Below are 56,829 nucleotides of genomic sequence, written 5' to 3'. Positions count from 1 at the left end.
ATGCGCGCCGCCCGGGAGTTTTTCCACGGCCTGCCGCTGAGCGAGCACGAGCGCGCGCTGATCGGCCACCGCAACGCCGAACGGCTGCTGGGCCTCTGACCCCGGTTTGCTGTTAGCGCGCAGGCGCCGCGGCCATGGATTAGCCTGAGCTTTCCCGAAGTCACCACGGCAGGAGCTCGATGCCATCGCCAGACAGCGCCGCCGCGCGGCTCGCACGCGAAGACACGGGCTATCACAAGGGCCTGAAGAACCGGCAGATCCAGATGATCGCCCTTGGCGGCGCCATCGGGACCGGGCTGTTTCTGGGTTCCGGCGGGCGGCTGGCCTCGGCGGGGCCCGGCCTGTTCCTGGTCTACGGGGTTTGCGGTGTCTTCGTGTTTCTGATCCTGCGCGCGCTCGGCGAGCTGGTGCTGCACCGCCCGTCGTCGGGGTCGTTCGTGTCCTACTCCCGCGAATTCTTCGGGGAGAAGCTGGCGTTCGTCGCCGGCTGGATGTACATCCTCAACTGGTCGATGACCGGGATCGTGGACACGACGGCGATCGCGCACTACTGCCACTACTGGAAGGCGTTTCAGGCCATCCCGCAGTGGACGCTGGCGCTGATCGCCCTGGTTCTGGTGTTGTCGATGAACCTGATCTCGGTCAAGGCCTTCGGTGAGCTGGAGTTCTGGGCCTCGTTGATCAAGGTGCTGGCGCTGGTGACGTTCCTCGTCGTCGGCGCGGTCTTTTTGATCGGGCGCTTCAAGGTCGACGGTCAAGACACCGGGACCGGGTTGTGGGACAGCCATTCCGGGCTGCTGCCCGCCGGGCTGCTGCCGTTGGTGCTCGTCACCTCGGGGGTGGTGTTCGCTTACGCCGCAATCGAATTGGTCGGCATCGCGGCCGGGGAAACGGAGAACCCGGAGAAGATCATGCCGCGCGCGATCAACTCGGTGGTGTTCCGCATCGCCGTGTTCTACATCGGCTCGACCGTGCTGCTGGCCCTGCTGCTGCCCTACACCGCCTACCGCGACCACGTCAGCCCGTTCGTGACGTTCTTCTCCAAGGTCGGTTTCTCCGGCGCGGGCAGCGTGATGAACCTGGTGGTCCTCACCGCCGCGCTGTCCAGCCTGAACGCGGGCCTGTATTCCACGGGCCGCATCCTGCGGTCGATGGCGATCAACGGCAGCGGCCCGAAATTCACCGCGCCGATGTCGAAAAACGGTGTGCCGTACGGCGGGATCCTGCTGACCAGCGCGGTGGGTTTGTTGGGCATCGTGCTCAACGCGGTCAAGCCGAGCCAGGCCTTCGAGATCGTGCTGCACATCGCCGCGGTGGGCATCGTGTTCGCCTGGGGCACGATCGTGGCGAGCCAGCTGCAGCTGTACCGATGGGCCAAGGCCGGCAGGTTGGAGCGGCCGAGCTTCCGGATGCCGCTGTCCCCGTACAGCGGCTATCTCACGCTGGCCTTCCTGCTGGGCGTGGTGATCCTGATGTTGTTCGACCGGGTGCAGGGCCCATGGCTGCTCGGCGCGATGGTCGTCGGCGTGCCCGCCCTCGTCGGGGGTTGGTTCCTGGTCCGCCACCGGGTGAGCGCGGCCGCCCAGGACACCGCCGTGCCGGCCTAAGGCTCATCGATGTCTTCGCCGCCGGCGAGGTCGCCGCACTCGACGGCCTCGACGTCCCCGCGGTCGCGCAGGTAGGCCCCCGCGCCGCGGTCCCCCGAGATCCGGGCCAGCACCTCGGGCCAGTGCCGGCGCGCCAGCACCACCGGGTGGCCGGGCCGGTCGGCGAAGCACGCGCGCGCCAGGCCGCCGGGCGAATCCGCCGCGCGGGCCAGGACCCGCGCCACCACCGCAGGGCCGACGTCGGGGGTGTCGACGACGTGCAGCACCGCGAAGTCGGCGTCCCTGCGGCCGGCCTCGGCCAGCCCGGCGCGCACCGAGGCGCTCAGCCCGTCGCGCCAGTCCGGTGCCACGACCGCGGTGGCCCCGGGCGGGACGGTGACCTCCGCGGCCCCCAAAACGACGACGACAGCGGCGCAGCCGCCGTCGCGCAGTGCCCCGACCGCGGTCTCCAACCAGCCGTCTACCAGCACTTTCGGCTTGCCGTAGCGCCGCCCCGCGCCCGCGGCGAGCAGCACCCCGACATGGCGTGGCTCGCGCGGCGCCGAACCCATCGACTGCGATAACGGCACTCTCCTATGATGACATTCAGCTTCTCATCGAGCGACAACGAGATGGAGTGCCAATGTCGGACACGATCGCGCCCCGGTACGCCGGCACCCGCGTCCAGCGGGTGGAGGACCTCCGGTTGCTGACGGGCCGCGGCGGCTTCGTCGACGACATCTCGCGGCCCGGCATGCTGCACGCCTGCTTCGTGCGCAGCCCGTTCGCGCGCGCGAAGATCAACGGCATCGACGCCTCGGCGGCGCTGGCGCTGCCCGGGGTGCGCGCGGTGTTCACCGCCGCCGACCTCAACCCCGACGTCAAGGAGGCGTGGCACGCGGTCGCGGGCAAGGACGTCCCCGACACCCCGCGCCCGCCGCTGGCCGAGGGCGAGGCGAAGTTCGTCGGCGACCCGGTCGCGCTGATCGTCGCCGAGAGCCGCTACATCGCCGAGGACGCGCTGGAACTGGTCGACGTCGACTACGAGCCGCTGCCGGCCATCGTCGACTTCACCCAGGCGCAGTCCTCGGAGGTGTTGGTGCACGACACCTACGCGGACAACGTGGCGGGCGGCATGGGCGGCGCGCCGCCGGACGAAGAGGTCTTCGCCTCCGCGGCGTGCGTGGTGAAAGAGAACATCTACCAACAGATCTACGCGCCGGTGCCGATCGAGACCCGCGGGCTGGTCGTGGAGTGGGAGGCGGCCTCCGGGGAGCTCACCCTGTGGGCGTCCACGCAGACGCCGCACGAGCTGCGGGCGTTCTGCGCGCGGCTGTTGGGCATTGCGGCGCAACGGGTTCGGGTGATCATGCGCGACACGGGCGGGGCCTTCGGGCAGAAGGTGGTCCCGATGCGCGAGGACATGTGCATCATGCTGGCCGCCCGCAAGGTGCCGGCGGCGCTGAAGTGGATCGAGGACCGGCGCGAGAACCTGATGTCGGCGGGCCAGGCCCGCCACGTCGACGGCACCGGCCGGCTGGCGTTCGACGCGGAGGGCAACATCGCGGCCGTCGACATCGACTTCGTCCAGGACATCGGCGCCTACCCGACGCCGTACCCGGTGCTGACCACCGCGGCGATCGGCATGTTCTTCCCCGGTCCCTACCGCGTGCCCAAGGCCAGCTTCAACTACAAGACCGTCTTCACCAACACCAGCGGCCTGGCCGCCTACCGCGGCCCCTGGCAGTACGAGACGCTGGCGCGCGAGATCCTGCTCGACGTCGCCGCGCGCAAGATGAACATGGACCCCGTCGAGCTGCGCCGGCGCAACCTGCTGCGCCGCGACGAGATGCCCTACTTCAACCCCAACGGCATGCCGTACGACCACGTCGCCCCCAGCGAGACGTTCGAGCAGGCCGTGAAAATCCTTGACCACGAAGGGTTTCGCAAGGAACAGCGCGAGGCGCTGGCCCAGGGCCGCTACCTGGGCCTGGGTTTCTCGGCCTACATCGAGCCGACCGGCGCGGCGACGGGCCACCTGGCCACCGAGGGCTGCACGGTGCGGATGGAGCCGACGGGCAAGATCAACGTCTACGTCAACGGCGGCTCGAGCGGTAACAGCCTGGAAACCACCGTGATTCAGCTGACCGCCGACGCGCTGGGCGCCGACATCGACGACGTCTCCACCATCCAGGGCGACACCGCGATCACGCCGTACGGCGCCGGGACCCAGGGCAGCCGCAGCGGGCCGATGACCGCCGGCGCGGTCGAGGAGGCCGGCGGGATCCTGCGCGAGAAGATCGTGGCGCTGGCCGCCCAGCATTTGAAGGTGGCGGAATCCGAAGTGGTGCTGGCGCATTCGACCGCCGCGGTGCGCGGCGACCCGTCGCGGCAGGTGACCTTCGGGGAGCTGGCCTACGTCGCGTACTACTCGCCGCAGGCGCTGCCGCCGGGCATGTCGCCCGAGCTGGAGGCCAGCGCCCGCTACGTCGCCAAGGCGCCCATCCTGTGGTCCAACGCGACGCACGCCTGCACCTGCGAGGTGGACGTGGCCACGGGCAAGGTCACGCTGCTGCGCTACATCGTCAGCGAGGACGTGGGCCCCATGATCAACCCGGCCATCGTCGAGGGCCAGATCGCCGGCGGCACCGTGCAGGGCATCGGCGGCGCGCTGATGGAGGACATGGCCTACGACGACGACGGCAACCCGCTGGCCACCACGTTCGTCGACTACCTGCTGCCGACGGCCACCGAGGTGCCGCCCATCGAATTCGGGCACGTCGAGATCCCCGGCCCCGGGCCCGGCGGGTACAAGGGCGCCGGCGAGGGCGGGGCCATCGGCTCGGTGCCCGCGGTGATCAACGCCATCAACGACGCGCTCGCGCCGCTGGGGGTCACGATCACCCGGCTGCCGGCCAGCCCCGCGTCCATCGCGGCGCTGCTGAACGAGGCGGCCCAGTGAAGCCCGCCGCGTTCGACTACCACCGCCCCGACACCATCGAGGACGCGGTGCGCCTGCTGGCCGAGCTGGGCGACGACGCGAAAATCATTGCGGGCGGGCAAAGTCTGGTCCCGATGCTGTCGATGCGCCTGGCGTACTTCGACCACCTCATCGACATCTCGAGGCTGAGCGAGCTGCGCGGCATCGAGGCGCGGGGCTCGGAGCTGTGGATCGGCGCGGGCACCACCGAGGCCGTCGTGGGCGCCGACGCCCAAGTGCGCCAAGCGGTTCCGTTGCTGAGCCGCGCGACGCCGTACGTCGGGCACTTCCAGATCCGCAACCGCGGCACGCTGGGCGGCTCGGTCGCCCACGCCGACGCCGCCGGCGAATACCCGGCGGCCGCTCTGGCGCTGGACGCGGTGATCGAGGTGCGCTCCCCGCGCGGGCGGCGCGAGATCGCCGCCGCGGACTTCTTCGTCGGGCTGTGGGAGACCACGATGGAACCCGACGAGGTGCTGACCGGGGTGCGGTTCCCGGTGCGGAACGGCCGGTCGGGGTTCGCGATCCACGAATTCTCGCGCCGCCACGGCGATTTCGCGATCGCGGGCGCGCTGGTCGCCGTCTCGCTCGACGACGACAACCGGGTGTCGCGCTGCGGGATCGGGCTGCTGGGCCTCGGTGCGACCCCCCGGCGCGCGGCGGCGGCCGAGGCCGCGGTGATCGGCAAGCCGATCGGCGAGCTGGTGCCCGAGGAGATCGGCCGGGCCGCGATGACCGGGCTCGACGACATCCCGAGCGACCTGCAGGGCTCGGCCGACTACCGCACCCAGGTGGGCGCCGCCATGGCCGCGCGCGCCTGGACCGAAGCCATCGAGGAAGCGAGGGCGGGCAATGCCTGAACAACCGGTCCAGCTGTCGGTGAACGACACCCCGATCACCGCCACCGTCGAACCGCGCATGACGCTGGCGGACTTTTTGCGCGACAAGTGCGGTCTGACCGGCACCCACCTCGGTTGCGAGCACGGGTCGTGCGGCGCATGCACGGTGCTGGTGGACGGCGCGGCCGTGCGGTCGTGCCTGATGTTCGCCGTCCAGGCCGACGGCCTGGAGGTGACGACGGTCGAGGGCGTCGCGGCGCCGGACGGCACCCTCTCGCCGGTGCAGTCGGCGCTGCGGGAGTGCCACGGGCTGCAATGCGGTTTCTGCACACCGGGTTTTGTGATGTCGCTGACCGCGCTGCTGCGCGACAACCCCGACCCCACCGACGACGAGATCCGCGAGGGGATCTCCGGGAACTTCTGCCGCTGCACCGGTTATCAGGGCATCGTCGCCGCCGCGCATCGCGCGGCCGAGCTGCAATCGGTCACGCAGCGGTAAACCTGCGCCATCGACTCGGCATCGATAAGCCCGCGGTTACAGTAACTTTCGCGGTGCCATGCGTACTCTATGCGCTGAGATCGGGGATTTTCTCAGGAGCGGCGGGTGCAGGTATCGCAACAGGCACGGCGAAGTCTGGCCGGGTGCTCGGTGCTGCTGGCCGGACTCGCGATGGTGTCGGGCTGCAGCTCCGTGATCGATGGCAAGCCGGTCGCAACGCCCGGCACGGGGCCGACCGAGCCCACCTTTCCCACGCCGCGGCCCACCACGGCGACGCCGGCGCCCGGCAGCCCCTCCCCCGCCCCGCCGCCGGGCCCGGGCGGCCCGACCACGCCGCCGGCGGGGTCGATCCCGCTGCCGCCCGACCACAACGGCTACGTCTTCATCGAGACCAAGTCCGGCATCACGCGCTGCCAGATCAACAAGGACGCCGTCGGCTGCGAGGCGCCGTTCACCAACTCCCCGCTGCAGGACGGTGAGCACGCCAACGGCGTCAGCATCAGCGCCGGCGGCAACGTGCAGTGGGTGCTGGGCAACCTGGGCGCCATCCCGACCGTCACCATCGACTACAAGACCTACGCCGCGCAGGGCTGGACCATCAACGCCTCCGCCGACGGCACCCGCTTCACCAACGACCACACCGGCCACGGCATGTTCGTCAGCGTGGAGAAGGTCAACACCTATTAGCCGCAATTAAGACAATTTGCGGTTGTGAATTCCTGCGCAATTTGGACGGTGTGGCGTTTAGCGGGTTCGCGCGATACTCTTTGCCGGCTTGAATGCGATCGGCGATGCGGCGGGAGACGGCAATGTCGGGTGTGTTCGCGGCGCCGGAACTGATCGCGACGGCGGCGACGGATTTGACGAATATCGGTTCGACGCTGAGTGCCGCGCACACCGCGGCCGCGGCCGCGACCGTCACGGTGCCGGCCCCGGCCGCCGACGCCGTGTCGGCCGGGGTGGCGCAGGTGCTGTCCGCGCACGGGCTCGACTACCAGGCCGTGGCCGGGCAGGCGGCGGCGTTTCATCAGCAGTTCGCGCAGAACATCTCCGCCGGAGCGGCGGCGTATGCCGGCGCCGAGGTCGCCAACGCCGCGGCGCTGCAACCGTTGAGCGCGATCGCCGGATCCGCCGTCGCCGCTGCGCCCCTCGATCCGCTGACCGCGTGGTTCGGCGCGGTCTTGAACCAGTTGCAAAATGCGGTTGGCGCCCTGATTGGTTCGCGTTGTCACCAATTCTGGGGCCGATTATCAACGCGGTGGCGGACGCGCTCGTGGGGGCGATTGTCAAAGCGATCTTCGGCTCGATCTGATCCGTTTCGGGCGCCGGCAATCCGGCGTTTGCTCGCCCCGGCCCGCCACAACCGGACCGCCGCGGCGGATTCGTCGCCGCCCGACGTACTGAGCGGGCCGGACGGCGGTGTCAGTACCATCGGTGCCGTGGCACGCAACGGCCCACCGGAGGACTTCCACAACCAGCAGACGCAGTACGCGAACTACGGCGCCCCGGGCGGGCCCCCGCAACCGGGGGGTGATCCGCCGCCGACGGCTGCGCCGCCGGAGGGGACGCCCGACCAGCCGCCCGCCGAGGCGCTGGACACCTTCGGCCAGGAACCCGAGCCCACCCCGTGGTACCGCAGGCCCGCGGGGATCGTCGGGTGGGTTCTGGCCGTCCTGGTCCTGATCGCGCTGATCGTCTACGGCCTCATGCAGCTGACCCAGGGCGGGCACGGCACCAGCCCGAGCACGAGCAGCACCACCCCGACCACCACCACGACGACGGCCACCACGACGCCTACTGCCACCACTTCAGAGCAGGCGCCCACCAGCAGCGCCGTCGAGCCCCCGGCGCAGCAGCCGACCCAGGAGCCCACGCACGCGCCCACCCAGCAGCAGCCGACGCACCGGCACCACCTGCCGCCGCTGCCGCCGGTGATCACCATTCCCGGGGTGCCGAACCCGGTCACGCTGCCGCCCGGGCTCTCGTAACCGGCCGGTGACCGGGTCGCGCCCATAGACTCGCTGGAGTGGGGTGTGGATTATGAGCCAGTCGCTGGGCTTGTCGATCGGTGCGGCCAACCTGGTTGCGGCGCGCGGGGGCGGTGCCCCGGTGGCCCGCAGTTCCGTGTTGACGCTGTTCGAGAACCGGCCGACCGAAATCGGCCTGCCGGAAGAAAACCCGGGCCTGACCGAACCGGGCCTGGTGATGCGGGGATTCGTCGAGCGGGTAGGCGACCCGGCCCCGCTGGTGGCCGCCGACGGCACGAAGTACCTCGGCGAGGTGCTCACGGTCGAGGCGATCGAAGCCATGGCGCGCGCGGTCGGCTACGGCACACCGGTCACCGTCGCGGTCCCCGCGTACTGGTCGCAGGCCCAAAGCACCGCGCTGCGTGAGGAATTCTTCGCCCAGCCGGATCTCACCCGCGGCGGGGTCGCACCGGCCCTGGTCTCCGACGCCGTGGCCGCGCTGGCCGCCCTGCGCGCCACCCCGGGATTCCCGGGCGGCGGCGTCGTCGCGGTGTGCGACTTCGGCGCGAGCGGCACCAGCCTGACCCTGATCGACGCCGGGAGCGCCCGCCAGATCGGTCCGTCCGCGCGCGACACCGAGCTGTCCGGCGACGCGATCGACCAGCTCGTCCTCGATCACGTGCGCGCCGCCTCGGACGCCGAGACCCGCGACGTCGCCGCCACCGCGCGGATCGGGGCGGGCAACCGCCTGCTCGGCGAGTGCCGCCGCGCCAAGGAGCGGCTGTCGACGGCAACGGCCGCCACCATCGCGGCGGACTCGGGGGATCAGGTCCGCCTCGCCCGCCTGGAACTCGAGCAGCTGATCACCCCGTCGCTGGAGCGCTTCGTCGATACCGTGGAAGACGCCTTGCGGCGCAACGGGATTCAGCCGCCCGGCCTGGCCGCCGTGGCGACCGTCGGCGGGGGCGCCGCCATCCCGCTGGTCAACGCGCGGCTGTCCGAGCGGCTGCGGGTGCCCGTTCACGCCGCGCCCCAGCCCGCGTTCGCCGCCGCGATCGGCGCGGCCGCGCTGGGTGCGCAGCAGGCCGCGGCGGGCGTCGCGACCGCCGCGAGCCCCATCCTGGAGAACCCGACCGAAGCGGTCCAGACGTCCCGGGTCTCCGGGGGCGAGCCGGCCCTGGCGTGGTCGCAGGACGCCGACGACGGTGCCGAGCCGGTGCCCTACACCGGACCCGACATGACCGGCGAATACAGCCGGGAGCCAACGGGATTGGCGCCCGCGGGCCGGGACCGCGCCGCCGCCGCGCCGCTGCCGTGGTACAAGCGCACGGCGCTGGTGTTGAGCGTCGTCGGCGCGGCCGCGGCGGTGCTGGTCGCGGTGGTGCTGGCGCTCACCCTGGGCCACACCAAGACCAGTCCGGCCAACACCACGCCGAGCCAGACGGGACCGCCACCGACGTCGCAGACGGTGACCATCACCGGTCCCGACGACAGCGCCACCGTCACCGTGCTCCCGCCCCCGCCGCCGGCGTCGTCGTCGTCGCAGCCGCCCACGTCGAGCACCACCACCAGCGCGCCGCCCACGACGAGCACGACCACCAGCCAGCCGCCCACCACGACGGCGACCACCACGAGCGCCGCGCCGACCACCACGTCGCAGGCGACCACCAGCGCCCCGGCGACGACGTCGCGGCCACGACCGGGGCTCCCGTTCCTGCCCCAGCCCTGAGGTCCGGTTTCATCAGCGCGGCATGGGTATTCCGGGCGGGTGGACGTTGTGGAGGCGGCGGGGTGACCGACTCGCTCGGGTTGTCGATCGGGGTTGCCAACCTGGTCGCGGCCCGCGCGGGTGGCGCGCCGCTGGCCCGCAGGTCGGTGCTCACCCTGTTCCCCGACCGCCCCAGCGACGTCGGTGAGCCGGATCCGCGCGCGAGCGAGTACGGCTCGGTGCTGCGGGGATTCGTCGAACGGGTGGGAGACCCCACGCCGCTGGTGGCCGCCGACGGGACGACGCATCGCGCCGAGGCGCTGACGGCCGAAGCTCTCGACGCGATGGCACGCGGGGCGGGCTACGGCGCGCCGGTCTGCGTCGCGGTACCCGCGTACTGGTCCGCCAACCAGATCGCCTCGCTGCGCGCGGCGCTGTGCACGCGGCCGGCCCTGACGCCGGCGGGCGGCCTGCCGCCGGTGACGATCCCGGACGCGACCGCCGCACTCGCGGCGCTGTATTCCGAACCGGGATTCCCGGCCGACGGCGTGGTGGCGCTGTGCGACTTCGGCGCCGGCGGCACCAGCGTGACCCTGACCGACGCGGCGTCGAACCTCAAGCAGATCGGCCCGACCGTGCGCTACGCGCAGTTCTCCGGCGACGGGATCGACGAGTTGATCCTGCGCAACCTGCTCACCGACGACGGCGACGACTACGACGACGAGCGGGCGGGCACCGACCCGATGGGGTCGCTGGCCCATCGGCTCGGGGAATGCCAGCGCGCCAAGGAACGGCTGTCGGCGGCCACGGTCACCGTCGTCCCGGCCGAGCTGCCCGGGTTCGGCCAGGACGTCCGGCTGTCCCGCGCCGAGTTCGAGCGCATGATCTCCGAACCGCTGGACCGATTCGTCTCGGCCGTCGAAGAAATCTTGCGCCGCAACGACATTGCGCGGTCGAACCTGTCCGCCGCCGCGACCGTGGGCGGCGGGGCGTGCATCCCGCTCATCACCGCGCGACTCGCGGAGCGGCTGGACGTGCCGGTGTTCACCACGCCCCAACCCGCGTTCAGCACCGCGACCGGCGCCGCGGAGCTGGGCCGCCACCGGCCCTCGCCCCCCGCCCCGACGGCCGCGGGCGCGCCGGCCGGCGGCCAGGAGACCGACGCCTCCCCGGCCGGGTGGGCGCTGCTGGCCGCCGGCGAGGCCGCCGCGGAATCGGCCGCCGATGGCGACCCGTCGGCGACCTACCGCGCCCTGGCGTGGTCGCAGGCCGGCGACTCGGGCGTCGAACCGATCCCCTACCTGGGCGACGACGAGCCCCCGCGGGCCCGCGCCGCCGCCGCACTCCGGGAGGGGCACTGCTACACCCGATCCACGCCGCTGCTGGTCCTGACCGGCGTCGCCGCCGTGGTCCTGCTGGGGATCGTCGTGGGGACGGTGTTCAAGGTGAGCACCACGAAGGTCCCGAAGCCGGCGCCGTCGATCGTCACCTCCTCGGTCAGGTCGTCGGCGATCGAGCAGACCTCCGAGCCGCCGCCACCGCCGCCCGTGCCGTCGACCACCGTGATCACCGTGACCACCGCGCCGCCCAGGACCCGGGCGACCACCCGCGCGACGCCGACGACCACGACGCCGTCGACCACCTCGGGGTCGGTGACCGCGCCGTGGCCGCTGACAACGCCGCCGACGACGACGCCGGTCACGCCCCCGGGGAGCTACTGAGGCGAGTTAGGGCAGCCTTTCTCGCGTCCGAAGCCGGGGAGATGTCACTATGAGCAGGGCCTAAGCAGGCAAAAGAAGGGGGTTGAGTACCCCCGTTGACTAGGCATTGGAGAGGTCTTCTGTGGACACACAGATGCTCATCAGACTGGTAGTGGGCTTGGGCATGACCGCGGTCGTGCTCCTGTTCGCCGCGCGGCGGGTCCTGTGGCTGTTCAAGCTGGTCACCTCCGGCAAACCGGCCCCGGGGCACACCGACAACGTCGGCGAGCGGATCTGGACGGAAATCGCCGAGGTCTTCGGGCAGCGCCGGCTGCTGAAGTGGTCGATCCCCGGCCTGGCGCACTTCTTCACCATGTGGGGATTTTTCATCCTGCTCACGGTCTACATCGAGGCCTACGGGCTGCTCTTCCAGGACAACTTCCACATCCCGATCATCGGGCGCTGGGACGCGCTGGGCTTCCTGCAGGACTTCTTCGCCACCGCCGTGTTCCTGGGCATCGCCACCTTCGCCATCATCCGGTTGCGCACCGAGCCCAAGGAGTACGGCCGCGGGTCACGGTTCTACGGCTCGCACACCGGCGGCGCGTGGCTGATCCTGTTCATGATCTTCAACGTCATCTGGACCTACGTGCTGGTCCGCGGGTCGGCCGTCAACAACGGCACCCTGCCCTACGGCAAGGGCGCCTTCCTGTCACAGCTGTTCGGCGTGATCCTGCGCCCGCTGGGCCACACCGGCAACGAGGTCTTGGAGACGGCGGCCCTGCTGCTGCACATCGGGGTCATGCTGGCGTTCCTGATCATCGTGCTGCACTCCAAGCACCTGCACATCTTCCTGGCGCCCATCAACGTCATCTTCAAGCGGCTGCCCGACGGGCTGGGCCCGCTGCTGCCGATCGAGGCCGATGGCAAGCCGATCGACTTCGAAAACCCGCCGGACGACGCCGAATTCGGCCGCGGCAAGATCGAGGACTTCAGCTGGAAGGCGATGCTGGACTTCGCCACCTGTACCGAGTGTGGGCGCTGCCAGTCGCAGTGCCCGGCCTGGAACACCGGAAAGCCGCTGTCGCCCAAGCTCGTCATCATGGACCTGCGCGACCACTGGATGGCCAAGGCGCCATACCTGTTGGGCGACAAGCAGACTCCGGCCGACAGCACCCCGGAGGGCGGGGTCGGCGAGAAACTGTCCGGCGAGAAGCACGCGCAGGAGCACCACGTCCCCGAGTCGGGCTTCGGCCGCGTCATGGGCTCGGGGCCCGAGCAGGCGACCCGGCCGCTGGTCGGCACCGAGGAGCAGGGCGGCGTCATCGACCCCGACGTGCTGTGGTCCTGCGTGACGTGCGGCGCCTGCGTCGAGCAGTGCCCGGTGGACATCGAGCACATCGATCACATCGTCGATATGCGCCGCTACCAGGTGATGATGGAGTCGGAGTTCCCCTCCGAGCTGTCGGTGCTGTTCAAAAACCTTGAGACCAAAGGCAATCCGTGGGGGCAGAACGCCGCCGACCGGACCAACTGGATCGACGAGGTCGACTTCGACGTCCCGGTCTACGGCCAGGACGTGGAGAGCTTCGACGGCTACGAGTACCTGTTCTGGGTGGGCTGCGCGGGCGCCTACGACGACAAGGCCAAGAAGACCACCAAGGCCGTCGCCGAGCTGCTCGCCATCGCCGGCGTGAAGTTCATGGTGCTGGGCACGGGCGAGACCTGCAACGGCGACTCGGCGCGCCGCTCGGGCAACGAGTTCTTGTTCCAGCAGCTGGCCGCACAGGCCGTCGAGACCCTGGACGGGGTCTTCGAGGGCGTGGAGACCGTCGACCGCAAGGTCGTGGTGACGTGCCCGCACTGCTTCAACACCCTGGGCAAGGAATACCGGCAGCTGGGCTCCAACTACACCGTGTTGCACCACACCCAGCTGCTCAACCGGCTGGTGCGCGACAAGCAGCTGGTCCCGGTCACGCCCGTTTCCCAGGACATCACCTACCACGACCCGTGCTACCTGGGCCGGCACAACAAGGTGTACGAGGCGCCGCGCGAGCTGATCGGCGCCGCCGGTGCGACGTTGACCGAGATGCCGCGGCACGCCGAGCGCAGCTTCTGCTGCGGCGCCGGCGGCGCGCGCATGTGGATGGAAGAGCACATCGGCAAGCGCATCAACCACGAGCGCGTCGACGAGGCGCTGGCCACCGGCGCGGCCACGGTCGCCACCGCGTGTCCGTTCTGCCGGGTGATGGTCACCGACGGGGTCAACGACCGTCAGGAGGAGGCCGGCCGCAGTGGCGTCGAGGTGCTCGACGTGGCCCAGATCCTGCTCGGGTCCCTTGAGTACGACAAGGCGACGCTGCCCGAAAAGGGCACGGCCGCAAAGGAAGCCGAGAAGCGCGCTGCCGAGGCCCCGAAGGCGGCCGCTCCCGTCGAGGCGCCGCCCCGCACCGAGGAGCCCGCGGAAGCACCGGCCGCCGAGCCGGAGAAGGCCGCCAAGGCCGCTCCCGCGCCCGCCAAGGGGCTGGGGATCGCCGGTGGCGCCAAGCGGCCCGGCGCCAAGAAGGCCGCCGCCCCGGCTGCCGAGGCGGCGGCTCCGGCGGCGCCCGCTGAGCCGGCTGCGCCCGCGGCGCCCGTCAAGGGGCTGGGCATCGCCGGCGGGGCCAAGCGGCCCGGGGCCAAGAAGGCCGCGGCGCCGGCCGAGGCAAAGGCGGAGGCACCGGCCGAGGCGAAGACCGAAGCCCCGGCCGAGGAACCCAAGGCTCCGGCCGCGCCAGTCAAGGGGCTGGGCATCGCCGCCGGCGCCAAGCGGCCGGGGGCCAAGAAGGCGGCCCCGGCGGTCGAGGCCAAGGCGGAGTCCGAGGCCAAGGCGGAGCCCGAGGCCCCGGCAGAACCCGAGGCCAAGGCAGAACCCGAGGCCAAGCCGGAGCCCGAGCCCGCCGAGGAACCCAAGGCCCCGGCCGCGCCGGTCAAGGGGCTGGGCATCGCGCGCGGCGCCCGCCCTCCCGGCAAGCGCTGACCGACCGCTTCGCCGAGCGTGCAGCTGTGGCGAATTTTTCGCGATTTTCCCGCGATTTTCCGCCACAGCTTCACGCTCGGCGAAAGGTCGGCCTCAGGAAGCCAGGCCGAGGAACACCATGAGCGACCGTTCGATGTCCGCCATGAGTGAGGCGGACACACGACCGATCCGCGCACCGAGGTTTGACCGACGCACAGTGGTGATCTTGTCGACCATGGCGAAGCTGGGTTGGGCAACGCCGGCTGTGGTCGGGACCTCGATGCGGGTGAGCACGACGCCGGGCACCGCCGTGGCGGTCAGCGGGATGACGACCACCGAATCCGTCGCGGCGAACAGGTCATCCTGCACAATGATCGCCGGACGCGGCTTGGCCGCATAGACGCCGCCCGACACCGTCCATAGCTCGCCGCGGTTCACTCGTCGTCCAAGCCAGCCAGGTCGTCCGAGATCGCCTCGACAAAATCCATGTCATCGCCGTGCCGGTCGGCCTCGGCGAGGGCCAACGCTTCCCGGTGCGCCTCGGCGGCAAACTGCGCCGACCGAACATCCGGCACCCACATTTGCACCGGCCGGTACCCGCGTTCGCGCATGCGCCGGCGGTATTCGGCGGCTCGGCCGGTCGACGTTTCGCCCATGCCGCCATGTTGCATGAAACGCATGTTGCATGCAACATGGCAAATTTGATTGGACAGCGATGGCACCATAGTTAGGTGACCACGCACCCGCTGCCCGCGCATACCGTCGGCCATCACCGGCAGCGGGCCTTCGCGCAGTCGTCCAAATTGCAGGACGTGCTGTACGAGATCCGCGGCCCGGTGCACCAGCACGCGGCGCGGCTGGAGGCCGAGGGGCACCGCATCCTCAAGCTCAACATCGGCAACCCGGCGCCGTTCGGCTTCGAGGCGCCCGACGTGATCATGCGCGACATGATCCAAGCCCTGCCGTACGCCCAGGGCTACTCCGACTCGCAGGGCATCCTGCCGGCCCGCCGCGCGGTGGTGACCCGCTACGAACTCGTCGACGGCTTCCCCCGCTTCGACGTCGACGACGTCTACCTGGGCAACGGCGTCTCCGAGCTGATCACGATGACGCTGCAGGCCCTGCTGGACAACGGCGACCAGGTGCTGATCCCGTCGCCGGACTACCCGCTGTGGACGGCGTCGACGTCGCTGGCCGGGGGCACGCCCGTGCACTACCTGTGCGACGAGACCCAGAACTGGCAGCCCGACATCGCCGACCTGGAGTCCAAGATCACCGAGCGCACCAAGGCGCTGGTCGTGATCAACCCGAACAACCCCACCGGCGCCGTCTACAGTCGCGAAATCCTCACCCAGATGGTCGATCTGGCCCGCAGGCACCAGCTGCTGCTGCTCGCCGACGAGATCTACGACAAGATCCTCTACGACGACGCCAAGCACATCAGCGTGGCCTCACTCGCGCCGGACGTGCTGTGCCTGACCTTCAACGGCCTGTCGAAGGCCTACCGGGTGGCCGGATACCGGGCCGGCTGGCTGGCCATCACCGGGCCCAAGGAACACGCCGGCAGCTTCATCGAGGGGATCAGCCTGCTGGCCAACATGCGGCTGTGCCCCAACGTGCCCGCGCAGCACGCCATCCAGGTCGCCCTCGGCGGCCACCAGAGCATCGAAGACCTGGTCCTTCCCGGCGGCCGCCTGCTCGAGCAGCGCGACACCGCCTGGACCAAGCTCAACGAGATCCCCGGGGTGTCCTGCGTCAAGCCCGAGGGCGCGCTGTACGCGTTTCCGCGCCTGGACCCCGAGGTGTACGAGATCGCCGACGACGAGCAGCTCGTGCTCGACCTGCTGCTGCAGGAGAAGATCCTGGTCACCCAGGGCACCGGGTTCAACTGGCCGCAGCCCGATCACCTGCGCATCGTGACCCTGCCGTGGTCGCGCGACCTCGCCGCCGCGATCGAGCGGCTCGGCAACTTCCTGAGCAGCTACCGGCCGTAACCTCGACCGGGTGACCCACGCGCACTCCCACACCTTCTCGTCGGGACCGGCCCCGGTGGGTCGGCTGCCCGCCAGGATCGTCGTCGGGCTGCTGGTCGCCATCGGGGTGGCCGTGCTCACCGGGGCGGCGCTGCTGTGGCCGAGCCGCCAGCACGTCGACATCCCGCTGCCGTTCCAGAACGCGGCCGGTGGCCCGGTGACCACGGTGACCGGCCACGTGCTGTCCAGCGGCCTGAGCGACTGCGGCAGCCCGTCGGCCAGCGAGGTGCTCACCAGCACGCCCGAGCCGGCGCAGCCCGGCGCCGGGCGGTGCGTCCAAACGCTCGTCGCGATCGATTCCGGGCCCAACGCCGGGGCCAAGACGCTGCTGGAGTCCTCCCCCGGACCCGGCCAGCCGCACTTCGCGCCCGGCGACCGCGTCCGGCTCGTCCGGCAGGTCGACGACCAGGGCGCGACCAGCTACGCCTTCTACGACTTCGAACGCGGCTGGCCGCTCGTCGGCCTCGCGGTCGCGTTCGCGGTGGTGGTCGTCGCCGTGGCGCGCTGGCGCGGGCTGCTGGCGCTGGTCGGCATCGTGGTGGCCTTCGTGGTGCTCGTCGTGTTCCTGCTGCCGGCGCTGCGGGACGGGGCGCCCGCGGTCCCGGTGGCGCTGGTGGCGTCGGCGGCCATCCTCTACGCGGTGATCTACCTCGCCCACGGGGTCAGCCTGCGCACCAGCGCCGCCCTGCTGGGCACCTTGTCGGCGTTACTGCTGGCCGCCGGATTGTCTTGGGCCGCAGTGGGTCTGGCCCATCTCACCGGCCTGTCCGACGACCAGAACTCCCAGGTATCGGCGTACCTGGGCAACGTGTCGATCAGCGGGCTGCTACTCGCCGGGTTCATCATCGGGTCGCTGGGTGTGCTCAACGACGTGACCGTGACCCAGGCGTCGACGGTGTTCGAGCTGGCACACCTCGGCGGGGACACCTCGCGGCGGGCCATCTTCTCAGGCGCGCTCCGGGTGGGCCGCGACCACATCGCCAGCACGGTGTACACGCTGGTGCTGGCCTACGCCGGGACCTCGCTGCCGTTGCTGCTGCTGTTCAGCGTCGCCAACCGCTCGCTGGGTGACGTGCTGGTCAGCGAGAGCGTGGCCATCGAAGTCGCCCGGTCGGCGGTCGGCGGCATCGCGCTGGCGCTGTCGGTGCCGTTGACGACGGGGATCGCCGCGGTGCTGGCCAAACCGGCCGTCAGCGCGGGTGTTCCAGCATCTGCAGCAGGTAGTCCCCGTAACCGGACTTGACCAGGCTGCGCGCCCGCCCGGCCAGCTGATCGTCGTCGATCCAGCCCTGCCGCCACGCCACCTCCTCGGGGACGCTGACCTTCAGGCCCTGCCGCCGCTCCAGCGTGCGGACGTAGTCGCTGGCGTCCAGCAGCGAGTCGAAGGTTCCCGTGTCCAGCCACGCCGTCCCGCGGGCGAGCACCTCGACGGCCAGCCGGCCCCGGTTCAGGTAGATCTGGTTGACCGCGGTGATCTCGTACTCGCCGCGCGCCGACTTCTTCAGGCCCTTAGCGATCTCGATGACGTCGTTGTCGTAGAAGTACAGGCCCGGCACCGCGTAGTGGGACTTCGGCGTCTCGGGCTTTTCCTCCAGCGACAGCGCCATGCCGTCGGCCCCGAATTCGACGACGCCGTAGGCCGACGGGTTGGCCACCCAGTAGGCGAAAATGGCTCCGCCGCTGATGGATTGGAAGCGGTTCAGGTTGGTGCCCAGGCCCGGACCGTAGAAGATGTTGTCCCCCAACACCAACGCCACCGAGTCGTTGCCGATGTGGTCGGCGCCCAGCACGAAAGCCTGTGCCAGTCCGTCGGGTTGGTTCTGTGTGACGTAGGTCAGGTTGATGCCGAACTGCGAGCCGTCGCCCAGCAGCCGCCGGAATCCGGCCGAGTCGTGCGGTGTCGTGATCACCAGGATGTCGCGGATGCCGGCCATCATCAGCGTGGTCAGCGGGTAGTAGATCATCGGTTTGTCGTAGACGGGCAGCAGCTGCTTGCTGATGCCGATGGTGATCGGATGAAGACGGGTGCCCGACCCGCCAGCCAGAATGATCCCGCGCATGAATGTCTCTCCTATTCGGGTCCTACCCCGGGCCCTAATTTACGAGGTCGGCCTCGGTGAGTTCGGTGGCCGCCAGCGCCGAGGCCAGGTCGTCGTGGCGAAACACCGCGGTGACGTGATCGCGGACCACCCGGAACGCCGACGCCGCGTTGTGCACCGGCCCGTCCGGGCTGCCGACCTTCTGTTCGACGACGACGACGCCGTCGTGCACGTACATCCGGCCCGGCTCGGCCGTGCCCTCTTGCGAGGCGGCCCACCTGCGCAGCGCCTCGTGGCCCTGCGCGGCGCCGTGCGCCTCGCCGATTTCGATGTCGTCGCTGGACAATGCCACCAACGTCTCCAGGTCGGAGGCGTTGAGGGCGTCATGCCACGCCAGAACGGTGGCGATCTCCGATGTGGTCATGGTCAGCAAGGTACCGCGTTCGGCCGAATTAGAAAGGCGTACGGTCCAGCCACTTTTGCCACACCCCGTCGTCGCCGAACAGCTCGATGCCGGTGTCGGCCAGCGGGACGCGGCGCACCACGGCCAGCAGCAACTCGGTGGCGCCGCCGCGCAGCGCGGCGCTGCCCTTGCCGTGCGCGTGCGACCAGGTGACCGCGCCGCCGTCGACACCGATCGTCCATTCGCCCGCGTCGCCCAGCCCCGGGTCGTTGGCGTGCAGATGCAGCGTGTCGCCGTCGGCGAGCGGCAGGGGCTCCCCGTCGCCGCCGGCCCGAATCGCCACTCGCTCAAGCCATTCCGTGATCGCATCGGCGGCGATGTGCGCGTCGAGCGGGAACTCGGCGCCGGTGGCGAGGGCGGCATCGGCGCGGTGCACCACCGTTTCGTGCAGCCGCCGCCGGATCCACCAGTTCGCGGGGCGGGTGCCGAGGAAGGTCCACACCGGGGTTTCCGGGCCCGCCAACTCGACGGCGTCGACGAGCCGCTGCGCGCCGCCGTGCAGCCAGGAGACCGCGTCGGCGGGATCCGGCGGCGGTTTGCCGCCCTCCACGGCGCGGAAGTCGAGGGCGTGGTCGAGGCGGTCGCGCACGATCTGCGCCGCCCAGCGGTCGCCGCGCCCGACGTGACGCAACAGCTGGGTGAGTGTCCAGCCCGGGCAGGTCGGCACCGGCGTGGACTCGTCGGCGTCGCGGAAAAGCTCCGCAAACGCCCGGTTCTCGTCGAGGAACGCGGCCGCATAGTCCACGCGGTCAGGCTACTCGCGATAACGTCCTGTCACCGACTGAGGGAAGGGGCGGGGGTATGTCGTTTGTGACCGCTGCGCCGCAGGCGCTGGGGGCCGCGGCCTCGGATTTGGCCGGAATCGGTGCGACGCTCGGTGCGGCCCGCGCGACCGCGGCGGCCTCGACGACGCGCGTGCTGGCCGCCGGCGGCGACGAGGTGTCGGCCGCGATCGCGGCGCTGTTCTCCAGCCAGGCGCAGGACTTTCAGGCGCTCGGCGCCCAAGCCGCGGCGTTCCACGACCGGTTCGTGCAGGCCGTCAACGGGAATGCGGCCGCGTACGCCTCCGCCGAGGCCGCCAACGTCCAGCAGAGTCTGCTGGACGCGGTGAACGCGCCCACCGAGGCGCTGTTCGGGCGGCCGCTGATCGGCAACGGCGCCAACGGCGCGCCGGGGACCGGCGCGAACGGCGGGGACGCCGGAATCTTGATCGGCAACGGCGGGGCCGGCGGTTCCGGCGGGCCCGGCCACCCCGACGGCGGCAACGGCGGGGCCGCCGGGTTGCTCGGCGCCGCCGGCGCGGGCGGCGCCGGCTGGTCGGGTGCCACCGGCGGCAACGGCGGCAACGGCGGGGCGGGCGCGCTGTTCGGCGCCGGCGGCGCCGGCGGCGCGGGCGGGCTGTCGACGAACGGCCCCGGCGGCCACGGCGGGGCCGGCGGGCCCGGCGGGATCTTTGGCGCCGGCGGCGCGGGCGGCGCCGGCGGGCAATCGACGGGCGGCGCCGGCGGCAGCGGCGGCGCGGGCGGCAACGGCGGGGTGTTCAGCGTCGCGAGCAACGGGGGGATCGGCGGGCCCACCCAGCCCACCGGCGGCGCCGGGGGCGCCGGCGGCGCCGGTACGACCGACGGGGGCAACGGCGGTGCCGGCGGCAACGGCGGGCTGCTCGGCGCCGGCGGGGCCGGCGGCGCGGGCGGGCCCGGCTTCGGCGGCAATGGCGGCAACGGCGGCGGCGGCGGGGCGGGCCAGGTGTGGGGCAACGGCGGCGCCGGCGGAGCCGGCGGCACGGGATCCGCGGGCGCCGGCGGGGCCGGCGGGCACGGCGGCGCCGGCGGCATGTTCGAGGGCTCGGCCGGCGCCGGCGGCAACGGCGGTGACGGCCACACCACCGGCGGCGCCGGCGGGGCCGGCGGCAACACGCGGGGGATCTCCGGCAACGGCGGCGCCGGGGGCGCCGGCGGGGCCGGCCTCACCGGCGCCGGAGGGGCCGGCGGCAACGGCGGCAACTCCGGGCCGGTCCAGGGCACCGCCGGGCGCGGCGGCGACGGCGGCGTCGGCGGCGGCGGGGCCGGCGGGAACGGCGGCAACGGCGGCAGCGCGGGCGGGCTGTCCGGCAGCGGCGGCGCCGGCGGGGCCGGCGCGGCGGGCGCCACCACCGGCGGGGCCGGCGGCAACGGCGGCGGCGCCGCGCTGGTCGGCTACGGCGGCGACGGCGGCCCCGGCGGCCAGGGCATCACCGGCCGCGGCGGTAACGGCGGCAACGGCGGCGCCGCCGTGCTGGTCGGCAACGGCGGCACCGGCGGAAACGCCGGGATCGGCGCGCCGCCAGGCGATTTCGGCGCCGGCGGCACGGGCGGGCTGCTCGGCCAGCGCGGCAACGACGGGCTGGCCTAGGGCCGCGGCGCCCCGAGCCGAAACACCCGCCACCCCGCGTCCGTCCAGCGAGCGACGTCCAGGCAGTTGCGGCCGTCGACGATGACCCGGGCTCGTACCCGGTCGGCCAGGTCGTCGGGATCCAGGTCGACGAATTGGCGCCACTCGGTGAGCACCAGCACCGCGTCCGCGCGCTCGCAGGCCTCTTCGACCGAGACCGCGTAGTTCAGCGTCGGGAACAGCCGCTGCGCGTTGTCCAGCGCCTTGGGGTCGTACACGTTGACCGCGGCGCCGTTGAGCTGCAACTGGCCCGCGACGTTGAGCGCGGGCGAGTCGCGCACGTCGTCGGACTCGGGCTTGAACGCCGCGCCCAGCACGGCGATGTTGGCGCCCAGCAGCGAGCCGCCGCACGCGCTGGTGGCCAGCTCGACCATCCGGGTGCGGCGGCGCATGTTGATGCTGTCCACCTCCCGCAGGAAGGTCAGCGCCTGGTCGGCGCCCAGCTCGCCGGCGCGGGCCATGAACGCGCGGATGTCCTTGGGCAGGCAGCCGCCGCCGAAACCCAAACCGGCGTTGAGGCATTGGCGCCCGATGCGCGGGTCGTGGCCGAGCGCGTCGGCCAGCACGCTGACGTCGGCGCCCGCGGCCTCGCACACCTCGGAGATCGCGTTGATGAACGAGATCTTGGTCGCCAGAAAGGCATTGGCGGACACCTTGACCAGCTCCGCGGTCTGCAGATCGGTCACCAAGAACGGGACGCCGGCGTCCAGCAGCGGGCCGTACAGCTCGCGCACGGCCGCCTCGGCGCGCGTCGAATCCCGTTGCACCCCAAGGACAATGCGGTCGGGATGCAGGGTGTCGTGCACGGCCAGACCCTCACGCAGGAACTCCGGGTTCCACGCGATTTCGACGTCCACGCCGTGCGGGGCCAGCGCGGCGGCGCGGCGGCCCAGCTCGGCGGCGGTGCCCACCGGGACCGTCGACTTGCCGACCAGCACCGAGGGCCGGGTCAGGCGCGGCACCAACATGTCGATGACGGCGTGGACGTGGCGCAGGTCGGCGCCGTACTCGCCCTTCTTCTGCGGCGTGCCGACCCCGAGGAAATGCACGTCGGCGAACTCGGCCGCCATGTCGTAGTCGGTGGAAAACCGCAGCCGCCCGGCGGCCAGGTTCTCGGTCAGCAGTTTGCGCAGGCCCGGCTCGTAGAACGGGATGTCGCCCCCGGCGAGTTTGGCGACCTTGCCGGGATCGATGTCGATCCCGACGACGTCGTGCCCGAGTTCCGCCATCCCGACCGCGTGGGTGGCACCCAGATAACCCGTTCCGAAGACGGTGCATCGCATACCACCGGTGTAGGGGGCCGCGATGAGCTGACTGCATCGCCACGCTGAGCGGCAGGCAAACGGCAGATGACAGATGTCTAGAGGCCGGGGATGCCCGGGATGCCGAACCCGCCGCGACCGTGGCCGCCACCGCCGCCGAACGGGCCGTGCCCGCCGCCGGGGAAGCCGCCGCCGCCGTGGCCGCCGCCGTCGCCGTGACCGCCGCCGGGGCCCCACCCGCCACCGGGCGGGCCGCCGAGGCCCGGGATCGGCAGCGGGATGGGCACGGGAACCGGCGCCACCGGCGGCGGCGCCGGAGCGGGCGCGGGGGCGGCCGGCACCGGGACCGGCGCCGGCGCGGGGGCCTCGGGGGCGGGAGCCGGCGCCGGGGCCGGAACCGCGGCAGGCGGCGGCGCGGGGGCCGGAGCCTCGGGAGCCGGCGCCGGGGCGGGCGCCGCGGGAGCCGGGGCGGGCGCCGGAGCCGGCGCCGCGGGCGGCGGCGCCGCCTGGGTGGGGGCGACGGCGTGCTGCCCGGGGTCGGGGCGCACCCCGGCGGTCGGCCGGATGGCGATCGCCAGCGACACGACCAGCGCCGTCACGCCGACGACGAAGACCGCCGCCAGCGCGCTGCCGATCAGCCGGAAGGACCTGCGCTCGCGATAGCCGCCGACGAGTTGGGTCGGCTGCGCGCCGGTGTAGGCCTCGTCGAACTCGTCGGGCACCGCGCTGTAGGCCAGCGCGTTCGCGCCGGCCTCCGGGGTTTCGAAGTAGCCGGGGGCCACCGCGAACGGGTTGATGGCGCCGGTGCCCGGGTCCTGCGCGTAGGCCAGCGCTGCGGTGGACGACGCGAACAGCGGGGCGTGCGCCGACGCCAGCGCCGCACCGCGGGCCAGCGCCGTGTCCGGCTCCTCGGGGGCCGTCAGCGGCAGCGTGGTCGCGGCCTCGAGGGCCGGCTTGATCATCGGGATGTCGATGCCCGAACCGACGACGAACACGGCGTCGGGCCGGCTCTCCAGCGCCTCGGCGCCCGAGACCATCGAGGCCAGCTGGGTCACCGCCGCGTCGTCGTCGTTGGGCAGGGCCTGGCGGTAGACGTCGGTGACCGAACCGTCGGCGCTGTCGACGACCGCCAGCGTGGCGGTGTCGGGCTCGATGTACAGCAGGGCCGTGCGCCCGTAGTTGGTCTGGTGGCCGACGGCCTGGGCCAGCGCGGCCGCGGCCAGGAACGCCGAGACCAACATCACGTTCTCGACCTTGTGGGCGGCCAGCGCGTCGCGCAGCGCGGCGGCCTCGATGGGGTCGGTGAACGTGACGCCGGTCGACGCCAGCTGATAGCCGCCCTCGGCCGCGCCCTCGCGGGTGCCGAGGATCGCCGACACTACCTGGTCGGCCGCGGTGACCGTTGCCGCGTCGTCCTCGGAGGCCACATCGAAATTGTCCTCGTCGACAGTGGCACCGTCGCCATTTTCGCCTTCGACCAGCACCATACGGACTGCCGTCGGCGCCATCGACACGCCAAGTACGGTGTCCAAAGCTCCTCCATCGGTCGTTTGCTAGCCAGTGAGGACGGAAACGTCGTCGTCGCAAGCCTGAGTCGGCTGCCGCGCGTTGACAGTCCCCGCTCGTATTCCCCTAATTCTTCAATTTTACGCGTCCGCCCGGGCGGCTAGCGGCGCCCGAAGCCGCCGTGGCCGTGGCCGCCGAACCCGCCGTGGCCGTGCCCGCCCCCGAAGGGACCGTGGCCGAAGGGCCCGCGTCCGAACGGCCCGCGCCCAAATGGCCCCCGGCCGCCGAACGGTCCGTGGCCGCCCCCCGCGGGCGGCCCGATCACCGGCACGCGAGGCACCGGCACGAACACGGGCGGCGGCAGCGCCGGCACCGGGACGGCCGGGGCCGCTGCCGGCGCCGGCGGGGCGACGGGGTGCGGCGCCGCGACCGGTGCGGGCGGCTGGATCTTCGGCTGCGCCTGCGGCACCGGCGCGGGAGCGGGCGTCGGCGCCGGGGCGACGACGTTCTGGTTGGGGCTGGGCCGCAGCGCCACAGTCGGACGGATGCTGATCGCCAGCGCGATCTCGAGCGCCACCACGGCGCTGATGAAGATCACCGCGAGCGTACTGCCAACCAGCAGAAGGGATTTGCGCCGCTGCGCGCTCTCACCTAGAGCGGCGTCGTCGTCCGGCACGGCGCTGTAGGCGACGTTGGGCTTGCCCTGCCCGGCGCCGGCGGGCGGCTCGGAGACCCGGTGATGTTCGGGCCGGTATGCGTGAAGCAGCCCGGGAACCTGGCCGGTCAGCGCCAGCGGGTCGACCTCGCCGGTGCCGGGGTCGAGCGCGTAGGCCAGCGCCGCCGTCGAGGACGCGAACAGCGGCGCATTCGCCGAGGCCAGCGCCGCCCCGCGGGCCAGGGCCAGCTCGGGCTCGTCGGGCACCGACAGCGGAAGGGGTGTCGCGGCCTCCAGGGCCGGTTTGATCAGCGGGATGTCGACGCCCGAGCCGACGACGACCACACCCTCCGGCCGCGTTTCCAGCGCGTCGGCCCCCGACACCAGTTCGGCGAGCTCGGCGACCGCCTGGTCGTCGTCGTCGGCGAGGACCCGCCGGTGCACCCCGGAGATCGACCCGTCGGCGGTGTCGACCGAAGCCAACGTCGCGGTGTACGGCTCGACGAACAACAGCGCGGTGTGCGCGTAGTTGGTGGCGTCGCCCACCGCCTGCGTCAGCGCCGCGGCGGCCATGAACGCCGACACCAGCATGACGTTTTCGATCTTGTGGGCGATCAGCGCGTCGCGCAGCAGCGCGGCCTGGACGTGGTCGGTCCAGGTCACGCCTGTCGACAACAACCGGAAGCCGCCCTCGTCGGCGCTCTCGCGGGTGCCGAGGATGGCGGAGACCACCTGGTTGGGTGCCGTGGCGGGCCCGCCGGCGGTGGTGTCGTCGACGTCGAAGTTGTCCTGGTCGACGGTGACCCCGTCGGCGCTTTCGCCTTCCACCAGCACCATGCGGACTTTCGTCGGCGCCATGGAGACGCCGAGCACGATGCCCACCACCGCTGAAAACTCCCTCTCGATGGTTTGCTGCGTCGCTGGGCGGGGTGGCGCGGCTTTTCGGCCTGCCCCAGTATTTCGACCCTACCCGCGCCGCGACGGAGTTGAGTCTGCGTGTATGGCGTCAAAGTGCGAGTAGGCCGCGCCGTGGACGCAGAGTCAACGAGGCGGGGCGCCGCTAGTGGTGTCCGCCTCCGCCGGCGTGACCGCCACCGCCGCCGAAGCCGCCCAGGCCGCCACCGCCACCGAACGGTCCGCCGCCGCCACCGATCGGTCCGCCGCCGCCGGCGTGGCCGCCGCCGAACGGCCCACCTCCGCCACCGAACGGCCCGCCGCCACCGAAGGGTCCGCCCCCGCCGATCGGCCCGCCACCAACGGGCCCACCGCCAATGGGCCCACCGCCGCCGTGACCGCCGCCGAACGGCCCGCCGCCGCCGAATGGCCCACCGCCGCCGAAGGGTCCGCCGCCGCCGATCGGCCCGCCGGGACCGCCGGGACCGTTGCCCGGCGTCGGAATGTGGATCGGCCCACCGGGACCGCCGGGTCCGCCCGGACCGTTGCCCGGCGTCGGGATATGGATCGGCCCACCGGGACCGCCGGGTCCGCCCGGACCATTACCCGGAGTCGGGATATGGATCGGCCCGCCGGGACCGCCGGGTCCGCCCGGACCGTTGCCCGGCGTCGGAATGTGGATGGGCCCACCGGGGCCGCCGGGGCTGCTCGGGTTGGGCAGCGAGCCCTGCCCGGGCGGAGTTTGGTGCGGCGGCGAATGCGGGAGCGTGCCGACGCCCTGCGGCGGTGATGGCGGCTGCGGAATATGCACCGGCGCCGGGGGTGTCACGGGTTTCGGCGGCGACAGCAGCGGCGGGATCTGGAGCACCGGCGGGCTCGCAACGGGGTTGGGGACGGGCAGGCGAAGCGGCGGCGCGGGGACCGGCGCCAGCGGGGGCAGCACCACCGGCACGGGCACCGGAACCGGAACGGGAGCCGCGGGGATCGGCGGAGCGACCGGAACCGGGGCCGCGGCCGCGGGTGGCGGCGCGGCCGGCGGCGGGTTCACCGGCCGGGGCGCCATCATCGGCGCCGGGACGGTGAAGTTCGGCTTCGGCGCGGCCGCCTGAACCGGTGCGGGCGGCGGGGCCTGTTGCGTTGGGACGATAAGGCTTTGGCCCGGGGTGGGCCGCAAGCCGACGGCACCCGTCGTGCGGATGCCGACCGCCAGTGCGATCTCCAGCGCCAGCACCGCGCTGATGCCGACGACCGCCAGCCCACTGCCGATCAACAGGGCCGGACGGCGCCGCGGCTGCTCCGGCTCCTGGGCGAAGAGCTTTTCGATCACGACGGTCTGGGCGTCGGCGTCGTCGTCCCCCACCGCGCTGTAGGCGACGTCGTCGTCGCCGAATTCGGTTCCGACCCTGAGGTAGTCGGGCAGGGCGGCGTGGTCGACCGCGCCGGTGCCCGGGTCTTGGGCGTAGGCCAGGGCCGCCGTCGACGACGCGAACAGCGGCGCGTTCGCCGACGCCAACGCCGCGCCGCGGGCCAGGGCGGTGTCGGGCTCCTCGGGCGCGCTGACGTCCAGCGAGGTCACGGCCTCGAGTGCCGGCTTGATCGGGGCGAGGTCGACGCCCGAGCCGACCAGGAACAGCCCGCCGGGGGCCAGGCCGCTGTGTTCCAGCCCGACGACCATGCCACTGAGTTGGGTGATGGCGTCGTCGTAGGACTCGGCGTAGATCGCCTGCTTGCAGACGTCAACGATGGAACCGTCGGAGGTCTCGACGACGGCCAGCGTCGCGGTGTCGGGCTCGATGTACAGGACCGCGGTGCGCTCGTAACCCACTGCGCCGCCGACACTTTGGGCCAGCGCCGCCGCCGCCAGAAACGCCGACACCAGCATGACGTTCTCGATCTTGTGGGCGGCCAGCGCGTCGCGCAGGGCGGCCGCCTCGAATTGATCGGTCCACGTCACGCCGATGGCCGACAGCTCCAGCCCGGCGTCGGCCGCGCCTTCACGGGTGCCGAGGATGGCGGCGACCACTTGGTCGGGCGCGGTCGCGGTGGCCGCGCCGCCGGTGGCGGTGACGTCGAACTCGTCCTCGTCCACCGTGGCGCCGTCGGCGTTTTCGCCTTCGAGCACCACCATCTGGATCGACGCCGGTGCCATCGACACCCCGAGCACGATGTCCAAAACAAACCCCTCCAAAGGTATTTGCAGCGAAGCCACGGTCGCGCGGAGGAGGAAACCACCGACCATTCCATCTTGGCGCAAAAGCGCTGTGCGGACGCCTTGTCGAACCTAGGTACTTCGTATGAAGTTCTGGTAGGAGCGTGACGGCGTCGGCCCCCTCTGGCCCTGATACTTCGACCCCACGTGGGAGCTGCCATAGGGGTGCTCCGCCGGACTGGTCAGCCGAAGGATGCACAGCTGGCCGATCTTCATGCCCGGCCACAGGGTGATCGGCAGGTTGGCGACATTGGACAGTTCCAGCGTGATGTGGCCGCTGAAGCCGGGGTCGATGAAGCCGGCGGTGGAATGGGTCAGCAGACCCAGGCGGCCCAGCGACGATTTGCCCTCCAGGCGCCCGGCGAGGTTGTCGGGCAGGGTGAACAGCTCCAGCGTCGAGCCGAGCACGAACTCGCCGGGGTGCAGCACGAACGGCTCGCCGTCGACGGGTTGCACCAGGCTGGTCAACTCGTCCTGTTGCCGCGCGGGATCGATATGGGTGTAGCGGGTGTTGTTGAACACCCGGAACATGCAGTCGAGCCGGACGTCGATGCTGGAGGGCTGCACCAGGGTGTCGTCGTACGGGTCGATGCCCAACCGGCCGGCGGAGATTTCGGACCTCAGGTCACGATCGGAGAGCAGCACCCGACGAGCGTATCCGCTGGGCCGCTCCGGTCGTCCTCAGTCGGCCAGGTACATTTCGGCGCCGGTGGGATACCCGCCGCCGGTCGTCGTCACGTGGACGTGGTCGAAGTGGCCGAGCCGGCTGGGCTGCGCGCCGCCGGGCGTGTAGTAGACGCCGCGCCAGATCGCGTCCTGGATCGCGAACCGCTTCGCGTTCTGCATCACGTACGCGACGATCGCGTTGCCCAGCGCGATGCCGTCGGCGCTGCCGGGGTTGGGGATCATGACGTCGAGCGCCAGGCCGCGGGGGTGCCACGGCAGCGCATCCGGTCGGCAACCGCCGATCTCGTGGATCTGGGGGAACGCCGCGCTGATCGCGCGGGCGGCCAGGATCGTCCTGACCTGAAGACCCTGCTCCGACGCGACGCCGACGGGCAGGAACCGGGACCGCGTGTGATACCTCGACGCCACGGGCGGGGCGTCGACGAACCCGGCTTTATTGGGCGCGGCGTGTGCCGCGGTGACGATTTCCAAACAGCACGGCGGGCCGTCCTCGATAACGGGTTTGGCGTCCTCGTGGGTGGGCATTGGGCGGACGTCCCCGGCGGCCGCGAAGAAGACGGCGGCGGGAGCGAGCAGTGCAGCCAGCACACCTGGCGACTTTCGGCGCTTCCTGGCTAATTCGTGCCGACCCACGGCAAGCACATTACGACCAGATCACGGAATAATAAAATAGGCATTGTCTAAAAATGCTGGACAACATTTAATCGCGTTGCTTACGTCACAGTCCTCGGGTGTGAAGCCACGGCGTCGAGAGTGAACCCAGGGCGCGATCCGGGCCGCAATCCCGCCACAGGCTCACAGCCAAAGCCGTGGGCTCACACTCGACAGCTGCGGCCGCCGCACGCCTGCCGCTGGTGCCGAATGCTAGCCTTTCGGAGCAACCGCGCCGATGTAGTTCAATGGCAGAACATCAGCTTCCCAAGCTGAATACGCGGGTTCGATTCCCGTCATCGGCTCCACATTCACCAGCGGAACTGACCTGCGCAGCCAGCCTGTACAGCCGGTCGCTCACCAGCCGAAAAAATCGGCAAAACCACTCCACGCCTCAGCCGGAGCGCGATGATGTATTCATCCCGCTTGGATGTGATGGCCAGCGGTTTCCGGGGGGGCATGGCGTGGTCGCCATGACTCACCGGGAGGTGTCCGATGTCATTTGTAAACGCGGTGCCGGAGGCGCTGGCAACTGCAGCAACGGATTTAAGCCAGATCGAATCGGCGCTCAGCGCGGCCAACGTGGCGGCAAGTGCTCCGACGACGGCGGTGGCGGCGGCGGGGGCCGACGAGGTGTCGGCGGCCATCGCGGCGTTATTTTCCGGACACGCCCAGGCGTATCAGGCGCTCAGCGCGCGGGCGGTGACGTTTCAGGCCGAATTTGCCCAGAATTTGACCGGCGGTGCGGCGTCGTATGCCAGTGCTGAGACCACCGCTGCCACGGTGCTACAGCCCGTTCTCACCGCAATCAACGCGCCCTTCCTGACACTGACTGGGCGACCGCTAATCGGCAACGGCGCCAACGGTGCTACGGGCAGCGGGGCCAATGGCGGGGCCGGTGGAATCTTGTTCGGAAGCGGCGGCAATGGCGGGTCTGGCGGGGCCGGCCAGAACGGCGGCGCCGGCGGGGCCGCGGGGTTGTTCGGTATGGGCGGCGCCGGTGGGGCCGGCGGGCCCGGCACCACCACCGGCGGGGCCGGCGGGGCCGGCGGGTTGCTATTCGGGGCCGGCGGCAGTGGCGGTGCCGGTGGATTCAACGCCGCCGGCACCGGGGGGAACGGCGGGCCCGGCGGGGCCGGCGGACTATTCAGCTCGGGCGGCACCGGCGGCCCCGGCGGCAGCGGCAACGGCGCCGCGGGTAATGGCGGTGCCGGCGGCCCAGGTGGCACTGCGGGGCTGTTCGGGGTCGGCGGTGCTGGCGGCATCGGCGGATTCTCCGGTACCGCCGTCGCGGGTCCCGGCGGGGCCGGCGGGGCCGGTGGGCTGATCGGCACCGGCGGCCCCGGCGGCTTAGGCGGCGCCGGCGGTAGTGCCGGCGCGATCAGCGGGAATGGCGGCGCCGGTGGCCTAGGTGGCGTCCTCGGCGGCGATGGCGGGGCTGGCGGCGCCGGCGGCGGCGGCGGCGCAATCAACGGCAAGGGCGGGGCCGGCGGCGCGGCGGGCATGTTCTTCGGCGATGGCGGGGGCGGGGGCGCCGGCGGCGGTGGAGGCTCGATTGCCGGGGACGGGGGAATCGGCGGCGCGGCAGGCTTATTCGCCGGCGCCGGCGGCGCTGGCGGGGCCGGCGGCACCGCCAGCGCCATTGGCGGGAAGGGGGGCGCGGGCGGCCGGGCAGCAATGCTCTTCGGCACCGGCGGCAGCGGCGGCGGCGGTGGTGCCGCCTCGGGCGCCGCGATAGGCGGGGACGGCGGAGCCGGCGGCAATGCGGGCATGCTCTTCGGCGACGGTGGTTCCGGTGGCGCCGGCGGTATCAGCGCCATCATCGGCGGGAATGGCGGGGCCGGAGGCATGGCCGGGTTAGTCGGCAACGGCGGGCACGGTGGTGACGGCGGGATCGACGCCACGAACAACCCCAGCGGCGCGGGCGGCATCGGTGGTCGAGGTGGCAACGCCGTGCTCCTCGGCAACGGTGGCAACGGCGGCAACGGCGGGTTCGCCGTGACCCCGGGCAAAGACGGAGCAGCCGGAGCTGGCGGCACCGGCGGGCAGCTGCTAGGCCTGGACGGGTCACCCGGGCTCCCGTAGCCGCGTTCCGTAGACCGACGCTGGTGGCGTTTGCGCTGTCAGAGGGGTAGTCCGGGTCGCCAAGGCCATCCGCATTCTCGACCGCTGAGCATCACAGGTGTGCCTTCAAGGTCGTCGGCTAGCGGCGTACCGGAGTGGCAGTTGACCAGTGCCAACGTCTGGGCGTAGAAAGATACCTCCCAAGCTGAACACGCGGGTTCGATTCCCGTCATCGGCTCCACACTGAGCAGCTCGCCCGGCGCCGAAGCGCCGAAATTTATTCCGCAACAATTGATTTCGCCGACCTGAACATCGGACGACTGCAAGCATCCGGTCCATCGACCGGCTGGTAGCTTAGCCCCCATGGGTGCCTTGGATGGACGCGTGGCCTTGATCACCGGCGGGGCTCGAGGGCAGGGCCGCGCGCATGCGTTGGCATTGGCTGCCGAGGGAGCCGACATCGTGGCCGCCGATGCCCCGGCTGCGATGACGGAACTGACCTACCCCCTGGGCACCGAGGATGACTTACGGGAGACGGCGAAGCTGGTGGAAGCGCTGGGCGGGCGTTGCGTGCCGCTGACCCTGGACGTGCGCGATTCCGCCGCGGTCGGCGCCGCGATGAAGCAGACGGTCGCGGACATGGGCAGCCTCGACATCGTGGTGGCCAACGCCGGAATCGTCAGCACCGGGCCGCTGGAAGATGTCAGCGACGTGGTGTGGCAACAACTCGTCGACACGAACCTGACCGGCGCGTTCCACACCCTGCGGGCGGCCATCCCGGTGATGCGGCAGCAGCGGTTCGGACGGATCGTCGTGACCTCGTCGATGGGCGGCCGGATGGGCATCCCCGAGCTGGCCGCCTACAACGCCACCAAGTGGGGCGTCATCGGCCTCGCGAAATCCGCCGCGCTGGAGGTCGCCAAGGAGGGCATCACGATCAACGTCGTCTGCCCGACCACGACCCAGACGCCGATGGTGCAACCCACCGGCACTGACGACGTCCCCGACGACCTGGTGCGCCGGATGACGAAAGCCAACCCGATACCTCAACCCTGGCTGCAGCCCGAGGACGTCAGCCGCGGGGTGCTGTATCTGGTCACCGACCCCGGCGTCATCACCGGAAGCGTGCTCGAGATCGGCCTCGGCGGCAGCGCCCGCATCCACTGATCCGGGGACCTGGTGGCATCGGTGATGCCAAGATGTGGGCATGAGCGACCGACGGGTTCGCTATGCGCGCAACGGCTCCGTCCGGCTCGCCTACCGCGAGTTCGGCGAGGGTGACACCACCCTCGTCTGGAACCCGGGCTGGTTCAGCAACGTCGACCTCGTCGACGAACCCGCGAGTCCGGTCGCGGCCGTCGTCGAACGACTGGCCGAGGTCACCCGGACCATAGTGTGGGACAAACGCGGCACCGGCCTCTCGGATCCGGCCACCCACGTCCCGCCGCTCGACGAGCGAATGGATGATCTTCATGCCATTCTCGACGCCGCCCAGGTCGATCGTCCCGCCTTGTTCGGCATGTCCGAGGGTGGCCCGATGAGCCTGTTGTTCGCGGCGACGTATCCAGAACGCGTTCACTCGCTGGTGATGTACGGCGTGGTCGCACGGTTTTCGCAGGAGCTTCCGGATTGCCCCTGGGGATTCACCGCGAAAGAGAAGGCCGACCATCTGGAAGTCATCGAAAGCCATTGGGGTGAAGGCGCGCTCGCTGAGCTGTTCTTCGGGGAGTTCGCCGAGGTACCGGGATTTCGCGACCTCTACGGCCGGTACCAACGGGCGAGCGCGAGCCCGACGATGGCCGCGTGGCTGTGGCAGGCGCTGCTGGAGATCGACGTTCGCGGCATCCTCGGTTCGGTCCGCGCACCGAGCCTGGTGCTGGCGAGGCCGGGTGACCTGATGGCTCCGTTGGAGGGCGCGACGGCATTGGCGGCCGCAATCCCCGGCGCCCGGTTCAAGGAGCTCCCCGAGGGACCGCACGCGCTCGTCGACGATGCGGTGGGTTCGGCGATCCTCGACTTCGTCTGCGGCACATCGGGTACCGCGGTCGACGAGCGAGTGGTCAAGACGGTGCTGTTCACCGACATCGTCAGTTCCACCGAACTGCTCAGCGCACGCGGCGACGCCCACTGGCGACGCCAGCTCGATGCCCACGACAAAGTCATCGACGGGCTGTTGGAGAAGTTCGGCGGCCAGCGTGCGAAGCACACGGGAGACGGCGTCTTCGCGCTCTTCGACGGGCCGACCAAGGCGGCTCGCTGCGCGTTGGAAATGGTCCCGGCCCTCGCCGCGCGCGGCATCCGAATCCGGGCGGGCGTCCACACCGGCGAGTGCGAGCGACGCGGTGAGGAGTGGAGCGGGTTGGCCGTTCACACGGGAGCCCGCATCGGGGCGCTGGCGGGGGCGGGCGAGGTGCTGGCCAGCCGCACCGTCCGCGATCTTTCCGCGGGATCGGGCCTGACATTCGAAAGCCTTGGCCCACAACGCCTCAAGGGGCTCGCCGAGGAGACCGAGGTTTTCCGGGTCGCCACTCCGCCGGGCGGCCTGGCCCCTTAGTTCACGCCGGCGTCAACCCATTCGGGCCGTTGATGCCGCCGATGTAGTACCCGCCGAAGCCACCGGGGCCGCCAACGCCCGGGGTGACCCCGATGCCGCCATTGCCGCCGGCCCCGCCGATGCCGAACAGCAGGCCCCCGTAGCCGCCCTGGCTGCCGTTGCCGCCGAACGCCAAGCCGGCCGCGCCGTAGCCGTTGCCGCCGTGGCCGCCGAGCCCGAAGAGGAGACCGCCGAGCCCGCCGAGCCCACCGGTGCCGCCGTGGCCGCCTGCCTGCGCGGCCCCGCCGTCGCCGCCGGCTCCGCCGATGCCGAAGAAGGTGCCGCCGTCGCCGCCATATCCGCCGACCCCGCCGGTGCCGCCGGCGGACTGCGCCGCGCCGCCGGGGCCGCCGTTGCCGCCGATGCCGAACAGGGTGCCGCTGCCGCCGCCGCCCTGGCCGCCCTGGCCGCCGATGTTGGTGGGGCCGACGGCCGGCCCGCCGGCGCCGCCGTCGCCCCCGGTGCTGACGAGGTTGAACAGGATGTTCCCGCTGCCGCCGTTCCCGCCGAGGCCTGCAACCCCGACGTTGCTCGTCGCGGCCCCACCGGTGCCGCCTGCCCCGCCGGCGCCGTAGAGCAGGCCGAGGCCGTCGCCGCCGCCACCGCCCCAGCCGGCGACGATGTTGCTGGCCCCGCCGGCGCCACCGAAACCGCCGTTGCCGAACAGAATTCCGCCGCTGCCGCCGAAGCCGCCGTCCCCGGCGACGCCGTTGGGGCAGGCGCCGCCCGGCCCGCCGAGGCCGCCGTTGCCGAACAGCCCGGCGGCGTTGCCGCCGTTGCCGCCGAAGCCGGCGAAGCCGTTGCCGATGGCCCCACCGGCTCCGCCGCGCCCGCCGTTGCCGAACAGGAACCCGCCGCTGCCGCCGTTGCCGCCGTTCTGGCCGGGCGCGCCGGAACCGCCGGCGCCGCCGTTGCCCCACAACAACCCGCCGTTCTGCCCGTTGGCGCCGGTTCCGTTGGTGCCGTCGGCGCCGTCGCCGATCAGCGGCCGCCCCAGCAGCGCATCGAAGGGCGCGTTGATCTGGTCAAGGAGGTTTTGCAAGGGATTGGCGTTGGCGGCCTCGGCGGCGGCATAGGAACCCGCACCCGCATTCAGGAGCTCGACGAACCGCTGGTGGAATGCCGCCGCCTCGGCGCCGATCGCCTGGTAGGCACGCGCGTGCGCGCCGAACATCGCCGCGACGGCCACCGACACCTCGTCGCCACCCGCGGCCAGCACCGTCGACGTTGGCGCCGCCGCTGCCGCGTTGGCCGCGCCGATCGCCGCAGCGATATTCGCCAGATCCGAGGCCGCGGCCGTCACATACTCCGGGACCGCGATGACAAACGACATGCCGACCTCCGCCCTACCGGCCGCCCATTGGCCGCCGAGTGGCGAAACCGTATCGATGTGCCCCGTCTACCGATCCCAAGTTCGGCGGACATTGAGCCCGCGAAAGTGCAACTGCCGAGGCATTTCTCGAGAAAGGGTGTCGCCAGTTGCACCCTCGCGGTGGTGGGGTGCGCCTAGAACCAGCCGTTGGGCCCGGGAAGGCCGGGCGTGCCCGCGGTCCCGGCAACAGTGCCCGCGACTTGAAAGAAAGTGACGACGCCGCTGGTATTGCCGCTGGTAAAGACGATCGTCACCGGGGTCGTGGTGCCGAAAGAGCCGGCCGCGCTCGCTGGACTCACGGAGTAGACGTTGGAGGTGGGCAGGAAGGCGACGATGTTGCCTGATCCGGGGGCGTTGTTGACGATCGTGAAGTCCCCGCCGACGGTGAGGTTCACGGCCGTGGATGGACTGCCGGTGCCCCCTTGCCCGCCGGCGCCGCCCTGACCGTGGAGCCACCCGCCGCGCCCGCCGTCGCCGCCATTGCCGCCGTTCAGGACGAACGGTGTGGTCTGGCCGGCGGCCAGGGTCGCGTCGTTGGGTCCGGCGCTGCCGCCGTTCCCGCCGCTTCCGCCGGCGCCCCACAACCCCGCGGCCCCACCGGCCCCGCCTATGCCGCCCGTAAAGGCGCCGACGCCGGCATCCCGCACGGCCAGCCCGCCGGTGCCCCCGCCCCCGCCGTTGCCGTAGAAAAACCCGCCCGCGCCGCCGGCCCCGCCCGCCGCGCCGGCCCCGCCGGCGCCGCCGAATCCGCCGTTGCCGATCAACCCCGCGGCTCCGCCGGCCCCGCCGGCCACCCCGGGGTTGCCCGTTTCCGAAAAACCGTTGCCGCCGCTGCCGTACAACAACCCGCCGGCCCCGCCGTTGGGGCTGGCCGCCGTCCCATTGGCGCCGTCACCGATCAGCGGGCGGCCGAGCAGCGCGTTGGTGGGCGCGTTGATCACTGCCAACACGTCTTGCTGCAGCGTCTGCAGCGGCGAGGCATTGGCCGCCTCGGCGGCCGCATACGCGCCGCCCGCGCCGCTCAATGCCTGCACGAACTGGGCATGAAACGCCGCGGCCTGGCCGCTGAGCGCTTGATAGGCCCGCGCGTGACCGCTGAACACCGCCGTGATGGCCGCCGACACCTCGTCGCCGGCCGCAGGCGCCATGGTCGTAATCGGGGCCGCCGCATGAGCCGCGCTCAGCCCCGAGCCGATGGTGGACAGATCCGTTGCCGCCCGAGCCAGGCACTCCGGGGCCGCCGCCAGATACGACATCGCGTCCTCCCGCCGTCGGGTGATCGCTCAGCGTACGCGGACAACTCAGCAGGCGGGGCGAAACACGGGCAGGACCCGGTACTTCACGACGAAGCGGGCCTCGTCGTACTCCTCGCCGACCTCGCCGTCGTGGGCGACGACGGTCGGGCCGTCCACGGCGGAGAAGCTGAACTCGGGCACCTGCAGCTCGTGGTAGAGCGGGCTGCGCTGCAGCCGCCCGAGGGCCAGCGCGGTCAGGATCCGCGTGCGCGCCCACGGGCGGCCGGCCTCGAGGATGCGCACGTCGATCAGGCCGTCGTCCATGCGGGCGCGCACCGACGGGGCGAACCCGGCCGGCAGGTAGACCGAGTTGCCGAGGAAGAACAGCGAGGTTTGCAGGGCCTTGTTGTCGTAGCGGATGGACACCGGCCGCTCGTTGCGCAGGGTGCGCAGCATCGCGTAGAAACCGGCGACCGGCTTGCCGACCCGCTTCTCGAGCTTCTCGCGGCGCCGCACGAACGCCGGGTAGGCGCCGATGCTGGCGGTGTTGAGCACCATGCGAGATTCGTTGAGGCACATCAGGTCTACGCGCGCCACGCTGCCGCGGCGGATCGCGTCGACGGTCTTGGCCACCGTGTCGCAGCCGATGTCCTTGGCGAAGTGGTTGAACGTTCCCGCCGGAAACACCGCCAGCGGCAGCCCGGCGTCGATGGCCACCGACGCCCCCGCGGCCACCGTCCCGTCGCCGCCCCCGACGGCCAGCACCTCGGCGCGCCCGGCGGCGGCGCGCAACACCGGCTCCGGGTCGTCGTCGGGCCCCAGTTCGACGATCTGAACCTTCGGCAGGGCCGAACGCACCTCGTCGACGACGCGCGCCCCCGTGCCGCTGCCCGACGACGGGTTGATGACCAGGACGACGCCGGCGCCGTCGGGCCGCGCGGGCGTGTCGACCGTCAGCGGCTCGTTTTTGGTCAGCGCGGTCTCGACGATCGGGGGGACCACCCGCCCACCCAGCACGGCGAGGCCCGCGCCGATCCCGAAGCCGGCGAGGACGTCGCCGGGATAGTGCGCGCCGGTGGCCACCCGCGACAGCCCGACCATGCCGGCCAGCAACGCCAGCACGAAACCCAGCGGCGGATTCTCCAGCCCCACCCCGACCGCGAACGCGGCGGCGCTGGCGGAGTGCCCCGACGGCAGCGAGTTGGACACCGGGCGGCGGCGCACCCGCCTGATCAGCGGCACCGAATCGTAGACGGGCCGCGGGCGCCGGCGGATGCGCTTGGCGAGCTGGTTGGTGATCAGGCTGGTGGCCCCCAGCGTCACCACGCCGCGGGTCGCGCCGCGCTGCGCGGACTGCTTGCCCGATGCCAGCAGGGCCGCGGCGATGGCCAGCCACAGCTTGGAGTGGTCGGCGGCGCGGGTCAGCGGCGGCATGACCGTGTCGAGCAGCGGGGTGGGGGTCTCGGCGATCGTCTCGAACAGCTCGCGGTCCAAAGTGCCGAGCCCGCGGGTGATCTGCTGGATGCCGCGCGGGCGCCGCCTGTTCATTACCCACACCCTAAATTGATCACCCATGCGCTACTCCACGACGTGGCGGGAAAACGCCCGACGTCGCGGCGTGCCCGCCGGCGTCGTCGCCGAGATCGCTCGATGGAACGCCCTCACGCCGGACAGCTTCGCGGTCCTGAACAAGACCGAGGAGATCACCGACCCGCACGGCAAGTCCCACTTCCTGCTGCCGCGCGACATCGGCGGCCTCGACGCGCGCCGGGCCACGCTGCTGACCTACGTCCTCAACGCGGGCACCGACTACGGCAAATCGGGCCGGCGCACCGACTTTCCGGCCACGCCCTACCGCGCGGCCGAGGTCGCGCGAATCATGCACCGGCAGAACGCAAATCGCTGGAGCTACGCCAGCGATGTCGCGTTCGTCCACCGCAACGGCGGCCGCCTCGTGACGACCCCGAACGGCATCCTGATGGGGCTGGGCGGCAACTGGCTGCAGCGCCTGTTCAGCCGGCGCGGCGGCACCACCTGGGGCGACATCTTCATGCTGCACGCGCCCCCGCGCACTGACCCGGCCGAGCGGCTGCGCCGGATCGTCAGAACCAACGACCTGGACCGGGTGCTGCACCACGAGGAGCGGCACAGCCGGCAGTGGGCGGCCAAGGGCTACGCGGGCATGCTCGGGGCCTACGGCTGGGAACTGATCCGCGAGCTGGTCTTCGGCGCGACCAACCGGCTCGAGGCGGACGCCGGGCTGTCCGACGGCGGCTATCGGTGATGCAGGCCGCGAATCCCGTTGTAGAGCACCATCAATCCGATCACCAGCAGTAGCGCCGCCATCAGCGCCGCATTGTTGCGGTCCATCCACTCCTTGAGCCGCGCCAGCGCAGCGTCGAGGCGCTCGCCGGCCGCGGCGTAGGCCAGCACCGGGATCGCGACCGTCGACGCGGCGACGGCGACGAAGAACCCCGCCGCCACCCAGGCGCCGGCCGCGCCGAGCCCGGCCGCACCCACCGCCAGCCCGGCCGGCACGCAGATCAGCAGCACGTCGGGCCGAATCACCACCAGCGCCGCCGCCGTCAGCGCCGCCCGCGGCGGGGTGATGGCGGCGAACGACCGCATCCAGCGCGGCGACTCGGTGTGGCCGTGCCGGGTCAGCCAGCGGTAGATGCCGAGCACGATCAAAGCCGCCCCGAGCACCACGCGCAGCCACGACGACCACCTCGGCGGCGACCTGTCCAGCCCGCCGAGCAGGCCCGAGGCCGCGACCGCCAGTGCCGTCACCGCGGCCAGACCCAGCACCCACCCGGCCAGGAACGCCAGGCCGCTGGGCCGCGGCCGCGGCGCCTGGAGCACCAGCACCGCCGGGATGACCGTGATCGGTGAGAGCGAGACGACGAGTCCGAGCGGGATGAGCCCGGCCAGCGCGGAGCCCCAGCTGCCTGCCATGGGCAGCAATCCTTGCACGCCGCCGTCGCTAGAGCGCGCGAATGCCGTTGTAGAGCACCAACAAACCGATCAGGACCAGGATGACCGCGAGCATGGCGGCGTGGTTTTCCTCCATCCACGCCTTGAGCCGTTCCAGCGCGTCGTCGAGGCGGCCGCCGGAGCCGACGTAGGCCAGGATCGGCGCGGCGACCGTCGACGACGACACGGCGACGAACACGGCGCCGGCGATCCAGCCCGCCGTCGCGCCGAGCCCGCCGGTGCCGATGGCCAGCCCGGCGATCGCGCTCAGCAGCAGCACCTCGAGGCGCACCACCGTCAGCACCACGCCGGTCACCCCGGCACGCAACGGGGTCAGCCTGGAGAACGAACGCATCCAGGCCGGGGTCTTGCCCTGACGATGCCGGGTCAGCCAGCGGTACACGCCGAACGCGATCAGCGCCAACCCCATCCCCACGCGCAGCCACGACGCCCACCGCGGCGGCGTCTGGTGCAGATCGCCCAGCAGGTCGGAGGCCCCGGTGAACGCCGCGGTGAGGACCCCCATGCCCGCCAGCCAGCCGCCGAGGAACGCGAGGCTGGCCGGGCGCGGCCGGGGCGCGTGCAGGACGAGCACCGCCGGGATGACCGTGATCGGTGAGACCGCGATGACGACCCCGAGCGGGACGAGCTTGGTCAGCACCGAAACGAAGTTGCCTGCCACGGGCAGCAATCATCGCATTGCCGCTAGCCCTTGCGGCGCAGCGTCCAGGCCGGCACCCAGTGCGTCACGGTTTTGGCTTGGACCCGTAGGCGATCGGGTAGGTCACCAGCCCCCACCAGTCGCCCTGCTCGCAGATGCCCCAGCAGCTCAGCCGGCCCTCGACGACCTTGTGCAGTTGCAGGCCGTTGGGCTGGTAGCGCCCCGAGCGGTGCGGCTCGCGCGGGAACAGCACCGTCAGGTCGACGAGCACCGCGATCGGCGGACGCACCACCCGAAACGGGCTGCGCACCGGCTGACCGTTGTACCCGATCGACGCGAGCTCGCCCATTTATCGATCATACGTTCGAATGGGGTGGGCTCTGGCACCATAGCGCTGTGCCGCGGCGTCTGGACCCGTTGATCGTCGGCGTGCTGGCCGCCGCGATAAGTCTGGGCGGCGCGGCGCGGCCGTCGTTCTGGTACGACGAGGCCGCCACCATCTCCGCGTCCCACAGCCGCTCGCTCGGTCAGCTCTGGCACATGCTGGGCAACGTCGACGCCGTGCACGGCCTCTACTACGCGCTCATGCACGCCTGGTTCCTCGTCGCCCCGCCCACGGAGTTCTGGTCGCGCGCGCCCAGCGGCCTGGCGGTCGGCGCCGCCGCCGCCGGGGCGGTGGTGCTGGGCGGGCAGTTCTCGTCGCGCACCGTTGCGGTGGCGGCCGGGGTGTTCTGCGGCATCCTGCCGCGCAGCACGTGGGCTGGCATCGAGGCCCGCCCGTATGCCCTGTCGATGGCGGCCGCGGTGTGGCTGACGGTGCTGCTGGTCGTGGCGACGCGGCGCAACTCGGCCGCGTCGTGGCTCGCGTACGGCGTCGTTTTGGCCGTCTCGGTCGTGCTCGACGCGTACCTGGTGCTGCTGGTGCTGGCGCACCTCGTCTTCGTCGGCGCCTGGTGCCGACACGTGTTGGCGCGCTTCGCGATTGCGTCGGGGGCGGCGGTGTGCGCCCTGGCGCCGTTTTTGGCCACGGTCGCCGGGCAGTCGCATCAGATCAGCTGGGTCCCGACGATCGGGCACCGCACGATCGAGGACGTGGTGGTCCAGCAGTATTTCGAGCGCAGCCCGCCGTTCGCGGTGTTGTCGGCGCTGGTGCTGGCGGCCGCTATCGTGTTGTGGCTCAGCGGAACCGCGCGGCTGGCCGAGGCCGAGCGCCAACTGCTGACGGTCGCGGTGGCGTGGCTGGTGATCCCGACCGCCCTGATCGTGGCGTGGTCGGCGCTGGCCCACCCGATCTACACGCCGCGCTATCTGGCCTTCACGGCACCGGCGATGGCCCTGATACTGGCGGTCTGCACCGCGGCGGTGGCCCGCAAGCCCTGGGTCACCGCCGCCCTGGTCGGCCTGTTCGCCGTCGCCGCGGTGCCGAATTATGTTCGGGCCCAACGCAACCCGTATGCCAAATACGGGATGGACTACAGCCAGGTCGCCGACCTGATCACCGCGCAGGCGGCGCCGGGCGATTGCCTGCTGGTCAACGACACGGTGACGTTCATGCCCGCCCCGATGCGCCCGCTGATGGCCGCCCGCCCGGACGCCTACCGCAAGCTGGTCGACCTGACGCTGTGGCAGCGGGCGACCGACCGCAACGACGTCTTCGACACCAACCTCATCCCCGAGGTGGTCGCCGGGCCGTTAAGCCATTGCCGCGTCGTGTGGATCATCACCCAGGCCGACGAGACGATGCCCGCGCACGAGCGGGGCCCGGCGCTGCCGCCCGGCCCGCGCTACGGGGCGACCCCCGCGTTCGCGGTGCCGCGCGATCTCGGCTTCCGCCTCGTCGAGCGCTGGCAGTTCAACCTGGTCCAGGTGCTCAAAGCGGAGAAATAGTCACCAGATGCGGATGTAGTCGACCAGCATCGACGCCGGGAAGGTGCCCGCGGCGGGATCGCCGGCCCCCACCCCACCGACCGCGAGGGTGAACATCGGCGTCATCCAGTAGCCGGGGTTGTTGAACGGCCACCGGAAGTCGTCGGGGGCGCCGCCGTGGACGTGGATGGGCTTGTTCGGCACGCTGAAGTACTGCGCCCCGTCGCGCGCGAACTGGAATCCCTCCTCGCCCCAATGCATTCGCCAGGTGTGCCAGCCGCCGTCCACCAGACCGGGGATCGACTTGCCCTCCCACGTCTTGCCGTTGGACGCGGCGTGCACCGTGGTGCCGGGGGGCCAACTGCCGTTGCCGTACCACTCGAAGATGTCGACCTCGCCGTCGGGCAGGGGATCCTCGTTGACGCCCCAGAACGCCGCCCACAGGCCGGGGAACAGGCAGTCGAGCTTGATCCGCGCTTCCCAGGTCTGGTTGATCATGCTGCGGAAGTTGCCGCGCAGCTTGCCGCTGTAGTAGTTGCCCATCTCATGGGTGGCGCACAGGACGAGGTTGGAATTGCCGTCGAGGAACACGTTTCGGCGGTCGTCGCGGTAGATCCCCTCGACCGGTGGGAACACGTCGTCCTGCCAGGTCTGGATGGTCCACTTGCCCGGGTCGGGGGGCGCGCCGGCCGGGCCGTCGAACTCGTCGGAGAAGATGTAGCCCCCGCCCCCGGCCGACGGCGCCTCCGGCGGCGACGTGAGCGACGGGTGGGCCTGCGCCTCGGGGATCCGGATCGCGGACCCCGCCGCCGCGGCCGCCAGCATGCCGAGGCCCGTGGTCAACAACATGCTGCGACGATCCATCTGCACTACCACCCATCTGTTCAAAACGCCGTGACCTCGTGCTGGCCACGCTCCCCGAAGCAACTGTTGCAAACGGTGTTATGAAACCACGCGCCGGGGGCGGATCGCACCTCTGCCGACGGCGCGTCCGGACCCGTTTCGGGGGAATAACCACTGCTAACGCGCCGAAACCGGTTCATCGGCGGGACGGCCGCCCCCGCATGCGGCCCCCATCATCAACTTCCTTGACATCCCGTGCGCCGGTGGTATCAAGGAAGTTGATACTCCGATGTGGAAAGGAACGACAGCGATGTCTGGTTGATTCTTCGGTGGCCCCGGCGGTTGGGGCGAAAGGGGCTGGGGGCACGGCGGGTTCGGCGGCCCCGGTTTCCCGGGCGGCCCCGGCTTTCCGGGTGGGCCCGGCTTCAAGGGCGGCCCCGGCGGCCGTCACGGGCGGCACTTCCTCAAGCGGGCGGCGTTCGTGACCGCGGCGCTGCTGCTCGACGGGCCGGCCGACGCCGCGCAGGTCGTGCAGCGGGTGTCCGACGCGACCGAGGGCGCGTTCACCCCGCCGCAGGACGTGGCGGAGCTGGCCATCGGGCTGCTCGCCGGCCGCGGCGTCGTCACGGTCGACAACGGCGTGGCGACCCTGACCGAGCTGGGCCGCAACCTGCTGGCCTGGCGCGGGGTCAGCAGCGAGACCGCGCACGCCTTCCTGGGGCGCGCGGCGAAATTCGGCGACGTGTTCAAGATCCGCCGGGAACTCTTCGAGATCGCCGGGCTGGCCCGCACCATCACCTGGTCGGGCACCGACGAGCAGAAGCAGCAGCTCGCCGAGACCCGCACCACGGTGCTGGCGGCCCTGACCGACGCGAAGAAGGCGCTACACCGGGTCCTGGGCGAAGCCTAACCGGTCGCCGGTTCGCTCAGCTTGACCAGCATCTTGCCGATGTTGGCCCCGGTGAACAGGCCGTTGAGGGCGTCGACGCAGGACTCGACGCCCTCAAACACGGTCTGGCGGTGCCGGATCCGGCCCTCGTGCTCCCACTGGCGCAGCGCCGCGAACGCCTCGTCGAAGCGGCCCCAGTCGTCGAGCGCGTTGAACCCCTGCATCAGGGCCGTCTTGGACAACAGGTTCACGTAGTTGGCCGGCCCCGGGTGCTCGCCGCTGAGGTAGCTGGAGATGACGCCGCACAGCACCACCCGCGCCTTGGTCGCCAGCCTGCCGAGCACCGCGTTGAGGATCGGCCCCCCGACGTTGTCGAAGTAGACGTTGACCCGTTTCGGGCAGTGCTGCTTGAGCGCGGCCGCCACGTCCTCGTTCTTGTAGTCGATGCACGCGTCAAACCCGAAGTCCTCCACCACCGCCCGGCACTTCTCCGGGCCGCCGGCGATGCCCACCACCCGGGCGCCGGCGATCTTGGCGATCTGCCCGGCCACCGACCCGGTGGCCCCCGCGGCGGCCGACACCACCACCGTCTCCCCGGGCTGGGGCCGGCCGATGTCCATCATCCCGATGTAGGCCGTCGCCCCGGTCGGGCCGTACACGGACATCACCGCCAGCTGGTCGACGGCCGCCTTGCCCGGGATGGGCGTGCTGAACACGTCGTCGCGCACGATCACGTACTCCTGGAAGCCCGTCAGCGTGGTGATGACGTCGCCGACCTCGAAGGCGTCGCAGCGCGTCGCCACCACCTCGCCGATCCCGGCCGCCCGGATGACCTCGCCCACCTGCACCGGCGGCAGGTAGCCCGGCTGGTCGTTCAGCCAGGTGCGCACGGCGGCGTCGAGCCCGACGTAGGTGGTGCGCACCAGCGCCTCGCCGTCGGCGGGCTCGGGCGCCGGGGTGGTGACCAGCTCGGTGTCACCGGGCTGGACCAGCCCGCTCGGGCGGCGGCGCAACAGGATCTGGCGGTTGGGCAAGTCGGGCACGGTGCTGAAACTACCCATACGACGCGCGCCGCGGTGGGAGCATCACCTCATGAACTCGCAGGACGACCCGGAAGAACGCATCCGGGAACTCGAGCGCCCCCTGGCCGACGCGGCACGCGCGTCCGAGTCCGGACAAGCGCAGCCGCCCGGGGGCTACCCGTATTCGTCCGGCCCGGCGGCGCCGCCACCGCCACCCAGCCCCTGGACCTACGCCGGCCCGCCGCCGCGGTCGCCGTCGGGCAACCGGGCGTGGTGGGTGGTGGGGACGTTCATCGTCATCGCGTTGCTCGCGGTGGCGGGGGGCATCGCCGCCTTGGCCGCGCACCAGCTTTCGGGTGTCCGGTCGATCATCAGCTCGCCGCCGAGCGTCTCCGCGACGTTCGGCCCGTCGAGCACGCGGGCCAGGCCGTCGGCGCCGTCGACGTCACCCGCGTCACCCGCGTCACCCAGGCCGTCGCCGGGCGCCAGCCTCAGCGTCGCCGGCATCAACGAAAACCGGACGATCGCCTGCAACGACAACGTCGTGAGCGTGAGCGGCGTGTCCAACACGGTCGTGATCACGGGCCACTGCGCGAGGCTCACGGTGTCCGGCGTGCAGAACGCGATCACCGTCGACGCCGTCGACAGCATCGACGCCTCCGGCTTCGACAACAAGATCACTTACCACTCGGGCAACCCGAAGATCAGCAATTCCGGCGGCTCGAACGCGGTGCAGCGGGGCTAGCCGGCCGGCGAGGCCAAATGCACGGCGCGGCTTGAGTTTTGAGTGTGAAGCCACGGCTTCGGCTGTGAAGCCAGGGCGGCAGCAGAGCCGAAATCCCGCCCTGTGCTCACACTCGACGCCCTGGCTTCACACTCGACGACAGCCAGCTAGTCGCCGTCGGATTCGTCCGAATCGTCGTCGAGCACGCTGACCGCGATGCCGTAGGGCAGGAAGCGGACCTTGCGCTTGGGATCGAGGTTGTTCTTGTTGGCGCGCAGCGCGTCGAGCTCGGTCGCGTAGACCTGTTCGACGTGGGCGCCGCCGTCGTCGTCGACGGTGTAGATGGCCCACACGCCGTCGCCCGCCTCGCCCGCGGTCTCCGGCTCCGGCCGGGGCCGCCGCGACAGGTCCTCGAAGACCGCCGACCAGCCCGCCCGGCCGCCGGGACCGCCGACGAACCTGCCGACCCGCTCGAACACGTCGCGCAGGCCCTCGCTGCCCTCCCTGATCAGGCGGTCGAACTCCTCGGGATCGAATCCGAACGCACCATGCTCGCCCACGCAGGCCTCCTTGCCGTCACAGTGTCAATGCCCAGTGTGCGCCCGGTCGCCGGTGTTCGCCATCGGGCTACGGGCCGGGCGGCGGCGCGGGCGGTGGCGGCGGATTGATCGGGATCGGCACCGTGACGAACGGGAGGTGCAGGTACATCGTCATCGGCGGCGACGCGGGCGCGGGCGGCGCGGCCGGCGGCGGGGCGGCCGGCTGCGGGGGCGGGGCGGCCGGCTGCGGCGCCGGGGCCTGCGGCGCGGGGGCCGACTCCGGTGCTCGCCAGGTGGATGCGCGACGGGGCAGCGGCGCCGGCTGTGGCGGCGCGGCCACCTCGGGCGCCGGGGCGGCCACCTGGGGCGCGGGCGCCGGTGCCGGGGCGGCCACCTCGGGCGCGGGCGGCGGCGCCTGCGGCGGCGGGCTGGGGGCGGGCGGCGGCGCCGACGGGGGCGGCACCAGGTTCTGCGGGGCGACCGCGTGCGGGCTCGGCTGCGGGGACGGCACCGGCGCGTCCGACGTCAGCGACACCACGACCGCCCCGGCCGCGACGGCCGCGATCCCGGCGAGCGCGCCGCCGACCAGCATGGCCGGCCCGCGGCGCCGCGGCCGCGCGTCGTCGGCGCTGTCGGCCTCGTCGTTCAGCGCGCTGTAGGCCAGCGCGCCGGTCTCCGGGGCGGCGTTGCCGGAGACGTCGAGGTAGGTGGGGCTGAGCCCGCGCGGATGCACCTCACCGGTGCCCGGATCCAGCGAATAGGCCAGGGCGGCGGTCGAGGACGCGAACAGCGGCGCGTTCGCCGACGCCAGCGCCGCGCCCCGGGCGAGCGCCATCTCCGGCTCCTCGGGCACGGACACCTCGAAGGCGGTCGTCGCCTCGAGCGCGGCCTTGATCGCAACCACATCGGCCCCGCAGCCCGCGCCGCTGCCCACGACGAACACGCCGTCGGCGCGCGACGTGGGCGTGTCCAGCCCGGCGACCATGGCGGCCAGCTCGGCCGCGGTGCCCCCGACCAGCTGCCGCCGGTGCAGGTCGACGATGGAACCGTCGGCGACGTCGACGACGGCCAGCGTCGCGCTGTCGCCCTCGACGAAGAGCATCGCGATGTGCTCGTAGCCGATCGAATGGCCGACCGTCTGCGCCAGCGCGGCCGCGGCCAGCAACGGGGAGACCAGCATGACGCTGCCGACATCGTGAGACGCGATCGCGTCGCGCAGCGCCGCGGACTCGGCGGGGTCGGTCCACGTCACCCCCGTCGAGGCCAGGCGATAGCCGCCCTCGGCCGCGCCCTCCCGGGTGCCGACGATCGCGTCGATCACCTGGTCAGGGCCGGCCGCAGCCGCCGCGCCGTCGGTCGCGGCGATGTCGAACTCGTCCTGCTCGACTGTGACGCCGTCAGCGTCCTGGCCCTCCACGAGCACCAGGCGGACGGCGGTCGGAGCCATCGAGACTCCGAGCACGATGTCCACTTTGCGCCTCCAAGGTCCCCCACGAGGGCATCACGAAGCGGCCCCCGCCCGAACCGGTGACACCACGCTACCCGCGTGCGGCCGGGCGCGCTCGTGGCGGGACTCAGTAACCCGGGCTCAAGAACGGGTTCTGCGGGCTCTGCGGATACTGCGGGTACTGCGGGACCGGAGGCGCCTGGGGGGCCTGGTTCGCGGGCACCGGAACCGGGATCGGCACCGGCAGCAGCGGAACGTGGATCCACTCCGTCGTCATGGGCACGGTCGTCGTCGGGGTCGACGGCGTGGGTGACGGAGTCGTGGTGGACGGCGCCGGCGGGGTGGTCATCGCCGTCGTCGTCGGCGCGGGCGGCTGCGTTGTTGTGGCCGGCGGGGGCGGCGGGGGGTGCCGGGTGGTCGCGACGGGCGGCGGGGTGGTCACGATCACCGGCGCCGGCGGTGGCGGGGGCGACGGCGGCGGCGGGGGTGGCGCCGGGCTGGGCACCGGCTGCGCGCTGGGCGGCGGCGGCACGGGTGTCGGGGGCGGCGGGCTCGGCGCCAGCGAGCTGACGGGCGGCAGCGGCAGCGGCGCGACGGTGGGCGGCGGGGCCGGGCGGTTTTCGATGCCCGTCAACGTGTAGGCCACCCCGCCGACGGCGGTCATGGCGACGACCGCGCACATCCCGACGATCAGCTGCGACAGCCGCAGGCGCCGCCACGGCTTTTCCTTGGGCGGCTCGATGACGTTCAGGCGCATCGACCACCCGGCCGGACCGTCCTCCTCGAAGGCGGCGGGGCTGTACGGCACCCGGATGTCACCCGGGAATTCCGTTTGCGACCAGGCCAATTCGCGGTCGGTGAGCGCCTCGTCGTCGATTACCAGCACGTCGCCGGCCGGCAGCTCGACGATCTCGCCGGCGGCCGCCGTGAGCAGGCCGATGGACGTGCGCGTGCGCAGGTCCAGCTCCTCGCCGCGGGAGGCCAGCTGCAGCGCGCCGAGGGCGGCGGCGTGCCCCGGCTGCGACGGGCTGACCACCGGTCGGCGGCCGTGCACCGAAAGGCGTTCGGTGACAAGCGGAATGCTGGCGCCGCCGCCGACCGTGACCACCGCCGACAGGTCCGCCCAGCCCCTTTTGTGGCGGACCAGCATCTCGTCGAACGCGTAGATGAAGCCCGACAGGCGGTCTCCGATCAGGTCGCCCAGCTCGTCGCGCGTCAGCTTCATGGTGCACCGTCGCCCGCCGAGCTCGGCGGCGAACTCGGCCACCGTTTCGGTGGACAGCCGTTCCTTGGCCTCGCGGCACTGCTCCCGGAGCAGGCCGAGTTGCCCGACGCCGGCGGTGCTGGCCGGGTCGATGCCGCTGCCGTGCCCGAGCTCCTCGAAGACCTTCAGCAGTAGCGCCTGGTCGATCTCGTCGCCGGAGAACGCGGCGTAACGCATTGTGGGGCTGACGAGTTCGAAGTCCCCCTTGAGGCTGATCAAGGTGGCCGAGGTGCCGCCGCCGCCGAAGTCGAGCAGCGCGACCACGCCCGTCGCCGCCAGGCACAGCTCGGCGTTGGCCGCCGTCAGCGCCGCGATCGCGTCCGAGACCAGCCGCGGCGCCATGCCGCTGCGCACGAAGCCCAGATGCGTGCGCAACCCGTTGCGCAGCGCCTGCACCGTGCCGGGCTTCCAGTACGCGGGCACGGCGATGGAGATCTCCGAGCCGGCGGCGTCCGCGCCGGCGGACACCATCATCGCGTCCAGGGCCTCGACCATGAGGAGGTCGGGGTCGTGCGCGGAACCGTCGGGCGACACCAGCGCGACCGAGTCACCGATGCGCTCGACGAAGCCGCGCATGAGCACGCCCGGCTCGGTCAGGTTCGGATCTTCGGTGGGCAGACCGACTTTCGGTGCGCAGTGCGGGTACAGCGTCAGCACCGCACGGCGTGCCACCGGCGGGCTTTCATTGCGCGCGGCGACCAGGTTCGTGGTCCCGATCGACAACCCCACTGGGTCGTACATAGAGCGAAAACCTTCGTCTACAGGGGATCTACAGCGGTTTCTAGGTCTTGGCCAGCGTTAACCATAGCCGCGGACACGCGCAAAGCCGATGGCTTGCAATGCCATTGGTATCGGCTCGATGTGATTGTGTCACCGAAGCGGTATCAAATACCCATTGACAAATGAAGCCAAACGGGATTACACCACGGTCAGCGGCAGCGAACGCCTCGGCTCGAACTGGAACGTCGACCCGCCACTGAATTTGGCCACCGACACCTCGGACAGCTCGGCCGCGGGGGTGTCGGTTTCGGCCAGTTCCGCGGTCCACTCGGTGTCGGTGCCGCTGACCCGGACCCGCAGGCGCGGGTCCACCGCGGTGGCGATCGCCTGCAGCGGCTGCACGGATTCCGGCGAGCACAGCGAGATCCAGGCGCCGTCGTCGTGGGCCGGCGAGGCGCGCACGGTCAGCCGGTTGCCTTCCGCCTCGGCGACGACGTAGCCCGCGGGGTTGAGCAGCGGGTGCAACTCGAGCACCCTTCGCGCTCCGTCGATTCCGCCGGGCAGGCGGAGCGCGCGGTGGATCCGCTCGGCCCCCAGCCCGGCCAGGCCGGTCAGGCCGCGGGTGCCCACCGAGACGGCCTGGGCGTCGTCGGCCGCGCGCGCCCGCACCGCCACGGCAAACGACAGGTACAGCAGGTGCATCTGCAGGCAGACCTCGTCGGCCATGCGGACCAGCGCCGAATGCGAGAAGGCGGCGAAGTCGAGATCGGACAGCAGCGGCCCCGAGTAGTCGCCCCGCCCCTCGTCGGAGCGGTCAATGGGATCCAATTCCCATGTGGCGGCGCGGGTTTGGCGGATGATGTCCAGCGCCGGGATGCTCTGGGCCTCGGGATAGGACTCGTCGATGATGACGGTCCACGCGCAGTGCGGGTGCCGATCCGCCGGCTGGCGCGGCGGCCGGTGGATGGGACGCATCTGCGCGCGCGGGTTGGTCGCGACCGCGGTGGCGTCGAAGGTCGGGTCCTCGATGGTGTGGCACATCCCGAAGACGTACTCGTCGCCCATGGGCTCGACGTCGAGCAGCGCCCCGCAGTGGTCGAGCTGGAATTCGCCGTGCCAGCGGTCGTGGATGGTGTAGCGGAAGTCCATGAACTGCGGCGGCGCGCCGATGTCGAGCTGCAGGCCCTTGAAGATGGTGGGGACGTCGTCGCCCTCGTAGTTCAGCGCCCGCTGCATGCGCCTGGTGTAGATCGGGCTGGCGCCGGCCCACTCCTCGATGGCGATCTGCACCATCTCTTCGCGGCCGAATTCCGTGATGCACCAGGCCATGCCCGAGCGATCGATCATGTGACCGATCAGGAGCAGTTCGGGAACCAGGACGGACAGCTCCTGACGGGACAGCCGCGCGTATCGGGATGGGCTCACCGCCCAAAAATAAATCTGTCTATGTTATAAAGTCAACAATGCCCGTCGCCGCACGTCCCGCCGGTCCGACCCGGCGCACCACCGCGCCACGCAAGCGCGGCGACGACACCCGCGCCAAGATCATCGACGAGACGGTGCGCTGCATCGTGGAGGAGGGGTTCGCCGCCGCGACCGCCAAGCACGTGGCCGAGCGCGCCGGCGTCACCTGGGGTGTCATCCAGTACCACTTCGGGGACCGCAACGGCCTGTTGACGGCCGTCGTCGACGACGGCGTGGCCCGGCTGGTCGACAGCCTGTCGTCGGCCCACGTCAGCGAGCTCCCGCTGCGCGAGCGCATCGAGGTCGTCGTCGACACCGCCTGGAGCTGCTACAGCAGCCCGACGTCGATGGCCGCGTTCGAGATCCTGCGCGCCACCCGCGGCGGATCGTCGCGGCGCCACCTGCTCGAGATGAACTCCGCGATCGGCCAGCTGGGCCGGCTGATCACCGACGATCCCGCCAAAGCCGGTGTGGCCGAGGTGATCTGGGCCACCCTGCGCGGTGTGGTGCTGGCGCAGATGCTCACCGGGACCGACGTCGACTGGAGCCGGGAACGACGCGCCCTGATCGACATGGCCACCCGTGTGTTGCAATGACGGGATGACCCCTCAAGATCTCGCCGACATCGAAGCCATCAAGCAGGTCAAGTACCGCTACCTGCGCGCGCTGGACACCAAGCACTGGGACGACTTCGCCGACACCCTGGCCGAGGACATCAAGGCCGACTACGGCCCGTCGATCGGCAACGAGCTGCACTTCACCAACCGCACCGAGCTGGTGGATTACATGCGCTCGTCGCTGGGCCCGAACGTCATCACCGAGCACCGCGTCACCCACCCCGAGATCGTGGTGACCGGCGACACCGCTTCGGGCAGCTGGTATTTGCAGGACCGGGTCATCGTCGCCGAGCTGAACTTCATGCTGATCGGCGCGGCGTTCTACCGCGACTCCTACCGGCGCACCGACGCCGGCTGGAAGATCAGCGGCACCGGCTACGACCGGACCTACGACGCCACGATGTCGTTGGCGGGCATGGACTTCAAGGTCAAGCCCGGGCGCGCTTTGGCTTAGTACTTCCCGAAGGCCATGGCCACGTTGTGGCCGCCGAATCCGAACGAGTTGTTGATCGCGTAGTCGAAGTTGCCGTGCCGCGGCTTGCCCGCCACCACGTCCAAATCGATTTCGGGATCGAGGTTTTCCAGGTTCAGTGTCGGCGGGATGACCTGGTCGCGCAGCGCGAGCACGGTCAGGATCGACTCCACCGCGCCGACCGCACCCACCGAGTGGCCCAGCGCCGCCTTGGGCGCGTACACCGCGGCGTTGCCGCCGTGCGGTCCCAGCGCGTTGTTGATGGCCTTGCCCTCGGCCACGTCCCCCACCGACGTGCCGGTGGCGTGCGCGTTGACGTGGCCGATGTCGCTTGGGCTCAGCCCCGCAAGCTGGATCGCCCGGCTCATCGCGTGCCCGGCGCGCTGGCCGTTGGGGTCGGGAGCCACCATGTGGTAGCCGTCGGAGGTGATGCTCGCCCCCATCAGCCGGGCCAGGATCCTGGCGCCGCGGGCCTTGGCGTGCTCCTCGGTCTCGATCACCATGAGCGCGCCGGCCTCGCCGAACACGAACCCGGTCCGGTCGCGGTCGAACGGGCGGCACGCGCCCGCGGGGTCGTCGTTCTTGGTGGACATCACGATGCGCATCTGGGCGAACGCCGCGATCGCCACCGCCTCGATCTTGACCTCGACGCCCCCGCAGATCGCGACGTCGGCCTCGCCGAACACGATGCTGCGCCACGCCTGCGCGATGCCCTCCGAGCCCGACGCGCACGCCGACACCGGCGTGATGACACCGGCCCTGGCGTGCCGCTCCAGCCCGACCGCCGCCGCCGCGCTGTTGGGCATGTACTTCTGCACCGCCAGCGGCGACACCGCCTTCATCCCGCGGGCGCGCATGTCGTCGTAGCTGAACACGATCTGCTCGGCCGAGCCCAGCCCCGTGCCGATGGACACCAGCAGCCGGTTGGGGTCCACCTCGGGCGAGCCGGCGTCCTCCCACGCCCGGCGGCCCAACGTGGTGGACATCCGTGGCAGGTAACCCATCCGGTGCCGCTCGGCGCGCGTCAATCCGTCGTCGAATTCCTCCAGCAGGTGCCCGCCGATGCGCACCGGAAGGTCGTAGTGCTCGACGAACGAATCGTCGAGGGTGCGGATGCCGCTTTGGCTGTCCAGCAACAACTTCCAGGTGTTCTCGGCGTCAGTGGCCAATGCGGTCGTCATGGCGATGCCGGTGACGACGACGTTGGGCAGCGATTTCCCGGTAACCAGCTCTGTCATTGCGAAGGCGCCTTTCGTCCCTGCGTAACACTAGCCCGGCTGGGCGGACGCTCCTACACCCTAGCGGCGGCCGGTTATTTGGTGATCGCGATCACCGCGCCGGGCCGCAGCCAGCGGATGATCTGCACCAGGGTGGGATCGTCGATGGCCACGCAGCCCTCCGTGGGCGCGCCGTCGGTGGTGTGGAAGAAGAACGCGGACCCGCCGCCGGGGGTCTTGTTCTTGTTGACCCCCATCACCACGGCGTGCTTGTACTGCGGGATCTGCAGGTTCTCGCTGGCGGCGGTGCTGAACGGGCACTGCGCCTTCTGACAGACCTGCATGCTGTTGAAGGTCGGGCTGTGGTCGTCCCCGCTCCACCAGTGATTGGGCCCGACTTGCGTATACGGCAGTCCCCCACCGGGATTGGGCGCGGTGCCGAACGCGGAGTCCAGGGTGTACACCCCCATGGGGGTGGCCGGCACCCCGCTGCGGGCCTGCGGGGCCATGCCCGCCGAGCCGACGTGGGTTCCGATGCCCGTCTTGAGCGCCTGCCAGCCGGCGGTCGTGCGCTGGTAGATGTCCATGGTCGCGTTGGAGCCGCCGGTGCTGACGACCGAAACCACCTGTGTGGCATTGCCAACCGAGTTCGCGAACCACGGGGTGGCCGCACCGCTCACCGGTGCCGCCACCAGGGGCGCGACGATCAGGCACGCCGCCGCGCACAGCGAAACCAGCAGTCGGCGCATGGATTCCATGGTCGGGCGTCCCGAAGCTCAGGGTCAAGTAAAGCTTTAGCTCCGGTTGGGTAACTGCGCCGTGACCACTCGGCAGGGCGCGCCGGGCCGAAACACCAACAGGCACAACAGGAAATAGAGATAGCCCAGCGACCAGCCGGCGAGCACGTCGGACGGGTAGTGCACGTTCAGCGACACCCGGGCGATCCCGACCGCGACCAGGCTCAGCGCCGCCACCGCCATCGCGATGCGCCCCAGCGCGCGGCTCAGCTTCGGCAGCAGGAAGGCCAGCAGGGCCAAGAGCGTGGCCGTCGCCTCGAGCGCGTGCCCCGAGGGAAACGACCACGACGGCGCCGCCACCAGCATGGTCGACGGCCGCGGGCGGTCCACCAGGCCCTTGGCCGCCACCGTGACCAGCCCGCTCAGCGGCCCGCAGGCCAGCAGCACCAGCGCCGCGCGCACGTTGCGCCCGGCCAGGGCGACCACCGCCACCGCGATGGCCAGCAGCCGCAGCGGCACGGGCCCGAGCACCAGCGACACCCCGTCCCAGAACCGCACCCACGCCGGGTGCTCGACGGCGACGCCGCGCGCGGCGTTCAGCAGCGACCAGTCGACGGCATGCAGCCAGCTCCAGTGCTGCCAGTAGCCCACCCACATGACCGCGTAGGCGGCCGCCGCCGCCAGCGCGACGCAGAGGGCCGGGGCGGTTGGTGGGCGGGTCATCGCTACACCGATACCAGCAGCCAAGACGCGGGGGCGCTGCGGGAGGCCATACTGGCAGTCATGGCGGTCTTCGTCCGCAGGTTGTTCGGCATCGGCAAGCTCCCCGCCGATCTGCACGCTCAGGTTGAGGCGGAGGGCCTGGTCTACCTCGCCGACTACGTCGCGGTGACCCGGCGCTTTTCCGGCGTCCTGCCCGGGGTGCGGTTGCCGCACAGCGTCGCCAGCTACGCCGGCTCGCTGGTCTTCACCTCCGAGCGGGTGCTGGCGACGCTGTCCATGCTGCCCCGGCTGGCCGGGCCGACCGTCAACGCGCGCTGGGACGCGCCGCGGACCGGCGCGGCGAAGGTCGAGATCTCGTCGACCGGTGTGCAGGTCGACGTCGACGTCGGCGCGATCGACCCGAAGTTCAGCGGCGAACTGTCGCTGCACTACAAGGCCAACATCCCGGCCGACGTGCTCGCCGGGCTGCCCCGGCGGTCGCTGGCCTTCGACATGCCGCCCGAGTACGTCCTGCGCGCGGTCGGCGTCACCTATAGCCCGTGACGGGTTTCCTACGATGACGGGCGTGACCGATCAGGCGTACAGCCCCGAGGAGCGGCGCGCCGTGTATCGGGTGATCTCCGAGCGACGCGACATGCGCCGCTTCGCGCCGGGCGCCGTGGTGGGCGAGGACGTGCTGGCGCGGCTGCTGCAGGCCGCGCACGCCGCCCCCAGCGTCGGGCTGATGCAGCCGTGGCGCTTCGTCCGGATCACCGACGACGCGCTGCGGCGGCGCATCCACGCCCTCGTCGACGAGGAACGCCCGCGCACCGCGGCGGCCCTGGGCGAGCGCGCCGAGGAGTTCATGGCGCTGAAGGTCGAGGGCATCCTGGAGTGCGCCGAACTGTTCGTGGTGGCGCTGTGCGACGACCGCGACAAGCACGTGTTCGGCCGCCGGACGCTGCCGGCGATGGATCTCGCGTCGGTGTCGTGCGCGATCCAGAACCTGTGGCTGGCGGCGCGCTCGGAAGGCCTTGGCATGGGCTGGGTTTCGCTGTTCGACCCGCGGCGGCTGGCGGACCTGCTGGAGATGCCTCCCGGCGCCGAGCCGGTGGCCATCCTGTGTTTGGGCCCGGTTCCCGAGTTTCCGGATCGCCCGGCGCTGGAGCTCGACGGGTGGGCCTACGCGCGGCCGCTGCCGGAGTTCGTCAGCGAGAACCGATGGGGTCAACGGCCAATCGAACCGCGCCGAGCGTGAACACGGCGAGGCGGCCGGCGCGGACGTCGGCGGGCCTGCGGTATCGTCGCCGGTCGAGGTGACCGTATGACAGAAAACCTGCTGCTCGTGCACTGGCACGACCTGGGGCGATACCTCGGCGTCTACGGCCACCCGGACGTGTCCAGCCCGCGCCTGGACCGGCTGGCCGCCGAGGGCATCCTGTTCACCAGCGCGCACGCCACCGCGCCGCTGTGCTCACCGTCGCGCGGATCGCTGTTCACCGGCCGCTACCCGCAGAGCAACGGGCTGGTGGGGCTGGCCCACCACGGCTGGGAATACCGCAGCGGCGTGCGGACCCTTCCCCAGATGCTGTCCGAATCCGGTTGGTACTCGGTTCTTTTCGGCATGCAACACGAGACGTCGTACCCGAAGCGGCTGGGCTTCGACGAATTCGACGTGTCCAACTCGTACTGCGAGTACGTGGTCGACAAGTCAGAGGAATGGCTGCGGGAGAGCGCCGGGAACCTTGCGGGCCAACCGTTTTTGTTGACGGCCGGGTTCTTCGAAACCCACCGGCCCTACCCGCGGGACCGCTACCAGCCGGCCGACGCCGCCGGCGTCGATCTCCCCGGCTACCTGCCGGACACCCCGGAGGTGCGTGGCGACCTCGCCGAGTTCTACGGGTCTATCGCCACCGCCGACGCCGCCGTCGGCCGGCTGCTGGACGTGCTGGCCGACACGGGCCTGGACGCCAACACCTGGGTGGTGTTCTTCACCGATCACGGCGCCGCGTTCCCGCGCGCGAAATCCACGCTGTACGACGCCGGTACCGGGATCGGCATGATCATCCGTCCCCCCACGGGGCGCGCGCTGGCGCCGCGCGTGTACGACGAACTGTTCAGCGGCGTCGACCTGGTGCCGACGCTGCTCGGCCTGCTGGGTCTCAACCCGCCGGCCGACGTCGAGGGCGTGTCACACGCCGACGCGCTGCTGGCGGCGGACCCGCAGGCCGAGCCCGTCCGCGAGCAGGTCTACACCATGAAGACCTACCACGACTCCTTCGACCCCATTCGCGCGATCCGC

Annotated in this window: 48 protein-coding genes, 1 tRNA gene and 5 pseudogenes (2 of these 54 cut by a window edge); 27 read left to right on the top strand and 27 right to left on the bottom strand. The window is 71.6% G+C overall.

What is annotated here, in order from left to right:
* Together AC5Y4Z_RS23490 and AC5Y4Z_RS23485 are read left to right on the top strand one after the other, a co-directional pair.
* Positions 1-99 carry the end of an amidohydrolase family protein gene (locus AC5Y4Z_RS23490; RefSeq protein ID WP_499967297.1) on the top strand. 852 nt of this gene lie to the left of the window's left edge, so the window shows 99 of its 951 coding nt (coding positions 853-951); its start codon lies off the left edge, out of view; the stop codon is at positions 97-99.
* An 80-nt stretch (positions 100-179) separates the two neighbouring features.
* Complete coding sequence (locus tag AC5Y4Z_RS23485; RefSeq protein WP_499967296.1) at positions 180-1,607, top strand: amino acid permease; 1,428 nt, start codon at positions 180-182, stop codon at positions 1,605-1,607.
* Here the strand turns inward: AC5Y4Z_RS23485 and AC5Y4Z_RS23480 are convergent.
* Positions 1,604-2,158 carry a nucleotidyltransferase family protein gene (locus AC5Y4Z_RS23480; protein ID WP_499967323.1) on the bottom strand — a complete coding sequence of 185 codons (555 nt, stop codon included), beginning with the start codon at positions 2,156-2,158 and terminating at the stop codon, positions 1,604-1,606. The two genes, AC5Y4Z_RS23485 and AC5Y4Z_RS23480, sit on opposite strands and share 4 nt — an antisense overlap.
* A gap of 71 nt (positions 2,159-2,229) precedes the next feature.
* Between AC5Y4Z_RS23480 and AC5Y4Z_RS23475 the strand changes: the two genes are divergently transcribed.
* The 9 genes and pseudogenes from AC5Y4Z_RS23475 to AC5Y4Z_RS23435 all read left to right on the top strand — a co-directional run bounded on the left by AC5Y4Z_RS23475 (position 2,230) and on the right by AC5Y4Z_RS23435 (position 14,298).
* Positions 2,230-4,548, top strand: a complete 2,319-nt coding sequence (locus tag AC5Y4Z_RS23475) for a xanthine dehydrogenase family protein molybdopterin-binding subunit (RefSeq protein WP_499967295.1) — start codon at positions 2,230-2,232, stop codon at positions 4,546-4,548.
* A complete protein-coding gene (locus AC5Y4Z_RS23470) occupies positions 4,545-5,426 on the top strand; it encodes an FAD binding domain-containing protein (RefSeq protein ID WP_499967294.1) in 882 nt (293 codons plus the stop codon). The genes AC5Y4Z_RS23475 and AC5Y4Z_RS23470 overlap by 4 nt, the downstream gene beginning before the upstream one ends.
* Positions 5,419-5,904 carry a (2Fe-2S)-binding protein gene (locus AC5Y4Z_RS23465; protein ID WP_499967293.1) on the top strand — a complete coding sequence of 162 codons (486 nt, stop codon included), beginning with the start codon at positions 5,419-5,421 and terminating at the stop codon, positions 5,902-5,904. The genes AC5Y4Z_RS23470 and AC5Y4Z_RS23465 overlap by 8 nt, the downstream gene beginning before the upstream one ends.
* A gap of 171 nt (positions 5,905-6,075) precedes the next feature.
* Complete coding sequence (locus AC5Y4Z_RS23460) at positions 6,076-6,591, top strand: hypothetical protein (protein ID WP_499967322.1); 516 nt, start codon at positions 6,076-6,078, stop codon at positions 6,589-6,591.
* Between the two features lie 92 nt (positions 6,592-6,683).
* Positions 6,684-6,983 (top strand): annotated as a pseudogene (locus tag AC5Y4Z_RS23455) (PE family protein); the annotation flags it as partial.
* Positions 6,984-7,343: 360 nt separating this feature from the next.
* Positions 7,344-7,892 (top strand): hypothetical protein, encoded by a 549-nt coding sequence (locus tag AC5Y4Z_RS23450; RefSeq protein WP_499967321.1) that lies wholly within the window; start codon positions 7,344-7,346, stop codon positions 7,890-7,892.
* Positions 7,893-7,944: 52 nt separating this feature from the next.
* Positions 7,945-9,600 carry an Hsp70 family protein gene (locus AC5Y4Z_RS23445; protein WP_499967292.1) on the top strand — a complete coding sequence of 552 codons (1,656 nt, stop codon included), beginning with the start codon at positions 7,945-7,947 and terminating at the stop codon, positions 9,598-9,600.
* A 62-nt stretch (positions 9,601-9,662) separates the two neighbouring features.
* Positions 9,663-11,300 (top strand): Hsp70 family protein, encoded by a 1,638-nt coding sequence (locus AC5Y4Z_RS23440; protein ID WP_499967291.1) that lies wholly within the window; start codon positions 9,663-9,665, stop codon positions 11,298-11,300.
* Positions 11,301-11,433: 133 nt separating this feature from the next.
* Complete coding sequence (locus AC5Y4Z_RS23435) at positions 11,434-14,298, top strand: heterodisulfide reductase-related iron-sulfur binding cluster (RefSeq protein WP_499967320.1); 2,865 nt, start codon at positions 11,434-11,436, stop codon at positions 14,296-14,298.
* Between the two features lie 93 nt (positions 14,299-14,391).
* On the opposite strand, the gene AC5Y4Z_RS23430 is transcribed toward AC5Y4Z_RS23435, so the two are convergent.
* Both AC5Y4Z_RS23430 and AC5Y4Z_RS23425 read right to left on the bottom strand, forming a co-directional pair.
* The gene (locus AC5Y4Z_RS23430) at positions 14,392-14,715 is read right to left on the bottom strand and encodes a type II toxin-antitoxin system PemK/MazF family toxin (protein ID WP_499967290.1); all 324 of its coding nucleotides are present in this window, start codon (positions 14,713-14,715) and stop codon (positions 14,392-14,394) included.
* Entirely contained in the window at positions 14,712-14,933 is a 222-nt protein-coding gene (locus AC5Y4Z_RS23425; protein WP_499967289.1) for an antitoxin MazE-like protein, read from the bottom strand. The genes AC5Y4Z_RS23430 and AC5Y4Z_RS23425 overlap by 4 nt, the downstream gene beginning before the upstream one ends.
* A 49-nt stretch (positions 14,934-14,982) precedes the next feature.
* On the opposite strand from AC5Y4Z_RS23425, the pseudogene AC5Y4Z_RS23420 reads away from it, so the two are divergent.
* Both AC5Y4Z_RS23420 and AC5Y4Z_RS23415 read left to right on the top strand, forming a co-directional pair.
* A pseudogene (locus AC5Y4Z_RS23420) lies at positions 14,983-16,271 on the top strand (pyridoxal phosphate-dependent aminotransferase).
* A gap of 10 nt (positions 16,272-16,281) precedes the next feature.
* Positions 16,282-17,553 carry a YibE/F family protein gene (locus AC5Y4Z_RS23415; RefSeq protein WP_499967288.1) on the top strand — a complete coding sequence of 424 codons (1,272 nt, stop codon included), beginning with the start codon at positions 16,282-16,284 and terminating at the stop codon, positions 17,551-17,553.
* Here AC5Y4Z_RS23415 and rfbA read toward each other — a convergent pair.
* The 3 genes from rfbA to AC5Y4Z_RS23400 are packed head-to-tail and all read right to left on the bottom strand — an operon-like array spanning position 17,501 to position 19,557.
* Positions 17,501-18,370 carry a glucose-1-phosphate thymidylyltransferase RfbA gene (rfbA, locus tag AC5Y4Z_RS23410; protein WP_499967287.1) on the bottom strand — a complete coding sequence of 290 codons (870 nt, stop codon included), beginning with the start codon at positions 18,368-18,370 and terminating at the stop codon, positions 17,501-17,503. The two genes, AC5Y4Z_RS23415 and rfbA, sit on opposite strands and share 53 nt — an antisense overlap.
* 34 nt (positions 18,371-18,404) lie before the next feature.
* Positions 18,405-18,773 carry a nuclear transport factor 2 family protein gene (locus AC5Y4Z_RS23405; RefSeq protein ID WP_499967286.1) on the bottom strand — a complete coding sequence of 123 codons (369 nt, stop codon included), beginning with the start codon at positions 18,771-18,773 and terminating at the stop codon, positions 18,405-18,407.
* Between the two features lie 28 nt (positions 18,774-18,801).
* The gene (locus AC5Y4Z_RS23400) at positions 18,802-19,557 is read right to left on the bottom strand and encodes a maleylpyruvate isomerase family mycothiol-dependent enzyme (protein ID WP_499967285.1); all 756 of its coding nucleotides are present in this window, start codon (positions 19,555-19,557) and stop codon (positions 18,802-18,804) included.
* A gap of 56 nt (positions 19,558-19,613) precedes the next feature.
* Here AC5Y4Z_RS23400 and AC5Y4Z_RS23395 point away from each other — a divergent pair, with 56 nt between their 5' ends.
* Entirely contained in the window at positions 19,614-21,203 is a 1,590-nt protein-coding gene (locus tag AC5Y4Z_RS23395; RefSeq protein WP_499967284.1) for a PE family protein, read from the top strand.
* Here the strand turns inward: AC5Y4Z_RS23395 and AC5Y4Z_RS23390 are convergent.
* From AC5Y4Z_RS23390 to AC5Y4Z_RS23365, 6 genes are all read right to left on the bottom strand, one after another.
* Positions 21,200-22,525 (bottom strand): UDP-glucose dehydrogenase family protein, encoded by a 1,326-nt coding sequence (locus AC5Y4Z_RS23390; protein ID WP_499967283.1) that lies wholly within the window; start codon positions 22,523-22,525, stop codon positions 21,200-21,202. The genes AC5Y4Z_RS23395 and AC5Y4Z_RS23390 overlap by 4 nt on opposite strands.
* Positions 22,526-22,602: 77 nt before the next feature.
* Positions 22,603-24,036 (bottom strand): DUF7159 family protein, encoded by a 1,434-nt coding sequence (locus tag AC5Y4Z_RS23385; protein ID WP_499967282.1) that lies wholly within the window; start codon positions 24,034-24,036, stop codon positions 22,603-22,605.
* 134 nt (positions 24,037-24,170) lie between these two features.
* Positions 24,171-25,550 carry a DUF7159 family protein gene (locus tag AC5Y4Z_RS23380; RefSeq protein WP_499967281.1) on the bottom strand — a complete coding sequence of 460 codons (1,380 nt, stop codon included), beginning with the start codon at positions 25,548-25,550 and terminating at the stop codon, positions 24,171-24,173.
* Positions 25,551-25,725: 175 nt separating this feature from the next.
* A complete protein-coding gene (locus AC5Y4Z_RS23375; protein ID WP_499967280.1) occupies positions 25,726-27,732 on the bottom strand; it encodes a DUF7159 family protein in 2,007 nt (668 codons plus the stop codon).
* A 108-nt stretch (positions 27,733-27,840) separates the two neighbouring features.
* Positions 27,841-28,413, bottom strand: a complete 573-nt coding sequence (dcd, locus tag AC5Y4Z_RS23370) for a dCTP deaminase (protein WP_499967279.1) — start codon at positions 28,411-28,413, stop codon at positions 27,841-27,843.
* 36 nt (positions 28,414-28,449) lie between these two features.
* On the bottom strand, positions 28,450-29,088 hold the full coding sequence (locus AC5Y4Z_RS23365) for a VldE C-terminal domain-containing protein (protein WP_499967278.1): 639 nt from the start codon (positions 29,086-29,088) through the stop codon (positions 28,450-28,452).
* A 252-nt stretch (positions 29,089-29,340) separates the two neighbouring features.
* On the opposite strand from AC5Y4Z_RS23365, the gene AC5Y4Z_RS23360 reads away from it, so the two are divergent.
* The 4 genes from AC5Y4Z_RS23360 (at position 29,341) to AC5Y4Z_RS23345 (ending at position 33,724) form a co-directional block, all read left to right on the top strand.
* Positions 29,341-29,414, top strand: a tRNA-Gly gene (locus AC5Y4Z_RS23360).
* Between the two features lie 187 nt (positions 29,415-29,601).
* Positions 29,602-31,191, top strand: coding sequence for a PE family protein (locus tag AC5Y4Z_RS23355; protein ID WP_499967277.1), 1,590 nt, complete (start codon positions 29,602-29,604; stop codon positions 31,189-31,191).
* A gap of 342 nt (positions 31,192-31,533) precedes the next feature.
* On the top strand, positions 31,534-32,337 hold the full coding sequence (locus AC5Y4Z_RS23350; protein ID WP_499967276.1) for a mycofactocin-coupled SDR family oxidoreductase: 804 nt from the start codon (positions 31,534-31,536) through the stop codon (positions 32,335-32,337).
* Positions 32,338-32,377: 40 nt separating this feature from the next.
* Entirely contained in the window at positions 32,378-33,724 is a 1,347-nt protein-coding gene (locus AC5Y4Z_RS23345; RefSeq protein ID WP_499967275.1) for an adenylate/guanylate cyclase domain-containing protein, read from the top strand.
* Position 33,725: 1 nt separating this feature from the next.
* On the opposite strand, the gene AC5Y4Z_RS23340 is transcribed toward AC5Y4Z_RS23345, so the two are convergent.
* The 3 genes and pseudogenes from AC5Y4Z_RS23340 to AC5Y4Z_RS23330 form a co-directional block, all read right to left on the bottom strand.
* Entirely contained in the window at positions 33,726-35,096 is a 1,371-nt protein-coding gene (locus AC5Y4Z_RS23340) for a PE family protein (protein WP_499967274.1), read from the bottom strand.
* Positions 35,097-35,506: 410 nt separating this feature from the next.
* Positions 35,507-36,391: pseudogene (locus AC5Y4Z_RS23335) on the bottom strand (PE family protein); the annotation flags it as partial.
* 45 nt (positions 36,392-36,436) lie between these two features.
* Positions 36,437-37,918, bottom strand: coding sequence for a bifunctional phosphatase PAP2/diacylglycerol kinase family protein (locus AC5Y4Z_RS23330; protein ID WP_499967273.1), 1,482 nt, complete (start codon positions 37,916-37,918; stop codon positions 36,437-36,439).
* Positions 37,919-37,943: 25 nt separating this feature from the next.
* Between AC5Y4Z_RS23330 and AC5Y4Z_RS23325 the strand changes: the two genes are divergently transcribed.
* Entirely contained in the window at positions 37,944-38,654 is a 711-nt protein-coding gene (locus tag AC5Y4Z_RS23325; RefSeq protein WP_499967272.1) for a hypothetical protein, read from the top strand.
* Here the strand turns inward: AC5Y4Z_RS23325 and AC5Y4Z_RS23320 are convergent.
* From AC5Y4Z_RS23320 to AC5Y4Z_RS23310, 3 genes and pseudogenes are all read right to left on the bottom strand, one after another.
* Positions 38,645-39,325, bottom strand: coding sequence for a GAP family protein (locus tag AC5Y4Z_RS23320; protein ID WP_499967271.1), 681 nt, complete (start codon positions 39,323-39,325; stop codon positions 38,645-38,647). The genes AC5Y4Z_RS23325 and AC5Y4Z_RS23320 overlap by 10 nt on opposite strands.
* 28 nt (positions 39,326-39,353) lie before the next feature.
* Positions 39,354-40,004, bottom strand: coding sequence for a GAP family protein (locus AC5Y4Z_RS23315; protein WP_499967319.1), 651 nt, complete (start codon positions 40,002-40,004; stop codon positions 39,354-39,356).
* Positions 40,005-40,048: 44 nt separating this feature from the next.
* Positions 40,049-40,353: pseudogene (locus AC5Y4Z_RS23310) on the bottom strand (hypothetical protein).
* Positions 40,354-40,400: 47 nt separating this feature from the next.
* On the opposite strand from AC5Y4Z_RS23310, the gene AC5Y4Z_RS23305 reads away from it, so the two are divergent.
* Positions 40,401-41,891: a glycosyltransferase family 39 protein gene (locus AC5Y4Z_RS23305; protein WP_499967270.1), complete on the top strand. Its 1,491-nt coding sequence runs from the start codon at positions 40,401-40,403 to the stop codon at positions 41,889-41,891.
* Here AC5Y4Z_RS23305 and AC5Y4Z_RS23300 read toward each other — a convergent pair whose 3' ends face one another.
* Positions 41,892-42,734: a glycoside hydrolase family 16 protein gene (locus tag AC5Y4Z_RS23300; RefSeq protein ID WP_499967269.1), complete on the bottom strand. Its 843-nt coding sequence runs from the start codon at positions 42,732-42,734 to the stop codon at positions 41,892-41,894.
* Between the two features lie 304 nt (positions 42,735-43,038).
* Between AC5Y4Z_RS23300 and AC5Y4Z_RS23295 the strand changes: the two are divergent.
* Positions 43,039-43,623: pseudogene (locus AC5Y4Z_RS23295) on the top strand (hypothetical protein); the annotation flags it as partial.
* On the opposite strand, the gene AC5Y4Z_RS23290 reads toward AC5Y4Z_RS23295, so the two are convergent.
* A complete protein-coding gene (locus AC5Y4Z_RS23290) occupies positions 43,620-44,645 on the bottom strand; it encodes an NADP-dependent oxidoreductase (protein ID WP_499967268.1) in 1,026 nt (341 codons plus the stop codon). The pseudogene AC5Y4Z_RS23295 and the gene AC5Y4Z_RS23290 overlap by 4 nt on opposite strands.
* A gap of 49 nt (positions 44,646-44,694) precedes the next feature.
* Here AC5Y4Z_RS23290 and AC5Y4Z_RS23285 point away from each other — a divergent pair, with 49 nt between their 5' ends.
* On the top strand, positions 44,695-45,369 hold the full coding sequence (locus AC5Y4Z_RS23285; RefSeq protein ID WP_499967267.1) for a DUF3060 domain-containing protein: 675 nt from the start codon (positions 44,695-44,697) through the stop codon (positions 45,367-45,369).
* Between the two features lie 146 nt (positions 45,370-45,515).
* On the opposite strand, the gene AC5Y4Z_RS23280 is transcribed toward AC5Y4Z_RS23285, so the two are convergent.
* The 4 genes from AC5Y4Z_RS23280 to AC5Y4Z_RS23265 all read right to left on the bottom strand — a co-directional run bounded on the left by AC5Y4Z_RS23280 (position 45,516) and on the right by AC5Y4Z_RS23265 (position 50,743).
* Entirely contained in the window at positions 45,516-45,908 is a 393-nt protein-coding gene (locus tag AC5Y4Z_RS23280; RefSeq protein WP_499967266.1) for an Rv0313 family protein, read from the bottom strand.
* A gap of 67 nt (positions 45,909-45,975) precedes the next feature.
* Positions 45,976-47,358 (bottom strand): DUF7159 family protein, encoded by a 1,383-nt coding sequence (locus AC5Y4Z_RS23275; protein ID WP_499967265.1) that lies wholly within the window; start codon positions 47,356-47,358, stop codon positions 45,976-45,978.
* Positions 47,359-47,461: 103 nt separating this feature from the next.
* Positions 47,462-49,339, bottom strand: coding sequence for an Hsp70 family protein (locus AC5Y4Z_RS23270; protein ID WP_499967264.1), 1,878 nt, complete (start codon positions 49,337-49,339; stop codon positions 47,462-47,464).
* 177 nt (positions 49,340-49,516) lie between these two features.
* A complete protein-coding gene (locus AC5Y4Z_RS23265) occupies positions 49,517-50,743 on the bottom strand; it encodes a hypothetical protein (RefSeq protein ID WP_499967263.1) in 1,227 nt (408 codons plus the stop codon).
* A gap of 38 nt (positions 50,744-50,781) precedes the next feature.
* On the opposite strand from AC5Y4Z_RS23265, the gene AC5Y4Z_RS23260 reads away from it, so the two are divergent.
* On the top strand, positions 50,782-51,378 hold the full coding sequence (locus AC5Y4Z_RS23260) for a TetR/AcrR family transcriptional regulator (RefSeq protein ID WP_499967262.1): 597 nt from the start codon (positions 50,782-50,784) through the stop codon (positions 51,376-51,378).
* Positions 51,365-51,853: a nuclear transport factor 2 family protein gene (locus AC5Y4Z_RS23255; RefSeq protein ID WP_499967261.1), complete on the top strand. Its 489-nt coding sequence runs from the start codon at positions 51,365-51,367 to the stop codon at positions 51,851-51,853. Before AC5Y4Z_RS23260 ends, AC5Y4Z_RS23255 begins: the two co-directional genes overlap by 14 nt.
* Here AC5Y4Z_RS23255 and kasB read toward each other — a convergent pair.
* The 3 genes from kasB to AC5Y4Z_RS23240 all read right to left on the bottom strand — a co-directional run bounded on the left by kasB (position 51,850) and on the right by AC5Y4Z_RS23240 (position 54,548).
* Positions 51,850-53,109: a 3-oxoacyl-ACP synthase KasB gene (kasB, locus tag AC5Y4Z_RS23250; protein WP_499967260.1), complete on the bottom strand. Its 1,260-nt coding sequence runs from the start codon at positions 53,107-53,109 to the stop codon at positions 51,850-51,852. The two genes, AC5Y4Z_RS23255 and kasB, sit on opposite strands and share 4 nt — an antisense overlap.
* Before the next feature lie 74 nt (positions 53,110-53,183).
* Positions 53,184-53,837 (bottom strand): L,D-transpeptidase family protein, encoded by a 654-nt coding sequence (locus AC5Y4Z_RS23245; protein WP_499967259.1) that lies wholly within the window; start codon positions 53,835-53,837, stop codon positions 53,184-53,186.
* Positions 53,838-53,882: 45 nt separating this feature from the next.
* Complete coding sequence (locus AC5Y4Z_RS23240) at positions 53,883-54,548, bottom strand: phosphatase PAP2 family protein (RefSeq protein ID WP_499967258.1); 666 nt, start codon at positions 54,546-54,548, stop codon at positions 53,883-53,885.
* A 60-nt stretch (positions 54,549-54,608) separates the two neighbouring features.
* On the opposite strand from AC5Y4Z_RS23240, the gene AC5Y4Z_RS23235 reads away from it, so the two are divergent.
* The 3 genes from AC5Y4Z_RS23235 to AC5Y4Z_RS23225 all read left to right on the top strand — a co-directional run.
* Complete coding sequence (locus AC5Y4Z_RS23235; protein WP_499967257.1) at positions 54,609-55,091, top strand: hypothetical protein; 483 nt, start codon at positions 54,609-54,611, stop codon at positions 55,089-55,091.
* Between the two features lie 13 nt (positions 55,092-55,104).
* Positions 55,105-55,785, top strand: coding sequence for a 5,6-dimethylbenzimidazole synthase (bluB, locus tag AC5Y4Z_RS23230; RefSeq protein ID WP_499967256.1), 681 nt, complete (start codon positions 55,105-55,107; stop codon positions 55,783-55,785).
* A 66-nt stretch (positions 55,786-55,851) separates the two neighbouring features.
* Positions 55,852-56,829 carry the 5' portion of a sulfatase family protein gene (locus tag AC5Y4Z_RS23225; protein WP_499967255.1) on the top strand. 384 nt of this gene lie beyond the right edge of the window, so 978 of the gene's 1,362 nt are visible here — the first part of the coding sequence; it begins with the start codon at positions 55,852-55,854; its stop codon lies off the right edge, out of view.

The organism is Mycobacterium sp. NGS63 (assembly GCF_059812295.1).
Note: the sequence above shows the minus strand (reverse complement) of the source record. Positions and strands in the feature narration are given on the sequence as shown.

What these genes read in the sequence shown, in the direction of transcription:
- AC5Y4Z_RS23445 (WP_499967292.1), top strand. Translation starts at nt 7,945, where the DNA reads ATGAGCCAGTCGCTGGGCTTGTCGATCGGTGCGGCCAACCTGGTTGCG.
- bluB (WP_499967256.1), top strand. Translation starts at nt 55,105, where the DNA reads ATGACGGGCGTGACCGATCAGGCGTACAGCCCCGAGGAGCGGCGCGCC.
- AC5Y4Z_RS23235 (WP_499967257.1), top strand. Translation starts at nt 54,609, where the DNA reads ATGGCGGTCTTCGTCCGCAGGTTGTTCGGCATCGGCAAGCTCCCCGCC.
- AC5Y4Z_RS23485 (WP_499967296.1), top strand. Translation starts at nt 180, where the DNA reads ATGCCATCGCCAGACAGCGCCGCCGCGCGGCTCGCACGCGAAGACACG.
- AC5Y4Z_RS23405 (WP_499967286.1), bottom strand. Translation starts at nt 18,773, where the DNA reads ATGACCACATCGGAGATCGCCACCGTTCTGGCGTGGCATGACGCCCTC.
- AC5Y4Z_RS23330 (WP_499967273.1), bottom strand. Translation starts at nt 37,918, where the DNA reads ATGAACAGGCGGCGCCCGCGCGGCATCCAGCAGATCACCCGCGGGCTC.
- AC5Y4Z_RS23270 (WP_499967264.1), bottom strand. Translation starts at nt 49,339, where the DNA reads ATGTACGACCCAGTGGGGTTGTCGATCGGGACCACGAACCTGGTCGCC.
- AC5Y4Z_RS23355 (WP_499967277.1), top strand. Translation starts at nt 29,602, where the DNA reads ATGTCATTTGTAAACGCGGTGCCGGAGGCGCTGGCAACTGCAGCAACG.
- rfbA (WP_499967287.1), bottom strand. Translation starts at nt 18,370, where the DNA reads ATGCGCGGGATCATTCTGGCTGGCGGGTCGGGCACCCGTCTTCATCCG.
- AC5Y4Z_RS23285 (WP_499967267.1), top strand. Translation starts at nt 44,695, where the DNA reads ATGAACTCGCAGGACGACCCGGAAGAACGCATCCGGGAACTCGAGCGC.
- kasB (WP_499967260.1), bottom strand. Translation starts at nt 53,109, where the DNA reads ATGACAGAGCTGGTTACCGGGAAATCGCTGCCCAACGTCGTCGTCACC.
- AC5Y4Z_RS23260 (WP_499967262.1), top strand. Translation starts at nt 50,782, where the DNA reads ATGCCCGTCGCCGCACGTCCCGCCGGTCCGACCCGGCGCACCACCGCG.
- AC5Y4Z_RS23240 (WP_499967258.1), bottom strand. Translation starts at nt 54,548, where the DNA reads ATGACCCGCCCACCAACCGCCCCGGCCCTCTGCGTCGCGCTGGCGGCG.
- AC5Y4Z_RS23325 (WP_499967272.1), top strand. Translation starts at nt 37,944, where the DNA reads ATGCGCTACTCCACGACGTGGCGGGAAAACGCCCGACGTCGCGGCGTG.
- AC5Y4Z_RS23475 (WP_499967295.1), top strand. Translation starts at nt 2,230, where the DNA reads ATGTCGGACACGATCGCGCCCCGGTACGCCGGCACCCGCGTCCAGCGG.
- AC5Y4Z_RS23395 (WP_499967284.1), top strand. Translation starts at nt 19,614, where the DNA reads ATGTCGTTTGTGACCGCTGCGCCGCAGGCGCTGGGGGCCGCGGCCTCG.
- AC5Y4Z_RS23300 (WP_499967269.1), bottom strand. Translation starts at nt 42,734, where the DNA reads ATGGATCGTCGCAGCATGTTGTTGACCACGGGCCTCGGCATGCTGGCG.
- AC5Y4Z_RS23425 (WP_499967289.1), bottom strand. Translation starts at nt 14,933, where the DNA reads ATGGGCGAAACGTCGACCGGCCGAGCCGCCGAATACCGCCGGCGCATG.
- AC5Y4Z_RS23465 (WP_499967293.1), top strand. Translation starts at nt 5,419, where the DNA reads ATGCCTGAACAACCGGTCCAGCTGTCGGTGAACGACACCCCGATCACC.
- AC5Y4Z_RS23350 (WP_499967276.1), top strand. Translation starts at nt 31,534, where the DNA reads ATGGGTGCCTTGGATGGACGCGTGGCCTTGATCACCGGCGGGGCTCGA.
- AC5Y4Z_RS23460 (WP_499967322.1), top strand. Translation starts at nt 6,076, where the DNA reads ATGGTGTCGGGCTGCAGCTCCGTGATCGATGGCAAGCCGGTCGCAACG.
- AC5Y4Z_RS23390 (WP_499967283.1), bottom strand. Translation starts at nt 22,525, where the DNA reads ATGCGATGCACCGTCTTCGGAACGGGTTATCTGGGTGCCACCCACGCG.
- AC5Y4Z_RS23340 (WP_499967274.1), bottom strand. Translation starts at nt 35,096, where the DNA reads ATGTCGTTTGTCATCGCGGTCCCGGAGTATGTGACGGCCGCGGCCTCG.
- AC5Y4Z_RS23345 (WP_499967275.1), top strand. Translation starts at nt 32,378, where the DNA reads ATGAGCGACCGACGGGTTCGCTATGCGCGCAACGGCTCCGTCCGGCTC.
- AC5Y4Z_RS23320 (WP_499967271.1), bottom strand. Translation starts at nt 39,325, where the DNA reads ATGGCAGGCAGCTGGGGCTCCGCGCTGGCCGGGCTCATCCCGCTCGGA.
- AC5Y4Z_RS23245 (WP_499967259.1), bottom strand. Translation starts at nt 53,837, where the DNA reads ATGCGCCGACTGCTGGTTTCGCTGTGCGCGGCGGCGTGCCTGATCGTC.
- AC5Y4Z_RS23480 (WP_499967323.1), bottom strand. Translation starts at nt 2,158, where the DNA reads ATGGGTTCGGCGCCGCGCGAGCCACGCCATGTCGGGGTGCTGCTCGCC.
- AC5Y4Z_RS23435 (WP_499967320.1), top strand. Translation starts at nt 11,434, where the DNA reads ATGCTCATCAGACTGGTAGTGGGCTTGGGCATGACCGCGGTCGTGCTC.